Below are 47,848 nucleotides of genomic sequence, written 5' to 3'. Positions count from 1 at the left end.
AGTTATTAGTTATTAGTTATTAGTTATTAGTTATTAGTTATTAGTTATTAGTTATTAGTTATTAGTTATTAGTTATTAGTTATTTGTTATTTGTTATTTGTTATTAGTTATTAGTTATTTGTTATTAGTTATTGGTAACAACTGGCAACTGACAAATAACAACTGACAACTGGCAACTGCTTTCCGTCCAACGTCATCAGGAAGAAGGAAGAAGGAGCATCAAGCGCGCTAGCTTTTGTAGTCCTGTCCTCGCTCGCACGGGCTTTTATCACCAAGCGAGCGAGAACAGCGCTCAAACAAAAAATGCTTTTTACCAAAATGAAATGCTCCCCTTGAGTCCTCACTACAAATCAATTCTTAATTCTTCTGCGAGCACTTCGGATGAATACCCCCCTGCAAACAAATGTAAGCAATTTGATTTTTATCTAAATTTTTAGCCTCGGCAAAATCAACTCCTTGGAACCTACCTGATTTAGTACCTGCTGGACTTTGAATAAACTGATCGGAAGCCGCTTTACCCTGAAATACAGCCCCTTGAAAATTCACTCCCGCTACATTTGCACCCCTAAAATCAACCGAACTCAGGTCGGCATTCCGCAAATTAGCATCTTGCAACCGAGCATCTTGAAAATTGGCGTTGGCGAGTTTAGCAGAACTCAAATCGGCATTTTGTAAGTTCGCACTTTTCAAATTTGCACCGGATAAATCTGCACCTTGCCATTCCGATTTAGACAAATTTGTCAAGGATAACTGAGCGCCTTGGCCCTTGATTTTGCCCAAACGCGCGCCTGATAAATTGGCTCCAGACAAATTCGCGCTGCCGATATCTGCACCCGTAAAAGCTGCATCTTTTAATATTGCTTGCTGCAAATTTGCGCCAATTAAAAGAGCACTGCTAAAATTAGCTCCATTCAGATTTCCGCTTGACAAATTAGCTTTGTTCAGGACAGCGCGCACAAAAGTAGTGCGGTTCATTAGAGCACTATTTAAAGATGCTCCGGTTAAATTTGCTCCTTCAAAATTAGCGCTGCTTAAGTCGGAAATCCAATCGTCAAATGTACCCGGACGCCTGTCTTCGCCGGTGCCGTAAAAGCGAGTTCCTTGGAAGCTGGCATTGGTTAAATTGGTGTTTCTCAGCTTAATTCCTGATAAGTCCACTTTGTCTAATACTAAAGTAAACTGAGCGGGGCCGGCAGGAGTTTGACTTAAATCGGTGCGACTGAGATCGACACCGTTAAGCTGGCTGCTATACACGGTGAGAATTTTGCCGATCGCCCTTTGCACTGTTCGCTGACGGGTAGCCGCTAACTCGCGTTCCGAGGCTTTCCCCCGGTAGCGCAGGGATTCGAGCTCGTTGCTGAGCCCTTGGTTTAATCGCCGCAAGTCAGGTAAAGCTTTCGGCCCGCTACTGACTAAAGCTTGTTGGATCGCGTCCAGCATCGGGCTGCTGTCTTCTTGGGTTAGCAAATCCGCTAACAGCGGTATGGCGCGGGAATCTTCCACCGCCCCCAAAGCCAAAATTGCCGATCGCCTCCCCGATGTTCCGCTGGGCGAAGCCGGAGACAATTTACTCACTAAAGCCACAAATAATTCGTCGTTCCGCTGGCGAGAATCCCGCATATTTGCTTGACCTTGAGTGTAGATCAAAGTGCCAACAAACAAAGTTAAAATTAATCCCGCGCTGCCAATGGTAACTATCACTAAAGTTGTGCCTGGATGTTGGCGCATCCAATTCCACAAACTGGGTTCTTCTTTGACATTGGTTTCGCGAGTCAAAACCACAGCCGCAATCTGCGCGTCTTCCTCAGTCCAATCTTGATTGTTGACAGGATTGGCAGATTGTTCGATCGATCGAGCATTGACCACCAAAGTATTCGCGAGGCGATCGTGTCCCGATTGTCGTTTGTAGCGGAATGCAAAAGCGCCGTCTGCCAGCACTGCCAAGCCGCTCAACCCCCCTAAAATGATTAAATCAGGAAACGCGCCGGATAAGCGCCAAATGCCGTAGGCTACGCCCAGAGGCACTCCCCAGCGCCCCAAACTTTCGCGAATCAGCACTCGCCTCCAACCCGGAGGAGTACCAAAAGCTGTGACGACTTTAACGGCAAACCAGCGTTTCGGGAGTGTTTGGCCGGTTCTGGCGAGCAAAAATAGTTGCCACGCCGCTAAAACTAGCGGTGCTAGCAGCGCCCCCGACCAGAATAGATTAGTTAGGGGTGCGACTCTTGGGTTGCGATCGCGCACGGGTACGCCCAAAATACGGGCTACAGTTTCCGATGTTGCCGCTACAGAGGAATTTAGGGGCACGGTTTGAGCGTCCTTGTTGACCAATGCCCCGATACTGAAGGGAACGAGGGCGCTGGCGGCAATTAAGGAAATTTCAACGGCCCAAGCGCCGCACCTACGAACCAGCAGTGGCATTTGCTGGGATTTTGTCTGCCAAGATGGAGACGGATCGGGTTGATTAATATCATCACCGGATGCGGTTGGGTTAGCCATATTTATAATTTCCTATTTTTAGTCGTTAGTTGGACGAATCAGCAGATATTGCCAATTTGTACGCTATGTAGATTAACACTCCGAGAACGGCAAGACTCATCAGGGCCGAAATTAGCTGTACTATACTATTGAAGACTGTCAGAACCACGATCGCTCCGACGGCAAAGACTGCCACTTGTCCTGGTTTGGGGAGTTTTTGAAACTTGTCCAGAAATTGATTGTAGAAGGTTCCGAGCGCTTGATAGCTATCTGGATTTTGTTGGATGAGGGACGATCGCTCTACTTTAGCTTTTAGTTGTGCGATCGCTTGCTGCAAATTGAACTTATTTTGAGGATTCATAAAAAAAATTGGGAGTTAGTTTAGCTGTACGCCGATCGTTTTAGGGCGGTCACATTAATAAGAGTCACATTAGCGTGTTCGGAACCGCTCATTATCCTCTACCGTCAAAGAAGTGGAACCTTCCGCCATTGTGTTCGGATAAATAAGGATAAAAATGAAGATATGCTATCCGTGCGATCGCCCCAGACTGCGCTTGGGTTCGATCGCAATCCTAGCCCTAGGAATGATTTTAACTGCACCGGGGGCTCTTCGGAGCCAACCGCTACAAATTGCTCCGGGATTTCGCGAACCCCTGAGTGTTTCAGGAGTCTCCGGTGGCCCGAACAATAGCGGCGACTGCGGTTTCGTGGCCGCCGGGCCGAACCAGGTGATCGAAGTAACGCAGGATTTGCCATACTGGAAAATTGCAGTACAAACGGCGGGAGCGCCGAGTTTGATGATTCAGGGGCCGAGGGGTCGTTTCTGCGTCCTACCGGCGAATGCTGGTGCGGGGAACGTAGAATTTTCCGGTTATGGGGACAAGGGGACTTATGTAATTTTCGTGGGCGATCGGGCTCAAGGTCAACACCCTTACTCTCTCTCTATCACTCAACAGCGCAACTAAAAAAGCAATTAGATTGTAGCAAATTGGTAGTAAGGACTTTAGCCCTCAAGTTGGTAGTAAAGACTTTAGTCGTCAAAGTCTGATATCGTTTCCGGTTGCATCGGAATAATAAAATCGAGTCAACAGCTAATACTCAATCATTCAGTTTTCCTACCCCGAATCAACAGTCAACAGTCAGCAGTCAACAGTCAACAGTCAACAATCAACAATCACCTGACGGTGCAACCGGAATTGACAGGATTTGTTCTATCACCCACTTGCGAAACAATCGGAGAGTTTGACTCGTCCCCGCTGTTTGACTTTGTTCGCAATATTCAGAAATAGCTTCAATAATTGGCAGATTCGGAAATGTCGGACTAATTGCCGATTCAACATATTTCCCATTTTCAAGCACATTAATCTGAAGCCTTTTATTTTCGTACCGCCAGATTTCAGGAACTCCCAGCGCCTCGTAAGCATCCAATTGAGTTTTAGAAGTTAAATCCACTTCAATTGCTAAATCCGGTGGCGGATCGATACTTAAGTCGATGCGCTTTTTGCCAATCATTAGAGCGGAATTTTGAATGTAAAAACAGTTATCAGGCTCTATTCCTTGCAACATACTCTGGCGTTTAAAAGTCGTCGAACCAAAACATTCTCGATCAATTTCAAGTTCTTCGAGTAATATCTTGACCATATCGCCAATGATTTCTTTATTAAATTCGTGTTCTGGTAGTGGCATCCTAATCTCCAAAATTCCTTGACTGTAAGCGATTCTGGAAGCACGGTGTTCTCCCAACTCCTCTAAAATTGCTTCAAATTCCAGCCAACTTACATCATGGAACAGCACTCTATGTCCAGGCGGTACACTGATTTGTCTCAATTGCAGCGTTACCATTCCAACCTCCGATTTAATTAAGTTTATTGTAACTCAATACGATTTAGATCGGATAAGACGGCGGTTTCAACCGCGTCTACCAAAAAAATAGTCCGAATTTAGAAGGTGTAAAGAAAACAACCTAATTCCATTTGCCCGGTTTTTTTTATTTCTTCAACCCGCATCGGCGGGTTTTGTCTGTGTAGGCGCGAATTCCATTCGTCCGGTTTTCTAATCTGCTATTTTTTGTAGTTTATAAAGCTCCTTAAACTTGCGCTGCTGCTCGTTGTGATCTACGATCGGATCGGGATAATGAAGCAGCCTGCGTTCTATAGGCGAAATATTTCCTGTTAGCAAAAGTTTCGTATCAACTCGGCGCAATTCTGGAACCCAGTGCCGAATATATTCCCCTTCCCGGTCAAATTTCTGAGCTTGACTAGCGGGATTAAATATTCGCAAAGGTTTCGGGTCCATCCCGCTCGATGCGCTCCACTGCCAGCCGCCATTGTTAGCAGAAAGGTCGCCGTCAATCAAATTTTGCATAAAGTATTTTTCCCCCCACTGCCAGTTAACAATTAAATCTTTCGTGAGGAAACTAGCGACTATCATCCGACAGCGATTGTGCATCCAACCAGTCTGATTTAACTGCCGCATTGCTGCATCGATAATCGGATAACCAGTTTTGCCCCTGCACCAAGCTTGAAAAAGTTTTTCATCGTTCTCCCAAGGAAAATTTTTGAATGCTTGACGGTAGGGCCCATCTGCTAATTCAGGGAAGTTATACATGGCGTGTTGGTAAAATTCTCGCCACGCTATTTCCTGTTGCCAAGTGCGGATGCTTGTAGACGCTTCTTCGCTGCGACAAGTTTCCATTACTCTCTCGGTAGCTTGCCAAACTGTGCGGATACCAATTGCACCGAATTTGAGGGCGGCGCTGAGTTGCGATGTGCCATTATTTGCTGGAAAATTGCGCTGTTCTTGATATTCGTAAATGGCGATTTCGCAAAATTCTTCCAACTTTGCTCGCGCTGCATCTTCTCCGGGTTCTATTACTAACGGATTTTCCCAAGTAAATCCCAAACTAGATGCCGTTGGCAGTGTTTCTATTGCACCTGTTTGGTTAGCGATTTCTTGTTCTTGGGCGCTTAATCCGGTCATTAATTCCAGATAAGTTATCGGCAGTGTCTCTACTGGTTCAGCTTTGGGTTTGCTGTGCCAATTTTTCCAAAATGGTGTATAAACTGTGTAGGGTTTTCCTGTACCAGTGCGAATATCGTCCGGGGCGTGCAGGATTTGATCCCAGAAATTTTTAACTTTAATTCCTGCTTGTTCGAGAGCTTTTGATACGCTGATATCTCGCTCTTTTGCATAGGGTTCAACATCCAGGTTCCAAAATACTGCTTTGGCATCGATTGCGGTTGCTAATTTTGGGATGCCATGACTTGGTTCATCTTGGATTATCAGCAATTGGCTACCTGCTTTGCTGTAATTCTCCTGAAGTTTTTGCAAGCAACCTATCATGTAGGTGACTCTGGCTGGTGCTACGTCATCGCGATCGAGAATATTGCGATCCAGGCAAAAAATCCCGACTACTTTCGGGCTTTCCTGGCGCGCGGCAGCCAGTCCGATGTTGTCAGAAATACGTAAATCTCGACGGTGCCAAAATAAAATTAAGTCTGACATTTGATTTGAGGTTTAATATTTTTGTAGGGTGCGTCGCTGCCACAATTCTAGTTATTTGCGACTGTATGTAAGCGACGCACCGCGATACTATTTTACATCAAAAAAGGGCGCGCTAGAAAAAAGCTAGAAATTGATTTTGCATCAATTGGTTCGCCTGCTAAAATGGCTTTTTCTAATTCCTCTGGAGTGAACAAAACTGTTTCCATGTCTTCATCATCGTCTTGTTCTGGCGGCTTTTCCAGCTTGACCAAATCTTGGGCTAAAAAAGCATAAATGATTTCGTCAGAATAACCGGGTGCGAGCAGGAATTTGCCTAATTCTCGCCATTTTCCAGCGCGATATCCGGTTTCTTCTTCGATTTCGCGTTTGATAGTTTGGGCTGGGCTTTCATTGATTTCAACTGTACCTGCGGGAAATTCTAAAATCCGTCCTTTGGCGGCGAATCGGTATTGTCGCACCAAGACGAGTTTACCTTCGGGAGTGACGGGAACTGCAAGTGCTCCGCCTGGGTGGCGAATACATTCCCAGTCGCCTTCGGAACCGTTGGGAAGGCGCAGCCTAGCTACGTCAAAGTTGAATTTGCGCCCTTGGTAAAACAGGCGCTGTTTGAGGAGTTGGGGCAGTTCTTTTCCTAATGGCATAAGCGAGAAGCGAATAATGTTTGATTGCACTAATTTATGACATCATATGCGATTGAAGCCATTAAATTTTGCTCAATTTTTACATTTTCATTTTTTCCACTCCCGAACAGTTTACCTTTTCCACGAGTTGATAGATCGCACTTTTCGTCACCGGATGCACCCAATCCGGGGCAATTTCTGCTAAAGGTACTAATACAAAAGCTCTTTCGGTCATCCGGGGATGAGGTAGAGTCAGTGTCGGAGTTTCTAGGATTAAATTGTCGTACAGCAGTAAATCTAGGTCGAGGGTTCTTGGCCCCCATTTTTCGCGGCGAATCCGATTAAATTTTATTTCAATTTCTAATAAAGCTGCTAGCAATTGTTTCGGTTCTAGGGCAACTTCTAGGATGGCACAGGCGTTGATGTAATCGGGTTGCGGCGGCCCCACGGGGGCGGTTTGATACCAGCTTGAATGAGATTTTACTGCTATTCCTGGGGTGTTGTTGAGGGTTACGATCGCGCTAGAGAGTGTGGCGAGGGAGTCGCCTAAGTTGCTACCGAGGGCGATCGCACTTTTTGTGAGTTTCATAAAGAAGAAGGTTCGGCAACGGATTGTGTAACGGATGTCACGGATGTCAGGAAGAAGGAAGAGGGAAGTCGGAAGAAGGAAGAGGGAAGTCGGAAAAAGCAAGAATAAAGAAAGATTTAGTTATCTAGCCTACAAGCCCTATTGTCCGCAAAATCTGATTATACAAAATATTATTTTAATCATAACTTAATAAGATGTTAATTTTTATTGATTATGATTGACAAGTGTTAGTATTTAGTTTCAAACATAATGAATTTGTACATACGTTTATTGTCCCCCGTCATTCTAGCAATTATCAGTTTAACAGCAAGTATATCGATAGCTTTGGCTGAAACAAAAGAGCGCTACCTTACCCTAGATTCGGACGGCAGTCAATCTTTTGCAAGTTTAGTGCAGCAGGCGGAAGATTTAGCGAAAGAGTCGATCGCCCGCGAGTTTCAAGAAAATCCGGCATTAACAGAAGTTACAGTCATCATTACAGCCGATCGCAGCCGACAAAGAGTTCCAGTTTTGCGATCGAGAGTATCCCGCCGCGACTGGCAAAAAGATGCGAGAATCGAACAGTGGACTAGATATTTTGGCGATGCTCAATTGCTGCTGGGATTCAGAGACGGCAATACTTCGCCCGCAAATTCTGGGTCTTCGCAAGCGATCGATGTACCTGCGCCCAGTCGATCGGCATCCAGACAAAACGATCCGGGTTTTCGAGATGATTAAAATAGTGGTAATGGGGCATTGGGCATTGGGCGAGCGCGAAGCGGAGGGATTGGGCATTGGTAGCCAACAACAAATAACAAACAACAAACAACTAATAACCAATTATTAACCCAAATATAATTCCACTTTAATTAACCTTCAGGTTAACTCCCCTTAATTTAACAGTGATAGAGTTTCATACGGAATCATCTGATTAGGGAAGTTGGGTTGAAAAGGAATTTATGTCTAAAATAACTCGCCGACAACTGTTAATTTTCTTTGGCAGCAGTGCAGCTACCACTGTGCTTGCCCCTCAACTAACTCAAACACTCTTCGGCATCAATTCCACCTCGGCGGAATCTATTGTAGGGCCGCTATCTTTCACTCCGTTAAGACTTCCTCACCCGCTGCCAGTTTATCAAGAATTGTCCAGCTTTATGCCGATCGCCCCAAACGGACAGGGAACAGTGATGGCGGCCTCGCAGAATACTCGATTAACCAGCTACAGCGTGGTTGACGATGTAGTTGTGCCGCCGGAATACGAACGCTATGTGATTCTCCGCTGGGGCGATCGAGTTTTCCCCGATCCGGCAGACTATTTCGGCTACAACAACGACTACACCGGCTTTGTAGGCCTTCGTGGCAGCAGTGACGACGGCTATCTCTGGGTTAACCACGAATACGTATCCTTCCCGATGTCGAAAGTGGCACCGGAAGCGCCGTCAGATGTGGCATCATTTCCAGCAACCGATCGCGCCGTCCTCGGTATAGACTTATCCGTAAAGAATCGCGATACCCTCGGCGAATTCCTCTACAATCTTGGTGGTTCGATCGTCCGCATTACCAAACAAGCTGATGGACGCTTTGGGGCGATCGCCCGCGACTCCCTCAACCGACGCATTCACGGACTTTCCGGCCTCGGCATCAACAGCCAGCGTACCGACAAATACAAAGATGTCACCTCCTGGGGAACCAGACAAGGCGATAACGAGTACCTCACGGGCACGGGCCCTGCCGCTACCCAAGTCTTCGCCCAAGTCAACAGCGACGGGCTGGGAAACCGCATCATCGGTACAGCCTACAACTGTTCCGGCGGCACAACCCCTTGGGGCACAATCCTCTCCGCCGAAGAAAACTTCCAAGGTAGCGAACTATTCTTCGTCGGAGTTCAAGAAAACATCAAACCCAACGGCGGCCAAACCGGCTACGCCAAGGGTACTACGGGCGAAGAATTCGGCTTAGTCGGCGAAAAATACGGCTGGATGGTAGAAGTCGATCCTCAAGATCCGAGTTTCCGCCCCCGCAAACACACGGCTTTAGGCCGTTTCCGCCACGAAAACGTCGCGATTCGCGCCGCAGCAGGACGCAAGTTAGTAGTGTACATGGGGGACGATCGGCGCGGCGGACACACCTGGAAATTTGTCAGCAGCGGTACTGTCACCAATCCCGCAGATAAAACCAACAGCCGCTTGTTTGAAGACGGCACTTTGTACGTTGCCCAATACAACCGCAACGGTGCGGGAAGATGGCTGCCGTTGGCATTAAATAGCCCGACGAATCCAGTCAGTCCTTCTAAAGTTGGTGAAGCGGAATTAGCAACTTTTGGCAAAGCTCAAAGAGATGCAAATACTCGCTTCCCCAAACGCAGCGGAATTGCAGGTCAAACAGAAGATGGCGGTTCTTTTGTGATGGATACAACTAATGAAGCAACAGCACTTCCCGGCTACAGAAATAAAACTCTGGCTAATTTCTACAGCAGCCAAGGTGCAGTTTTAGTTGATGCTTTTCATGCTGCTAATTTGATTGGTGGCACTCCGACGGCGCGCCCTGAAGATTTGGAAATTAATCCTACTACTAAGGAAGTTTTCATTTCTTATACTGACGGCGCACCTGGTAGCGATGGTTATCCAGATTCTCGCATTTTTACTGTTGCTAAATACGGTAGCGGAGTCAATAGCACCCAGCAGTCGGGAGGAATTTACAAAATAATTGAAGATAGTTCCGACGGCGCGGGTTCGACATTCCGCTGGCAGCGTTTTGTTCAAGGTGGAGAAGCGGGTTCAGTCTCTGGGGCGGGCTTTGCTAGTGTAGATAATTTAGTTTTTGACACTCAAGGTAATATTTGGGGTGTCACTGATATGTCTACTCCCACGCACAATGGTTTTGACGTAGGGAGTGTGGGAAAGGCAACGGCGATCGACCACAAAAAGACAGGAAATGTCTCGGATTTTACTGGTGTTTTCGGCAATAATTGGCTGTTTTATATTCCGACTTCCGGCCCGAATGCGGGAACAGTAATTCCGTTTGCTCAAGGGCCGAATCGGTGCGAAATGACGGGGCCGACTTTTGTGGGAGATACGCTGTTGCTTTCGGTGCAGCATCCTGGGGAAGATTGCCCGATCGATGATGGTACTGTACTGAGTCGGCAAATTGAAATGTTGGATTTGAACGGTACGGTTTTTAATCAGACTCGTAGTGTTTCTCGCGGCAGTTTGTGGCCGAGTAATATCTCGAATGATTCGCGCAGATCGCCGATGCCGTCGGTGATTGGAATTCGCCGGGTGCGATCGACTGCAACGGGTCAGTTTGTTTAAAGCGCTTAGTTATTAGTCATTAGTCATTAGTCATCGCTAGGGTGTGCACTGCGAGCCTTACGCCTTGATTGATGACTGATGGTTTTTGAGTTTTATATTAAGTATTTTTACTGATAAATATGACTATTATGACAGAAAATAATAAAAAATAAGAGCTTAAGTTTTATGTAAAAAGTTTTGAGGAAGGCTAAGCTGGAGATCCTAGGATAAATTAGTCCTGCTCAAAAAAATGCTTTATTCATTTTTGTCCGAGTCTCAAGTCAAAGTTCGCGTTTTAAAACAGTTAGCAGCCGCTGTTTCGGCGTCTTTAGCCATCAGTGCAATAGCCAGTTTGAAACCCTCACCGGTATTAGCTGCTGGCGATATCCCCCCCGCAGTTCAAACAACTCAGCAAGCCGTAAAACCTGATTCTAGCTGGCAGCTAGGGCAGTTGCGTACCACTATTCCCGTGCAGACAATGCAGCTAGGGCCGGGCGGATTTATCCCGATCGCGATCGGCGGTATGATCATTATTCTAGTCCTGCCATTATTTTTTGGCGGATTGGTAGTAATTGGCGATCGCGAAGTGGGAATTGTCAGTAAAAAGTTTAGCCTCGGCAAAAAGTCTTTACCCGCAGCAGATTTAATTGCCTTAAACGGAGAAGCTGGATATCAAGCTGATACTTTACCCCCCGGTTGGCACTGGGGTTATTGGCCCATACAATACAGCGTCCGCAAAGAGTCTCTAACCGTAGTTCCTCAAGGCGAAATTGGTTTAGTAATCGCAGCCGGAGGCGCGCCGATTCCGCCACAGCGCATCCTCGGTAAATACACAGAATGCGATAATTTTCAAGATGCTCGCAAATTCTTCATAACTGGTGGGGAAAAAGGCAGACAACTAGGCATTCTTACAGGTGGTAGCTATCGAATTAATACGGCATTATTTACTGTAATTACAGCAGTAAATGCTCCTAAACACGGGATGACATCGGAACTGTTAAAACTGTACAAAGTTGCTTCCGACAAAGTAGGAATTGTCACAACTTATGACGGCGTTCCGATTCAAGATGGCGAAATTGCAGGTTCGATTATTCCGAACCACGACAACTTCCAAAACGCGCAAAAATTTATCATCGGTGGCGGTAGGCGCGGTTTGCAAGAACAAGTTTTGCTTTCCGGTTCCTGGAACTTAAATCCTTGGTTTGTCGGCGTGGAACAAGTGCCGATGACCGAAATCCCGATCGGCTATGTCGGCGCAGTTATTTCCTATGTTGGTAAAACCTCGGAAGATGTCAGCGGTGCTGCTTTCACCCACGGCAATTTAGTAAATGTCGGCAATAAAGGGGTGTGGGTGACTCCTCTTTATCCAGGAAAACATCCGCTAAATACTCGCATTTTAAAAGTAGAATTAGTCCCAACTACTAATATAGTATTGAACTGGTCTGGGAAGACGGAACGGCACAGTTATGATTCTAAACTTTCATCTTTAACCGTGCGTTCTCAAGATGGTTTTGCCTTCGACTTAGAAGTAGCTCAGATTATTCATGTTGGCGCTTTAGATGCTCCGAAAGTAATCTCGCGCGTGGGTTCGATGCAGAATTTAGTAGACCACGTTTTGCAGCCGACAATCGGCAATTATTTCCGCAATTCGGCTCAATCTTATTCTGTGTTAGATTTTCTATCGGCAAGAAGCGGCAGACAAGCGGAAGCAGCGGAGTATATCAAAGCAGCTTTGCGTACCTACGACGTACAAGCAATTGATACTTTGATCGGCGATATTTTGCCGCCAGCAGAGTTGATGCAAACTCAAACAGACCGCAAAATTGCTGAGGAACAGCGCAAGACTTATGAGGTGCAGCAATTAGCACAAACTCAGCGGCAACAATTGGTCAGGGAAACTGCTTTGGCTGAGATTCAACAAGAGATGGTGAAATCGGAACAAGGCGTGAAGATTGCTGAGTTGAAAGCGAATTCTCAGGTGAAACAAGCTCAAGGCGAGGCTGAGTCGATTCGGATGAAGGGAAATGCTCAAGCTGAAGCTTATCAGGCGGGTGTTGTGGCTTTGGGCGGTTCCGGTTATACGGCTTTGCAATTAATGCAAATTATCGGCGATAGTCAGGTGCGAGTTGTCCCAGATGTTGCGGTTAGCGGTAATGGTAGCGGCGGCGGTTTGGTTGATGGTTTGCTGGGAATGATGATGTGGAATCAAACTAGCAAAAATGGAGGCAATGGCGGGGAATTGCCAGTAGTTAAGTTGGAAAAATCGCCGCCTGTTGCTGTAGAAAATTTTCCTGATTTACCAGTAGCTAAACTGCATTCAAGCAACCAAGCAACAAGTAGCGAATCCTGAGACTTTCCATGAGAGTGAGATTGATTTGCTGTTTTATGAATTGCCATTTGACTATCGATCTTTTAGTTAAGCTTTCTCAGGATTTACGCATCTATGCCAAAGAAACCGGGTTTTTTACCAAATCTGTGGGTGACAACCAAAGATTTTCGTAAAAAAACCGGTTTCTGACTGCCCGTGCGTCTGGGACTATTTGTGATCGTAGTGATGACTTCAGTCCTATTTTCACGCTTTTAGCTAATCGGGACTAAAGTCCTTACTACAAACACAAATATTGTTTTAAATTCAACTAACTGTCAACTGTCAACTGTCAACTGTTAACTGCTATATATTCTGGCGTTGCGAGAAATCGCAGTACAATCGATCAATATTGCATCTGAGGAATCTCCCCATGTCAGACCAGTTTTCCACTGAAATTAGCGATCGCATCTGCACTCACATGAACGAAGACCACGCTAGCGCCGTAGTCCTGTACGCTCAAGCCTACGGCGACAAGCCAGAGGCCACATCCGCTCAAATGCTCGCGATTGATGCCGACGGCATGGATTTAACCGCTGAAGTAAATGGCGAAACAGTGCCTGTCAGAGTCAAGTTCGATCGCACTTTAATCGACGCCGAAGATGCCCACCACACTCTGATCGATCTGGTGAAACAAGCCCGAAAAGTTGCTAAGTAGCCAAATTATCGCTATTCTGTTATAATTTCAAGGTTCGTAGTACGGACTTTAGTCAGTTTAAATTCTTTTGAAGGACTAAAGTCCTCACTACAAACCTTTAGTCCGATATAATTTGAAGGTTCGTTGGTAGTACGGACTTTAGTTAGTTTTAATCATTTTGAATAACTAAAGTTTTCACTAAAAAAATATTTAGTCGAGTTAAATTTACATCTAAAATATCAAATAAGATGACAGTAGATCGCGAACAAATTCGAGAATTAGATGCCGTCAATCCCATCAAAAATAATCCTTTCGATTCACTGGTAAAGCGACTGGATTTGATGATTCGCGCCCGCTACTCGCTGCTGTACATTGTCGGCGCTGAGGAGGAACCCGTCGAAGCTGTAATTGCCCAAGTGGCGCTGCAAGTAACTCCCGCGCGCCGAGTATTGTTCTGGGATATCGTGCGCGGCTGGGAAGACAACGGTTCTGCAAAAGGTTCAGTAATGGCGGCGCTCGATCGCATCGGCAAGACTGCTGTAGAAGAATATACCATATTTGTACTGCGGGATTTGCACCCAATTTTGAGAGCGCCCTACACAGAAAGAAATGCTCCCGTAGTGCGGGAATTGCGTAATTTAACCAGGGAATTGAAGCGCAGCAAAAAAACAATCGTCCTCACTTCTGTCGCCCTCGAATTGCCAGAAGAATTGAAAGAAGAAGCCACAGTAATTGATTTCCCTTTGCCCAACGTCCAAGAAATCGATAGTTTGATTTCCCGCATTGTAGAAAAACCGGAACAGTTGCAAGTTAGCGGTTTAGCAAAGGAACAATTAGTTAAAGCTTGTCAAGGTTTGAGCCGCGCTCGGATCGGGCGGGTTTTGGCTAAAGCTTTGGCGGCAAAACAACAAATTAATGAGTCAGATATTGATGGAGTTTTGGAAGAAAAACAGCAAGCAATTCGCAAAACAGGAATTTTGGAGTTTTTCAATTCGCGAGAATCTCTCAAAAGTGTCGGCGGATTGGAGAATTTGAAGCAGTGGGTAAAGATGCGGCAAGATGCTTTTACTGACGAGGCGCGCCGCTACGGCATACCCAATCCAAAAGGGGTTTTGTTAGTAGGAATTCAAGGAACGGGCAAATCTTTATCGGCGAAAACTATTGCTGCTGAATGGCGTTTGCCGCTGCTGCGTTTGGATACTGGCAGATTGTTCGGCGGCGTGGTCGGGGAAAGCGAAAGCCGCGTTCGACAAATGATACAATTGGCAGAGGCGATCGCCCCTTGCGTCTTGTGGATCGATGAAATAGATAAAGCCTTCGGCAACATTATCAGCGGCGGCGACGGCGATTCGGGAACTTCGCGCCGGGTATTCGGCAGTTGGATTACTTGGATGCAGGAAAAAACCAGCCCGGTGTTTATTGTCGCAACTGCAAATAACGTCCGAATTCTTCCGGCGGAGTTGCTCAGAAAGGGCAGGTTTGATGAGATTTTCTTTTTGAATTTGCCCTCAGAGTCGGAACGGCAAGATATTTTTAAAGTGCATTTGCAGCGTTTGCGCCCGACTAGATTGCGCGACTTTGATTTGGAGATTTTGGCGAAGTCTGCTAAGAATTTTAGCGGTGCGGAAATTGAGCAAGTTGTAATTGATGGATTGTACCGGGCTTTTGGGACTTTTGTGAACGGGCAGCGCCGAGATTTGACGACGGAGGATGTTTTGAGGTCGATCGAGGATACGGTACCATTAGCTGCGATCGCCCGATCGCAAATTGAAGATTTGAAGCGGTGGGCGGCCGAAGCGGGTGCGAGAACAGCTTCTAACGATACTCGATTGATTGATGAATTGAAGCGCTACAGCAGGCCGCTGGGTGAAGATGCGATCGACAATTAACCAAATTTCTGTTTGTAGTAAGGACTAAATTCCTAAATTTTGCGGAGTGTCGTCCTCACTACGAACCCAATCTAAAAATATCCGCAAAAATCGCATTTTCCCCAACCATTCTACTCACAGCAGGCGAATCGTAAACCACTAACAGCGCATTCTCCTCCCCCAAATAGGGAAACAAACTCAACCCCTCAGCATTGTCCGTACCAACCTGAAAAGGCAAGTCAAATAAAACCTCCAAATCTCCCCCACCTTGCCCAGTAATACTGTCGCCCGAGCGCCCTAAAATCCCCTTTAACCGAAAAACCCTCATCTCTCCAGATAAAGTCATCGTCGGCCCGCCTAAAACAATCAAATCTTCCCCATTAAAACACAATTCTCGCACACCCAAACCGTTCAAATCGACAAAATGTTTTTTGTATAATTTCCCTGCTTCCCCAATTTCCTTAAGCCTTAAAACTCCCGGTTCTGCTTCTTCAACCTCCAGTTCTAAAATTATCGCCCAACCCCGCAGCACCGGGCCCCGCAAACCGAGAAAAATGCTCTCCCCCCGCACCGCCAACCCTTCAATATCGAAGCCATTTTCTTTGCTCGGAATTGGCACAGAAAAATACAATCCGAGATGTTTGTCATCTTGCAGCGCATCTGTCAGCAGATTGCCCGTTTCTGTCCGCTGAAGGCATCCCGCCGTTAATTGAATTTGGGGATTTTCAGGATGGGAAATTGACTTGTACAAAATCCCGTCTTTTACAGGAACTTTGGCTAGCAAATAGCGGTTGACATCTGTCTCAATTGTGGCTAATCTTTCGATATCGTCTTCGCAATCTTTACCTTTAGGTTTTTTGCGTTTTGTGCTGTGAGAACCGACCAGCCAAAGGCAATTGCTGCTGAAATCAATTCCTTCAATATCGATTTCGTCGTCTCCCGATAAATCGATAAAATCCGCGACCGCAAATTTTTGATGTTCTCCAAAAACATGAGGCGCGACAGGCGACAAACATTCCAGCGAAGTCGTTTCATCGGAACCCAGCCACAAATGGCCGTCGGGAGTCAAAGCAACAGCGGATAAATCTGTAATAATCTCGCTCGCTTCGCTGTTGAATTGCAGCAGCAGGCGGCCGAGCAAAAAGGATTCTGACATAATTATTAGCACCAAAACTATTCTTATAGTAAGTGATTATAGCTAAAATTGCTTGAAACTGATATCGAGTCAGAGCTGCAATAGTCCGCCAGGGAATTAATTCCCCGTATCAAAGGTAAAATCGGTTTTAACCGACTGAAAACTTATATTTAAAACTTAAATAAATATAATGTTATGTCCTCAGAGAGATGACTTCCGTTCTTTCGGCGATTGTCAATCCCTGGCAGCCCTGCAGCCCTAACTGCAGTCGGCGGTTATTATTCAGCAAACCGAACCTCTACAGACGGATAACACCCTAATTGAAACATTAACATTTGAGTTACATTTCGTTACTATAAGGAAACAGAGAAAAAACTTTTCGCCCATAATATCAGAGGTAGCCAATTATGAACGGTACATTTCGCGTCGGCAACCTGTTTGGAATTCCCTTTTATGTCAACGTATCTTGGTTTCTAGTTCTGGGTTTAGTAACTTGGCAATACGGCGGCGCACTAGCTAACCTGTTTCCTGCATTAGGCCCCGTAGCGCCCTGGATGCTGGGATTGTTCACAGCGCTACTGTTATTTGCTTCCGTCTTAGCCCACGAATTAGGACACAGTTGGGTGGCCATCAAACAGGGAATTGGCGTGAAATCGATTTCGCTATTTCTGTTTGGCGGGCTGGCTAATTTGGAAAGAGAATCAAAAACCCCAGCCGAAGCATTTTGGGTCGCCATTGCAGGCCCGTTAGTTAGCTTATTGTTGTCGGGTTTGTTAACTGCGATCGGCATCGGTGCTGGTCTCACAGGCCCCGCAGCCGCCATCGTCGGACTTTTAGCTTCGATCAACTTAGTTTTAGCCTTATTTAACTTAATTCCGGGTTTGCCCCTCGACGGCGGCAACATCCTCAAAGCGATCGTCTGGAAGATTACCGGCAACCCTTACAAAGGCATAATTTTTGCTAGTCGCGTCGGTCAAATCATTGGTTGGATTGCCATTGCTACAGGCATATTTGGTAATATTTGGAATCTAGTAATTGGTTGGTTCTTGTTGCAAAATGCTGGTCAATCCGCACAATATGGCACAGTCCAAAATCAACTCGCAGGGCTGACAGCCGCAGATGCTGTTACCGCGCAAAGCCCGATCGTCCCAGAAAACTTATCGCTCAGAGAATTTGCCAACAACTACGTGATCGGTAACACTCAAAACTGGCGTCGATTCCTAGTTACCGACGATGCGGGACAATTGGTAGGGGCGATCGACCTTGACGACCTCAAAACCATCCCCACCGGTACCTGGCCCCAAGTTTTGGTCAAAGAACTCGTCAAGCCGATCGAATTTTCCACCACCGTCAAACCAGAATTATCCCTCCTCGAAGTCGTCACTCTCCTAGAACAACTTAAAGTACAAGAACTCCCCGTGATTCGCGAAAACGGAGTTCTCGTGGGACTTGTAGAAAAAGCAGAGATTGCCCGCCTACTACAAAAACGAGCTCAAGCAGATCCTGCTTGATACCCTCAGATACTTGACAAATAATAGTTAACCCCCTCGATTGCTTTTACCAAAAGGGCGATCGGGGGGGTTAACTGTAGCTTCACAAAATTCAACTCAAACCTTAAATTATTAGCGACAAATCAACAATGATAATTATCAGAGTTTTTTAATCAAGCGAGGACGTTAGGCCATTTCAGGACTTTTCCTCTCAATCGGAAACACTACGGTTTACTCAGAATCGAAAACTTAATAACTTAAACACCTCCTACAGTCTTCTCTCCTGTAAGTTGCCTTCCTCAAAGGAGACTCTTCCTCGCCTATCTGCATTACCAGTCAACAGTCAAAACTCAGTAGAGGCGGTGGATGGTGCGTGCGGGCCCTCTTAACTTAACAGTCAACAGTCAACAGTCAACAGTCATGTATGAGTGCAACCGGAATTGATATTACATGATAGTTGAGAAAATCAGCATCAAAAATGTTTTTCATAATACTCTTTGAGAATAATATAAGGTTTATATTGCACACCCTAGAGTTAAATTGATGCAATTAAATCGAGAATTTCTTGATAATCAAAATTATCTAAATGATTCATCAAAATTTCGGCAAAAAGCTCGTTTTTGCTGCGGATTTCCTCAATTGTTGTAGCAATAAAATCGAAGTCAGCCTCACGGACTGCTTGTTGAAGTTTGCTCGTCCATTCTGGAGAAACTTGCGGTTTAGAGTTAAGCGTAAATATTTTATGAGTATCCAATATTTCTTGTTTTAGGATAGTTGAAGTCTCTGAAATATTATTTATATCAACAGGGAAAATAGCCGTAACGACTGGAATATCAAACTTAAAAACTGTACCGCGTCCCACTTCGCTTTCGGCGGTAATTTTGCCACCCATTAATTTTATGAACTCACGGCTGATGCTTAATCCTAAACCCATACCTTTTTGAAGTGTCTTCCCCGATGAACTTTGCATGAATAATTCAAATATACTATCTAATTCTTCCGGGTCGATGCCAACTCCTGTATCGGTAATTTCAAAGCAAATAAAAACTTTTGATAAGCTTTCAAATGATTTAACAAAATCTTCTTTTACAGACCTTGTTCTTCCTTCTTGCTTCGCTCGGACGGTGACTGATACTGAGCCGTTTTGAGTAAATTTCACTGCATTGTCTAAGATATTAATCAGCACTTCCCGCAACTTAATGTCATCTGTTTCTATGTATTGAGGGAGATCCGAGGAGCAGTCAATAATTAATTTTATTTTTTTATTTAGTGCCGGAATTTGGAACATATTCTGCACGTCGCTCAGCAAGCGGTACAAGTCAAAGCATTTGGGGTAGATTGTCATGCGCCCCGCTTCAATTTTAGATAAGGCTAAGACTCTATCTATCAGTTGAAGCAGGTGTTCTCCGCTGCGGCGAATAATTTTGATATTTTCTTTTTCCGTGAAAGTTAAATTAGGGCTGGGTTCTATTAATTGAGCGAAGCCGAGAATGGCATTGAGGGGGGTTCGCAATTCGTGGCTCATGTTGGCGAGAAAGATGCTTTTAGTTTTGTTTCCAGCTTCTGCTGCTAATGCGGCTTCTTTGAGTTGTTGTTCTGCTTGTTTGCGATCGCTAATATCGAGTATTATGCCGTGCCAGACGATATCTCCATTTTCGCGCAATTCCGGCCGAGAATGAGCTTGCAGCCATTTGAGTTTTCCAGAGGCTGTGACAATCCGCCACTCGCGGGCAAATGGTTCGAGATTTACAGCACTTCTGACAATGGCCTCGAAGTAGCTGGGGCGATCGTCCGGGTGCATTTGTTCGTAGAGTAAAGCAAAGTTGTTCTGGATTTCCTCCGGCTCTAATTCTTGAATTTCTCGGCACATAGGACTGATATATTCCATCTTGACAGAGCCGTCGGGATGCTGTACGAATATGTAAAGTTCTCCGGGCACCGTGATTGCTAATTTGTGAAATAGAGCTTCACTTTTTTGCAAGGCTATTTGTGCTTGTTTGCGATCGCCAATATCAATCCCAAACCCAAACAAAAAGTCAAAATTGCCATTTTCATCCAAAACGGGCGTACCGTACCACTCGACTAACAAAGTATCACCGCACTTAGTGAGAATCCGGTGCTCGTTAACCGTTTGCTCCCTCGCTGTGACGCGCTCAAAAATCGAGTGCAATCCGGCTCGATCGCCCTCCGGTACAAATTTAGCTAAATAATCTTGGCCGATAACTTCAGCAGCAGTATAGCCCACAGATTCCAGCATACATTCATTGGCCAGCAGGATTTTACCCTCCGAATCGATCGCCACAAAAAAGATCGGAGAATTTTTGATAATCTTTAAATTAAAGTCCCGCTCTTGGTGGATAATTTTTTCAGCTTGCTGGCGCTCCTCAATTTCGAGCTGCAAGCGGGCATTAATTTGAGCTAGTTCCAGAGTGCGCGAGGTTACTTCCGTTTCCAGGGTACGGTTGTAGTCTGCCAATATTTGCTCTGCTTGTTTGCGCGCCGTGATATCTTCAAAAACAATCAGTACGTAAATCACATTCCCCTCAGCATCAAACATTGGCTGCGATCGCACTTGCAAGGGAATAACTTTCCCATTCCGGCGAAGATCCATATCTTCAAGGAACGTTTCTTTGCCCATCACGGCGCGTTCAAAGGGCGAATCTTCGATCGGGTACAGCCTGTCTGTTCCCGATATATAAAGTTGATAAGTTTCGGAAAGTTCTTCAGGGGTGGTATTTGCCACCGCCCCTTTGCCCGTAATTTCTCCTCCCATCGAATTCATAAAAATACTGCTACCAGCCGGAGTCAGAGCTATCACCCCAACCGGCAAGCTTTCTAACAACTTGGCAAATTTTTCCTCGCTTTGGGCCAAAGCTTGAAAAGACTTTTTCAATTGAGCCGCCATTTCGTTAAAAGACTGTGCTAAGGAGCCGATTTCATCAAGCCTGCTGATAGCAACAGTGCGATCGAATTCTCCTTGGGCGATATCTTTAGCTGCTTGGTTGAGGCGCAGCAGGGGCAGCGTCATCCACCGGGCATTGAGCGCTCCGACAATTGTCGATAGCAGCAGCGCCGCGGCACAAAGTAAAATTGTACTGCGGGTATTTTTGTTAATTTGTCCCATGAAATCCGATGCGGGAACGGCGATCGCGATCAGCCAGTTCAAACCGTTACTATCCGAAAACGGCAGCACTTCCACAAAATATTCTGCCCCATCTCGGCTAAATTTCAGTTGTTGTCGCTGCTGAATGTTACTAAAGCCGCCAAACTGTTCGTACAAATACTTAGCTGCGGTGCGAATGACAAAAGTTTCACTGTCTAAAACATTTAGACGCTCAGGTTCCTGCTTTCCCGACATCTTTCTAAAGGATGATTCTTGACTCGAACTTGCCACCAGCAAGCCCGATCGTTCGATCGCAAAAATTTCTCCAGTTTTGCTAACCTTGAGGCGATGGAGATATTGCTGAAGCTCCCAGAGGGACAAATCTACCGCACAAACTCCCAGCAATTCACCATTGCGATCCCGAATCGGTTGGCTCGCAGCAATAAACACAGTCCCCGGAGTAAAACCCCGATAAATGCTCGTCCAAATTGGTTTGTTAGCTGCGACAGCTTCTTTGTACCAGGGGCGCGATCGGGCATCATAGGTTCCCGGTTCTGCTTTTAATTTGGCGGTGCGAGTACCTTGTTTGTCTGTTGTGTAGTAGATATTCTGATAGTTAGTAGACTTGTTAGCTGCGACAATTTGCAAGCTGTTGTCCTTCGGGTTGCGTTTAATGCCGAGATATTCTCCTGTTTTTTGAGAACCGAGGGAAATCCATTGAATGCTTTTAAACGATCGCATTTGCTGCCAGAGGAACTTCTCTCCTCCCGGCTGGGCTTGTCCTAACTGTAAGTTTAATTCGGCGCGATCGATCGCTGAGGCATTAAGTTGATTTACCCAGTGGGTATTTTCCACAACAGCAGTCAGTTGTTCTTCAACTCTATTCCCCGTCTGGGCGATCGATTTCAGAGCGACTTCTTCGACTGCTCTTTCTCCATTGCGAAAGGAAAGATACCCGACAATCCCTACGGCTGCGACGATTTGCACCACAAAAGAGCCTACTAGAACGCAACGCAGGGGTATTTTTGTTGGCTGTGACAAAGTTTTGCTCGCGACTCGGGGCAACGGCATAGGCTGGTGTCTAATTGCTCTCTAACACTTTAACTGTTCCAGCCCGTAATTTCAGTGTGTTTTGGAGACACCACCCAAAAACCAAGTTTCTACATCAATATATCAACGGAGCAGCAACAATTTTCCCAGAAACAAGGTTTTTTGATTTTTATTTCTATCACTTGCGGGTGATGGATTGTCTCAAGTTACATTCTTTTTTTAGTTCGATCGCGCCTTGCGGTTCAAAAACCCGGTTTCTCGATCGCTTGTTGACTGTTGTGCAACATATCAACCTTAGCTACTTCTTCTTTCTCGCAGGATTTCCGGCTTGGCATTTGTAGTGCGATTACCTGAACCGACTTGAGCTGCATCAATATTCTATCTGTTAACCGCAGATTTCCAGCAGATGCAACACTGATGAACGCAGATACATTCAACAATTGAAAGCGATTGAGTCGAACTCAAGTTTCAGCAAAAAAATGTTTTTTACAGAGCCGGAGATGCTTTCTCTACCTCTTTCCCTGTTTTTTCTTACTTTTCTCTGCTTCACGCTTGACCTCTCTTTAACGCGCGGAAAATCCCTCGCTTGTCCGAACGGATATAGCGAGGGGTGAGAATAGGTATTCTCAGAAAATATCAAGTAGTGGCAGTGGCTTTTGTCGAGCCATTGCCATCTATAGAAGCCATACTGTTGTGAGCGCACAGAAAGATTTCAGAGCTAACTCTCTGCTTGCACTCAATGCTTGAAATCAAACCAATCAGTTCAAGCAAGAAGTTAAAGCAAGTCCTAAAGACTTAGGCTACTTCTTCGCGATCGATTTGGCGCAGGTGAATGTGCTTGCGTCCCAAAGAGATTTCAAATTCATCTCCTGCCTTCAGTTCCATTTGTTTGGTGTAGGCGGCTCCAATCAGTAAATTGCCGTTAGATTGAACGCTAATCCGATAGCTGGCAGAGCGTCCGCCGCGTCCGTTACCGTTTTGCTTCCCGTCTAACTGAATGCCTTCTGCATCAATCAGTGCATTCAGGAATTTCATCATGTTGACCCGTTCTACGCCATTCTTGGTAACGGTGTAGTAGCCACAGGCTCTAGCTTTTTCTTCCTTGGTGAGGTTCTCTAGCTCTTTGACCTTTTGGATCAGGTCTTCTCCTTCAAGGGGTTCGATATTTTTCTTTTTAGCCATCTACTGAGTCCTGAAATATTCAACTGGTGTACGGAATTTTTCTCGGTTGATTTTTGGTTTGACCAAGAAACTTTAGCTTTATAGCCGATCGTAAAACCATCTTACACCGATCGGCTCAATTGTTAACCACTATTGTCTAAATATTTTTAACAAGGTGCAGTCTTTCTTGAGAAGTAGCAGCCGGTGCAAGCAATCTCTAAACTCGGTAGCATAAGCTATCAGCTATCAGCTAGCTAAATATTTGCCCCCAATTTTAAAATCCCATGAAGTTAACCACACGCGGACACTACAGTGTCAAAGCATTACTGGATCTAAGTTTGCAACCTCGGTTCGGCCCGACATCGGTAAAATCGATCGCGAACCGACAGGAGTTACCGGCTCCGTATCTCGAAAAATTATTGATTGAAATGCGACGAGCCGGTTTAGTCCAATCAGTTCGGGGTTCCCAGGGAGGATATCAATTAGCCCGCGAGCCGGCTCAAATTTCTTTAGGACAAATCTTAGAGGCGGTAGGCGAAACTATTGAACCTTTACCTCGACATTCTCCCGACGCGACGCAAGCAGAGGATTGGGTAACATTCAGTTTGTGGAACCGATTGCACAAAAAACTTGCCGAAGCGCTATACACTATTTCCCTCGAAGACTTATACTATGATGTCCGCAGTTGGCAAGCTGCTCTGGGAGAAGAAACTAGCTTTATCATTTAGATGGTAAGTTGATTTATTTGATCGCCCGAAAACATGGACACAACACTTGTTACCTACTCCGGCGGCTGTCATTGCGGTGCTGTCCGCTTCACAGTCGCGGTTGACAAACACGAAGCATCTGACTGCAACTGCTCTATCTGTAAAAAGAAAGGATTTTTGCACCTAATTGTGCCGCCGGAACGTTTTACGTTGCTGTGCGGCGAAGATGTTTTGACAACTTATACGTTTAATACAGGAACTGCCAAACATACTTTCTGCCGGATTTGTGGGATTCACTCGTTCTATCGTCCCCGATCGCATCCCGATCAATTCGATGTCAACGTCCGCTGTCTTGACTCCGATGCCGTTTCCCAATTTCAGATTCTACCCTTTGATGGTGTTAATTGGGAGCAGAACGTACACAAGCTTGGCGACGAAAGTAATCTCAGCACTGAAAATCTGGGATAAAAAATCCAATTCGGCTGTTGGTAACAGCAGCTAAAACCAGCCCGATCGAACGATCGCTCGCTGGCAGGACAGACTATCAAGTTTGACACAATATATAATGATGCCGGATCAATTTGCTGTTTTGATTTTAGCTGCGGTATTGGATTATTCGATCGGCGATCCTTGGGGTTGGCCGCATCCCGTACAGGCGATGGGTTGGGCGATCGACCGCTATACTCGAATTGTCTTTAGTATCTGGAATAATCCCGCAGACAAAATGGCTCCTGCGGGCGATCGTCCGGCCGGTGAGCTGCACAAACTGCTGCTGCGATGTGCTGGTACAATACTAGCGATCGGGCTGATTCTAGGCAGTTATACTGTCAGTTGGTCGATCGTCCTTGCTGCTAGTTGGGTGCACCCTCTTTTAAGTATTGCCCTGCAGACCATTTTGCTCGCAAGCTGTTTTGCCGGTCGCAGTTTGAGGGCGGCGGCTCAAGATGTGCTAGCACCTTTAACTGTTGCAGATTTAGTCAAGGCGCGGGAACGGTTGAGTCTTTATGTCGGCCGGGATACTGAAAACTTATCCGAGCCAGAAATTCTGCGAGCATTGTTAGAAACTGTAACAGAGAATGCAGTCGATGGCGTGACAGCGCCGCTATTTTATGCCCTAGTTGGGTTCGCTCTGCCAGATTTATTATTAACTGTTACCAATTTGCCGATCGATCCTAACTCGATGCTCGCCAGCGCGATCGTTCCCTGTGCGATGGCTTACAAAGCAGCCAGCACATTAGATTCAACCGTCGGCTACAAAGAACAGCCATACACTAATTTAGGATGGTTTAGTGCCAAACTAGAAGACGTCCTCACCTGGTTTCCTTGCCGACTAACAGTGATTACTTTAGCCCTGATCTCTGGTAAACCGATCTACGTATGGCAGATTTGTCAGAGAGATGCTGTTAAAGATGTCAGTCCCAATTCCGGTTGGAGCGAGTGCGCCTACGCAGCCATCTTGGGAGTACAACTAGGAGGTATAAATTCCTATCGGGGAGTTATCAAACACAAACCGCTGTTAGGCGAGCCTATTCGCGCGATCGCCCCCGAACAAATTTATCAAGCTTTGCAATTAACTCGCTATTGCTTTTTGACTTGGTTGGGACTATCATGGCTGGTTTATACTTTATGGTTTTTTGTCCCCTAACTGCTGACTTTACTGGGCGACAGATACCAGCCACCAGATTCATCAGTGAAGTCAATCTCAAACTTTTAGGGCCAAGTCGAAATATCTAAAATTATTCAATTATTCAATTGTTCGATGGGCCAACAGCCAACAATTAAATCCCAGTAAAATAATGACTAAAATTATCAAAATTTTATCGCCGGATGAAGTGAGGCGCACTCTCACCCGCGTCGCTTCCGAGATTGTCGAAAAATCTGGGGCTCCGTCGGAGTTAGTGCTGTTGGGGATTTATACTAGAGGAGTGCCACTAGCTCAAATGTTAGCCGATCAAATTGAAGTCCTCGAACAAGTAAAAGTACCGGTGGGCGCTTTGGATATTACCTTTTACCGAGATGATTTGGATCGAGTGGCGATGCGGACACCGGCTAAAACAGAAATTCCTTTCGATTTGACGGGAAAAATCGTTGTGTTGGTAGATGATGTCATATACAAAGGTAGAACAATTCGAGCGGCTTTGAATGCGGTAAACGATTACGGAAGGCCGGAAAAAATTTGGTTGGCGGTATTAGTCGATAGAGGCCACAGAGAAGTGCCGATTCAGCCAGATTTTACGGGTAAAAAGTTGCCGACTGCAAAGGAAGAACAAGTTAAGGTTTACGCTCAAGAGTACGATGGGCGCTACGGGGTGGAATTGATTAAGGGTTGATCTATAGCCTTTCTTTGCTCTCATAGGAGGTACTATCCGGCATCGGCCAAACAGGCCAAACAGGCCAGGCCAAACAGGCCAAACAGGGCATCGGGCATAGGGCATACCTCACGACGCTTGACAACCGCTATAAGTTGAACTTGCGAGTCGATCGACTTGGGTGTCTGGTTCGCGATCGATTTCAGAAGAGTGAAACTGGGTTTCTCCCTCCCTCACCCTCAAAAACTGGGTTGGTACGTATATTTATTGTTACTTAACGCCAAAATTCCCAGAAACCGGGTTTCTCGCCCCATGCGTCGCAGAAATAAGCTTGGTTGCGACGGGCGCTGAGCGTCCTAATTTATTTAAAATCGGCAGTGCAGGAGTTGAACCTGCCTGGGGCGAATTATGAGTTCGCTGCCTAAACCGCTCGGCCAACTGCCGTTAAATTGATTTGTTCAATCTATCTAACTTAAGAAGTAACTATAACATAATTTCTCAGTTCGTGCTAGAACTAGAGAACAAAAATCAAAATCTTTAGATCTGTTGAGTCCCCGATCGCCCGAAACGCACCTGCGCTATCCGGCTCGACCGGACAAAGCAGTTTCTACGACTAGGCATAAAATTACAGGCAATGGCAGTGAATTCAACAGTAGTGCTGACTCTAATTCTGCTAACTCTTATGTTTGGAGCAGGTGTGACGAGTTCTGTTTTGGGATTTACTACAGGTCGCGAAGCCTTGAAAGGAACGACTCAACCTGATGTTCGCCCCAGCAACTATGCAGGCACCGGCAAGCAGGGAACTGTGGCTAGCAAAGAGCAAGTGAGCATTTTGAAAGAAACAGACATTCTTAAAACCGTCAAAGCGCGGATAGAAGGTCGCGATCCTGACAAAACGACCGGAGCAAATACTAAAACAGACAAGACAAGCTCTAAACCAGCCACAGCCAAAAAGCCCGCCGAACCAAAGGCCAGCGCCAAATTTCCCCTGAACAGTCGCGACGGGGGAATAACCCTAGAAGTGAGCGCGGCCAGTCAGCGCGGCAACTCCATGCTGCTAGACGTGAGCATGAAAAACGAAGGTTCCCAATCTGTGAGGTTTCTCTACAGTTTCTTGAACGTCACGGACGATCGCGGCCGGGCCCTTTCGGCGACTGCTGAGGATTTGCCGTCGGAACTGCCCCCCAACGGGCAGGTGTATTACGGTACGGTGAGTATTCCCACCGCTTTGCTGGAAAATGCTAAACAAGTTTCGCTGACGCTGACAGATTATCCAGGTCAAAAACTTCAGTTGCAAATAGCTGGGATTCCAGTAGCGAAGTAAGACAAAAGGAGCAAACACTCCAGGGATTTTGAGGTTCGATCGAGAAAGTTGTTCTAGGGAGCATTGTGTCACTTTTAGGGGCGAGAGTGCAGGAGATAGCTGATTTACCCGCGATGACTCCGACAGAAGTGCTGTCGCGGTTGCTTGCAGTGCTGCTGCTGATTGCGATCAACGCTTTTTTTGTGGCGGCTGAGTTTTCGATGGTGACGGTACGCCGATCGCGCATCAATCAGTTAGCCGAGGCTGGCGACATTGCAGCTTTAACTGTTCAATCTTTGCAGAAAAGTATCGAGCGATTGCTCTCAACAATGCAGTTGGGAATCACTCTTTCTAGTTTAGCTCTCGGCTGGATTGGGGAAGATACGATCGCCGTGCTAGTCCGAATGTCGATCGCCAGTTTGCCGCTGCCACTTTATATCAAATCGGCGCTGGCCCATTCTTTCGGAATATCAATAGTAACTTTTTTCCTGCTAGCTTACCTGCAAATCGTACTCGGCGAACTTTTCCCCAAATCTGTAGCCCTACTTTATTCCGAACAGCTAGCCAGAAGTTTCGGGCCTCCGACTTTATTGATATCCCGGCTGTTCAATCCCTTTGTGTCGTTTCTCAATCAATCCACCCGATCGCTCTTGCGGTTTGCAGGAATCGAATACAACCTAAGACATCGGCCCGTTACTCCCGAAGAATTGCAATTAATTATAGCTACTTCCAGCGAATCAAGCGGCTTACTAGCAGAAGAGCGAGAATTGCTCAATAACGTGTTTGAATTTGGCGAAGTTTGGGTACAAGAAGTGATGGTGCCGAGGCCGAGCATTATCGCACTTCCCAAGACGGCTACATTTCAAACTTTGCTCGACGAAATGGCAATTTCCAACCATTCCTTTTATCCCGTGACGGGAGATTCTTTAGACGATATTATCGGCATTATTGGCTTCAAACAACTTGCAAAACCTCTAGCTGAAGGTTTGCTATCTCCCGACACAGAAATTGTAACTTGGATGAGTGCAGTGAGGTTTGTGCCGGAGATGATGCTGCTGGGAGAATTGCTGCCTTTGATGCAGCGTTCGTCGGAAGAAATTGCGATCGTAGTCGATGAATTTGGGGGCATTTCCGGGTTAGTGACGCTGAGGGATTTGATCGCCGAAATTATTGGCCGCACTTACCACTCGCCCGACAGCAAAGAAATTGCTTTGCAAGTATTGGACGATCGCACTTTTTTAGTACAAGCGCAGCTAAATGTAGATGATGTCAATCAAATATTGAATTTGGATTTGCCGATAGCTGAGGAATATCAAACAATCGGAGGTTTTTTGAGCTATCAGTTGCAAAGAATGCCGGCTGTTGGGGAAGTTTGGCGCGGCGACAATGTGGAACTTACGGTTGTTTCTGTGTCCGGGCCGCGGTTGGAACAACTTCAAATTCATTTGCTGTCAGGGGCGGCGGGCGATCGAACTTTAAGTGAAATTGGACAGATAGAAGGGGAAATTGTGGGAAAAAGTCGCAAGAATAGCGGGTTGAGAGATGTGGCGAGATTTTCTAGTTGAGAATCTTTTAGTTAATGCCTATATAATCTATTCGCTCGAAGTCGCTGCGTACTAAATCATCTAACGTCGGGCCTTTGGGCCGGAAATTAAGGCGATCGCCAGCCCTCACATTTTCGTAATATACGTAGGGAATATAGATATCTTGCTCCTCCATAAAAGCGTAAGTAAAGCGAAAGGCACTGTCAATGTCCTCAGCTTTAACCTCGCGAAAGTCAGAGAGGAATAAGAGATCCATTTCTTCCTCAAAGTACAGCATCTCTGCAAATGCACCTCTGTCGTAGCAGTTATAACCAATATAACCGCAAGTGTCGCTGCATTTGTAGTAGATGGCGCGAGTGGATAGGAACCAGGAAAGGGTGATGGCATCTCCTTCTCCAAATACAAGGGAACCGGGATGATGATTCAGTTGCTCAACGATTGTCCAAGGGTGTCCCCGGAATTGAAATACAATATAGCTTTCGGCCGTAATTTCGATTTCGCGATCGTAGATATCCCGTTCCCAAACATCCGCACGTCTCGCCCTACTAAATTTTTCCGCCACTGACTCAATAGGAGCGCGAACGAGAAGTAGATTTTGGTTTCTGTCAATTGTTTCAATACCTCGGCGCTCTTCAATAGACATAATTTTCACCATTAAGTAAACTATGAATGAGTAGATAATTAACCTTTAATTAATGAAAATCCTGCCGGGGATTCCAGGGCCAATTCGTTCTGGAAGCGTTAGCTGGAGAAAGTAGACTACGGGATTTCTCAACGAAGCTTCACCTAGTTGAAGCTGATTAAAGCTGCCCGGTATTTCACAACCTATAGCGTGCCAGACAGCTACACTTCTCAATGAAGCTTCTGCTACTGTAGCATTACTAATCTGCTTGATATCGGCGCTAGTGAGAAAAATGATTGCTGGTATTCTGCCTGCTGTCTTGGCAGAACTGTCACCGAGTGCATCAATGAAACCGAGAATTTGATAATCTGAGTAACTAGGGGGCAGGAGACCTCCACTAAGTGCCTTTACCTCATAGAAAACGCTATTAGCATATGTTTCAGTTGGGCCTGCTGGAAAATTCACGAACACAAGTGGAAGAACTCCATCAGGTACTACGTTTTGGTACTTATCCTTTGTTTGCCTTTTCCTTGCGTCTGAAAAAAATCGCCTGGTATTTTCTGGAATTGGAGTACCTGGTCTAATGGTAGCTAGTGCAAAGTTTTCATAAGCTTTTCCAACATCACCCATTTCTATCCCTTGACTATCGGCAATTTGATCGAGTCTAGCTTTAGTTGCTGCTCTGTGAGAAGGGTCTGCACAAAACTGAGCCTGAGCTGCAAAAGTAAGCCCATTAATAGCAGTTGCTACCCCATAAATAATGCGGTCTTTTGAAAGTAGTTCATAGCTGAAGCTCCAATGATACTTACAAAATGATGCTTGCGAAATTTATTGCAGAGCATGATTCATAGGATTTTACGAGCCGAGCCATTTCACAGTCAGTGATATAAATTACCAATTGCCACGATCGATGTCACATCTGGAGCCAGACAGGCATGATATCTGTCTACATAAGTAAATATTTAAACAGTACCAGTAATGCTGAAATACTCCTACTTAATTTCTGTTTTTTCTTCTGTCCTTATTGCGTTTCTACCTCTTTTTCAGAATGTAGCGAATGCCCAGGAAGAACCAGGGTGCTTTATACTTGATTCATCAGGTAAAGTCAACAGACTCGATCCTTTATGCAAGCGCGATGAACAGCAGAAATTAAGAAATGCTATGAAAGCTCAAGAACTTTATCAACAAGGATTCGACCTCGGTCGCAAAGAACTGTATAAGGAAGCTGCTGAAGCTTTTACTCAAGCAATTAATCTTAATCCGGATTTTGTAGAAGCTTATATTATCCGTGCTCGTATGCGAGCTGTAATTGGAGAACAACAGGGGGGAGTAGAAGATTTTCAGAAAGCGATAGATATCTACAGGGCTAGAGGACAATCGCAAATAGCTGATATGCTTTTAGTGTCATTGAATTCGCTGCAAAATGAAATTAGGTTTGAACAGGAAGACCAGGCTCAACCGGAAGTTGAGGATGAGCCGGAAGGTAAATAAGCCGCCTAAATTTTAGTTTTGTTTGTAAGGTGCGTCAGGCTTGAAGCGAGTACGAAATAATTAGGTTTTACCTCTGACGCCCCCTAGGAAATGCGTAAGTCATCTTTAAGCGTAAGGCACCGGATCTTTCAAGCCCAATTCCTCAAAAGCCGCCAGCCGCAACCGACAAGAATCGCAAACGCCGCACGCATTTTCGCCGCCTGCGTAACAAGACCAAGTTTGCTCCCAAGGAACTCCCAACTTATTGCCTAATTCAATAATTTCGGTTTTTTTAAGTTCAATCAAAGGTGTTACAATATTAATAGCTTCTCCTTCTCTTCCCTGCTTCGTTCCCAACCGAAATACTTCCTGCATTGCTTGGATGTAATCGAGGCGACAGTCGGGATAGCCAGAATAATCTAAAGCGTTGACACCGATGTAAATACGATCGGCTTCTAGAGTTTCTGCGTAGGCGAGGGCAAAGCTGAGAAAGATTGTATTTCTAGCAGGAACGTAGGTAGTCGGGATGTTTTGAGACATTTCTGCAAGATTGCGATCGATCGGCAATTCCATCTGATTGTCCGTCAAAGCCGAACCGCCCCAAAGCGTCAAGTCAAAGTTTACTATCTGATGCGCCTTAACATCCGCTGAAAGCGCGATCGCCCTTGCTGAATCCAACTCCCGCCGGTGTCTTTGCTGGTAGTCAAAGGAAATCGTGTAACATTCGCAGCCGTCGGCTTTGGCTTGATACAAAACTGTTGAGGAATCCAGCCCTCCCGACAATAAAATAACTGCTTTCACTTAAAATAACCTCCATTAAATTAGCCTTTACATTTATATCAAATTAGTTGTGAATTGACAAGTTTACAGCGATGGATTTTAACGAACCGCGAAGACGCGAAGGAAGAGAAGAGAAGAGAAATATTTGACAGTTTATGCGAGAATTGCTATAAGTTTAACTTGCTAACACATCGTCTAGTTCCCGGTAATCTGGCAAAGTTGTATCAATTTCTTTACCTTGCCGCAAAACTGTGCGATCGCGCTGCGACCGAGATAACAATTCGCTGAAAGTTCGCGCCTTAAATAAAATCAAGTCTGCGGGTAAACCAACTCCTATTCGTCCTACATTCGGCAATCCCATTAAATCTGCTGGTGTTGTTGTGACTGTGCGCGGCCAATCTTCCCAAGGCCTGTCTAAATGGGCTATGCGGACTGACATATTAAAGACTTCTAAAACATCGTGATCTCCAAATCCGTAAAACGGATCGCGACAGTTGTCGCTAGCAACTGTGACGGGAATTCCTGCTGCTTTGAGTTCGTGCACCAGCGTCACTCCCCGCCAGTACGGTGTACGCCCCGATTCTCTGTCTTGCAAATAAAGGTTGCACATCGGTAAGCTGACAATGCCAATATTTGCTTGCTTGACTAATGTCAAAGTTTCTGTTACTAAATCCGGCGGTTGTACGGCTAAACTGCAGCAGTGCCCGCAGATTATTTGACCGCTAAATTCATAGCGAATAGCCGTTTTTGCTACTTCCCGCAGTGTTACTGATTCTGGATCGTCGGTTTCGTCGGTGTGGAAGTCGAGGTTTAAACCGCGTTCTTGGGCTAAGCTAAATACGCGATCGAGTTGTTTGTCTAAATCCGGGTTCATGTAGGCAACTCCGCCGAGGATGCCGCCGATTTGGGCAATTTTGTCTGCTAATTTTTCGCCTGCGGGTGTCAGGTAATAGTCGAGGGAAACTAGGGAAACTGCTTGCAAAATTAGCCGATCGCTCCATTCGGCTTGCAAGGCTTCAAATACTGCTAAACTAACGGTTCCCCCATCGCCTGCGCTGTCGATGTGAGTGCGGATGGCTTTGGTGCCGTGGGCGTAGCTGCACTTGAGGCCGAACTGCATCCGCCGGTAAACATCCTCTGCATTCCAGTGTTTTTCGGCGTCAGCGCGCACAGTCTCCAGCGCACTTGCAAAAGTTCCGTCGGGATTGGGCGATCGTTCCCAAATGTGGCCTTTGTCTAAATGCGCGTGCATATCCACAAAGCAAGGGAAAACTAAGCCGTTTTGCAAGTCTACAATTGGAATATCTCGAAGTTGCGATAAAGGTTCTGTATTGGTGGGGATGATTTGGGCGATCGCACCCGCTGCAATTTCCAGATCCACCGCACAAAAATTGTTCTCTGTCCCCGTTGTTGCAATTGCAGAAACTGAGGGTGCGATCGACTGTATTTCTAGCAGAGACGCGGGGACGCGAGCATTTTTGAGCAAATAATTAGATGTACTTGGCAACATTAACTTTGTGAGTTAGAATTTTATTAATAATTTAGCGATACCAGTTTTAAATATAGCAATTATTTCCAAATTTGGGAACTTTTTTATTTCTCTATTTCCATTTTACTCTCTTTTTTTCTCCTTTGCGCCCTCTGCGCCTCTGCGGTTCGTTAAGCTGTTGTGCATCTAGATTCTGTATGGTGATTGAGGGGGAGAGGGGGAGAGAGGGAGAGGGGGAGAGAGGGAGAAGATTTTTGATCGATCGTCGAAATATACAATGTTTATTTGCACAACAGCTTAAAAAAATATGATTCACACATTAAATCTAATTGCTCTAAAAGATTTCGCTAAAATTGGATAGCTCGAATCCTTCCGCAGACACAATTCTGTTGTTACAATCGATAATCGTTTAAAATTGCCATAGCCAGAGCCAAAAACAACTGTGTCACAACCCAAGCATATAGTTTTAACATCCCATCCCGACAGATCCGGTACAGAACCAATTCCCATTTGTTGGGGAGAAATCGATCCTCTCAAACGGGGGCCGGTGATTGGCAGCCTCAGCAAATCTTCTCACCGGAATGCGATCGGCACTCATTCGGGTTCCTATTCTGTTTATCGAGCGCTAGCAGTTGCTTCCGGCGCACTTCAAGCCGATCACCTGCCCGATTTTACTAACACGTCTCCGGCGGCACGCATCGGGCCTCACCCGAGTTGGGGCGATCGCAATTTGATTGTTTCTCTCGATCCCTTTGGGGGTTTGGTCAGCCAAATTTATACTTCATTTTTTCAGCAGGGATACGATATTCGCCCGACAATTGCTGTTACTAAAGCTCATATTAATATGCCGGAATTGCAAGATGCCATCGCTAAGGGGCGCGTGCAAATTGATGGCAAAATAGTCAAAGCAGGCGGCAATTTAGCGGTAACTAAAATTGCGATCGACCCCGTGTGGTATTTGCCGGGAATTGCCCGCAGGATAGGCGTGCAAGAAAGTGTTCTCCGCCGCGTTTTATTCGAGCAAACAGGCGGTATGTTCTCGGATTTGGTGACGCGGCCGGATTTACAGGTTTTCTTGCCCCCGATTGGCGGAACTACAGTTTATATTATTGGCGATGTTGCAAATATTTCTGACCCTCAGAAGCAGTTGGCGGTAAGGGTACACGATGAATGTAACGGTTCTGATGTGTTCAGTTCAGATATCTGCACTTGCCGCCCTTATTTGGTACATGGGATTGAAATTTGCATCCAAACTGCACAATCCGGCGGTTCTGGAGTAATTGTTTATTTCCGCAAGGAAGGCAGAGCTTTGGGGGAAGTTACGAAGTTTTTGGTGTACAATGCCAGAAAACGGCAGGAAGGGGGCGATCGCGCTGATGCCTATTTTACTCGTACTGAATGTGTCGCCGGAGTTCAAGATATGCGGTTTCAAGAACTCATGCCAGATGTTTTGCACTGGTTGGGGATCTCTCGAATTGACAGTTTAGTTTCTATGAGCGATCTCAAATACAATGCAATTATCAATTCTGGCATTCAAGTAGTCGATCGCATCCCCATTCCCGAAAATTGGATTCCCGCAGACGCCCAAGTCGAAATCGCCGCCAAAAAAGCAGCCGGCTACTACACGCCAGACCCCGTGCCAGATGCTACAATTCTTGCAGAAGCCATGATTGACGCGATTTAGGAGATTGACAGGCCAAAGACGCGAACAATCGGGCGCGAACAATCGCGTCTTTGCCAAATAAAATTTATTGCTGGTCTTTGATCGGTCAGGGTAGGTTATGGCTAATTTGCGTTCTACTGTTATCGTAAAAACAGATATTTGCGGATATACCGTCCGAGTCAAAAAGTTATCTCAGTCCGAATTAAGTAGTTTGTTAAACGAGCATAAAAATTTTATTTCAGATATTACTATCAGAAATGAAGGCAGCATGATTAAAGGGGAAGGTGATTCATTTTGGATGATTTTTCCCAGCGTTACCGCAGCGGCGATGGCAGCCATAGAAATGCAGCAAGAATTGAGAGCTGAACAATCTAGTAAATCGAACGATGAACGATTGGCTATTCGCGTGTCGATTACCCTAGGAGATGTCTTGCACCAAGATAAAGATATCTTTGGCGATACAGTAAATTTAACAGCGCGGATAGAATCAGTAACTCCGCCGGATGAAATATATTTGTCCCAAGCAGCATGGCTGGCCCTCAACAAAGCAGAAGTGCAAACATCTTTTGTGAATGAGTTTTCTTTGAAAGGGATGAGCGAACCTGAAAAAGTTTACAAAGTTGACCAAAGTCACAAAACGCGAATAGTAGAAAATCAAGCAATAATCAAAGCTGATTTGAGAGGTTTTATTGCTTATCAAGAATCTAATTCTATTAAAGATGTTGAATATTTACTGACTAAATTCGATAACTTTGAAAAAACAATTTGTGAAGAATACGGCGGCACAATTCGGAGTATTGTTGGTGATTCGCACTTGTTAACTTTCCAGGAAGCTCACTCAGCCTTAGCGGCAATGGAAAGTTTGTGCGAGAATTGGAAACTGTTTATTCGTGGCAATCAAATACCTTGCGGCTTGTCGGTAGGAATTACTAAAGGAAATTTGTATATATTTCGGTCTTGCACTTACGGAAAAGATATTAACATCGCCGACAGGCTGGAAGATTTAAGTAAAATAATATCTCCGGCTACTGACAAAAATTCGGTGATAGTTTCCGACCGAATAAAACGCGAAGTCAGCGGCTCAAAGTGGGAGTACAAGCTGATCAAAATCGATAAAAATGCGATTTTAGATAATCTTTTAGATTACAGTCAGTTTGACTTTTTTCAAGAAAACGATGTTTATCGGTGTTTGATTGTATGAAGTTGAGCAAACTTGAACTAGAAACTGTACAATATCTGAAAACGCCGGCTGCGATTCGCCAAAAGTGCGATCGGCTTTTTAATTTAGCCTCCGAAAATAAACTACCCTACTTCCGCGTCGATTTATCCCAACTCGACAAAGCAGCAAATTATGTAATCGACACCACCCACCAACAGTATCCCGATTTTAACATTCCCTTTCACAGTCGCTGGCGGCATTTTGAAGCCGGCAACCTGCCGCGACTAGCCGAATTAGATGCAGCTTTAACAGAATTTTCACCCGTAGAACAAGCTAAGATCAAGTTTGATTTAGCAATTATCAGCGTTTTGCTTGATGCCGGTGCCGGTGCAGATTGGCAGTATTGCGAACCAGAAACAGGACAAATTTACCGCCGCTCAGAAGGGTTAGCAATAGCCAGTTTTCGGATGTTTTGTCAAGGTGTTTTTTCCAGCAATCCCGATTTTCCTTTTTCTGCTGATTCGCGGGGGCTTTCTCAATTAAAACTAGAAACTTTAGCTGCGGGATTTCAGGTAAGCCGAGACAATCCGCTAGTGGGTTTAAGCGGCAGATTAGAATTGTTGCAGCGTTTGGGGAAGGCGATTTGCCAGCATCGATTATTATTTGGTAGCGAAAACCCGCGTCCCGGCAATTTGGTACAATACTTGCTCGACAGTCGGGTTTCTGGAGTCAAAACTGTGAATGCTTCTGAAGTATTGAATGCTGTTTTGACAGGTTTTGAGGAGATTTGGCCGGGAAGATATGCCATTGGTGGGGTTAATTTAGGGGATGTTTGGCGGCATTCAGCTTTGGCGGGAGAAAATTTTGGAGATAACTTTGTGCCGTTTCACAAACTCTCGCAGTGGTTGACTTATTCGCTGTTGGAACCGCTGCAACAACTGGGTTTAGAAGTCGCAGGATTGGATGATTTAACGGGTTTGGCGGAGTATCGCAACGGTGGTTTGTGTTTGGATGTCGGGCTGCTGCGGGTAAAAGATGCGGCTGTTGGCGATCGTAGTTATTTGCCTGGTTCGGAAGTTATAGTGGAATGGCGATCGCTAACTGTGATTCTTTTAGATAAGATTGCCGCAACTATGCGAAAAAAGCTGCATTTGAGTGCGACAGAATTGCCGCTGGTGAAGATTTTGCAAGGGGGAACTTGGGCGGCGGGGCGAAAAATTGCCGGGGAATTGAGAGTCGGTGGAGTGCCGCCAATTCGGATTGAAAGTGACGGTACTGTGTTTTAAATAAGCCGAAATTAGGACACGGCAGTATCATAAGAAATTAGGACACGGCAGTGCCGTTTCCCTACGTCAGATTAATTGTAGGGAAATGGCACTGCCGTTTCCTCTATATCATTTCGGTACAACCGGAATTGATACAATTAGAGCATTGAAAAACCCGGTTTCGTAAAGAATCCGGGTCATCAGTGTTATCTGTTTTTTAGTGTTTCTGCTTAGTTGCAAGTGCGATATTTGACGTGATACACTAAACCGCGATGAGCTAAATCGAAGGAGTCAACGGTTGCCATGCCGGCACCGCGGGCTGTCATCGCAGCATTTACTCGCATATTTACACTGTCGCCGCAGCGAGACCAAACATTAGCTACAGTGGCTAAACTATCTCGAACGTTGTAGTTAGTTTCTCCGCTTAAATTCCGATTAAAAACTGGGCCGCGGCTTCCTGCAAAAAAGTATTCTGCTCGCAGGTTTCCTGTGGTTTTAGGAGCAATGTAGCCGCGGTAATCGGCATCGTAGATAGAAATTTGGAAGCCTTGGGGTACTTTGATGGGAATGCTCAGATTGCAGCTTTTCCGGGTTTCTGTTGAGACATTTCCTTGGGCTGCAAACTTATCAAATAGGATGGTGAGTTCTTGACCGTCGGGGCTGACACTGACGCTGGCGGAGCGGTCTGGGCAGCCGCTACCGCCGTAGCTGGCTCCTAATATTTGAACTGCAGGATTTGCCAAGGCGGGGCTGATAGAAGCGGCCATTAATGCTGTCGCCAGCAAGAGTTTTGCAAATTTCATGGATGTTCTCCTTAATGTTTTTTTGTTAGGACAACTCTGAAAAATTCAAGGAATATTGAGGCGATGCCTTTCTATTTAGGAGATGGCAAGCCTTTACTGAAAAGGCAGTCAGTTTCTGACTGAGAGCTAGATATCTGTATTTAGCTCGGGGCTTTTTCGAGTAGCATTAATTTATGTATTAATGCTTGTTGTGTCCTGATACTTTCTAATATTCATTTCATTCAAAGAGTGTTCCGGAAGATTTGAGCGAATAATATTCATCGTTTTTATGAGGCTTTGTGGGGAACAAAGTTCTGATTTTTGGGTCGGCGCTGCGCTAGGAGGTATTTGTTGGACGACGAATTATATGCCTTCGCTATTGGCTGAGAAAAGATGCTTTAATTCGGGAATTAGAACTGCTGGATTTGTAGTAAAAGGCTCTGTCTGCTAGTGGCGAAGGAGGAAAAGGTGACGATATTCGTATTTTCCGGCAGATTCAGAAGATGATAATTATCTTCAGAGAAACCGCAGATATCGGGCTGATGCAACACCGATTGACGCAGATAATTTCAAGGTGTTTTGCAATTTTTGCTATTTAAGTTTATTGGTTTGTACCGCGATCGCACTACTCAGGTGGTGGGCTCGTCTTTCTGTCACAGTTCCCCTGGATATCGAACCGCGAGATGTTTTAATTGTCGATCGGATGCTGGCTGCTGGTAACTCAGCAGTGGCTGCTGTGGATCGGCTTAAAGAAGTTAATCCGAAGTCTATTAAATTTTTGTGCTCGCTGGCTGCGCCGGAGGGAGTTGAATACCTTCATCAACAGCACTCTGACGTGCAGATTTATACGGCTGCTGTTGATGAGCGTTTGGACGATCGCAATTATATTGTACCGGGACTCGTCCATGCGGGCGATCGGCTTTACGGCACTATTTGAATTGAATCAAATTATTTTCTGCTGTATATACCAATACATTCATTGTAAAATAAGTTTACTCACACAACTATTACTTTGATTCTGTTATACAATGTAATTTATAAAGTTTTAATGTCAGGGAAAATCTATATGTATAGCCTTTATCAAAAAGATGATGTACTATCCGGTATAGGGCATAGGGCATAGGGCATAGGGCATACCTCACTTTTTAGATAACCGCTATAGCAATATTTGTATGGTTTTTGATGTGGAATTCATAAATTGCATTATCTATATGTATTTACTGCATTTGAACGTAAAAATTTATGCTTTTAGTGTAACTAATGACAGGATTTAGTAGATAAAATAGATGTATGATGCTAATCGCTGGCGATCGACTAATAACATTTTTTGTAAGAGGAAAAAAGAATGGAGACTACAGTACATAAGGAAGCCCCACATCAGCCTGCTGAGGAAGTGAAAGTTAACAGCATCAACAGTGTGGAGTTTGAGCTTTGGGCGAAAGCTGTGAAGCAACAGATGATTGCAGCACTTTCTAAAAAGGGCGGAATGTAATATCTCTGGCTGTTGTTGGCGCGAGTTGTGTAAATTGAATTAAGAAAATTGCTCTCTGTATTTTTTTCCGAAATTGATCGGGGGATTGGGACAAAAGAGCGAACATTAGTCCGCACTACGAAGCACATCTTTACAGTTCGTAGTGCGGACTAATGTTCGCAGTTTAAGAGCGGACTAAAGTCCGCACTACGAACCAGATATTTACGAACCACATTTTTACTAACTACATCTTATTGTTGTCAATCGATGGGACATGATATCAAGAGTGTGTCTTAGATTGTTTCCCAGCAGAATGCTTTTTGCCTGATTACGATCGCTTGTCAACGGCCGCCAGCAAGCGCAGACTTCCGTCTTGAATCTGCACCGCTTTCACCGTTCCGACAGCGACTCTTTGTTGACCGTTAGCCATCGCTACCTCAATTTTAATCTTGGGGTCAGCCTGCAAGCCCAGCCGCCCCCAGAGCCATTTAATTTGAGTATCGGGAAAAGAGCGCACTTCTACATCTGGAAAGGGCGAATTAACCCAGCGGATGCCGTCGTAAAAACTCGCTACTTGCACCTGATACCAAACTTGTTCTGGGGTCAATTTTAACTCGCTTTTGGCTGCGGGTTCCAGCCAGTCAGCAGGGTTGATATTGTTAATTAATGTAGCAGAACCCATAATTTGACTTTTGTGGTCTCCTAAAGTTTGGGCCAGAGAAACTGCTTCATCAAGTTTATTGACCAAATTCCGAATTCGACTTCTAGTTTCGCTGTCGGTATCTGATTGCTGGTCGAGCCAATTCATCGCTTCGCGAGTTCCGTCTTGAGAGGCTAAAATCAGAGCGCCCCAAGCCTTGACATCGCCGTCCGCGGCATTGACTCGCAAGGCGGCATCTACGCGGTTCATAATCCGCCCGCCGTCATTTTTGAGGGTTGTGGCAATTTCGTGACTGTTGCTGGGATCGGCTTCAAATACTTGCAAAGCTTCACTCCAGCGGCCGTCGATCAATTCTGCGAGCACTTGTTGGCCGGGACTGGCCCAAGATGCGATCGCCTGAGCACGAGTAATTTTAGCGTGAAATTCGATCGTTTCTAGTTGAGCTTGCGCGAGTGCGGGCCAATTTTTGCCGGCTTTACCCTTAGCAATACGCATGACATTTAATCCTGGAGACCACAGCCCACTTTTTGCCAATCGCAGCCCGTTTTTATAAGTCTCGTCATTCAAGGCAAATTCTTCTAAAGAAATCGGAGTTAACTGAACTGGGTTCGGCACAAATTTGCGCGGGCCAATTTGATAAAGGGTAAATTGCGGCTCTAAACCAACTGTTTGGTCGATCGCCAATTGCGGATTTGAACCCTTCACAATTTGCTGCCAATTCGGCGGTTGTCCGGCCACACTCACCCAATCCAACAGCGAGATTAAATGATTTTGGCTGGGGTTGTAGCGAATGACTTGTCCGTAGGGAATTTTCTTGTCGCCGCGCACCAGTTTACCGCTGACATTAAACCAAATACCTTCGGCGGGGGGCTTGCCGTCAAAGCGGCGCAGTTCTGTTAGGGGTAGCGACTGATTGGAGGCTTGATTGTCGGACTGGGAGTCAGCTAAAGAAGCAATCACAAAAGATTCGGCAGGGCCTTCTACACTCACAGAACTTGCTAACTGAAAATACTGCTCTTTATCGGAATCGCGATCGGGAAGCTGCACCCGCTTGTACACCCGAAGTTCAACAATTTGACGGCAAGGATTTTTGCAAACAGTAGAAGCATTAACTGTCCTTTCTACCATCACCGGCAACAGTAAATCGGCAATAGAATTATCTGCAGATTTCTCGACGGGAAGCGGTAGGGGTTCGCCGGTTATGAAGCCCAATTTGCGGATGCTGGCTTTGATTTGAGCCAGAGTTTGGATGGAATCTCTGCTACCGGTAGGCAGGCGCGACCATCCAGGGACAAACTGAGAGACCAACCTGTTACCGTTGGGATCGACAATTAGCTGGTAACTCAGCCAAGCGCCGCCTCCCATCAAAGCGGAACAGCCGCACAAGATGCCGAGGGCTGTCAAATTAGCTACGAGTCTTTTCCAGGGATATCTGGCGCGAGTTGGGGAAGGAAGTAGGGGAAGCTGGGAGTCTTGAAGTTTTTTGGGGCGACGATTGCGGCGGCGTCTTGTCGGAGGAGGAGGAGCAACTTTTGAATTTTCTGGGGGTTTGACTCGGCGTTTCGAGGGGTTAATTTTGTGTTCCATCGTCCGTCCAATTTTAGAATTTAGATTTTAGAATTTCGAGTTTAAAGTTGCAATAGTCGATCGTACTGCCGACCTATGATATCCCAGGTGTATTGACTTTCAACGAGGGCGCGCGCGCTTTCGGACAACTCTTGTCGCTGTTGCTGACTTTCAAACAAACTGGTAATCGCCTCAACATACTCCTGAACTTTGTTCGCCCGCAAGGCCCTTGTCGGTTGTGCGCCGCCACCGAGGGCTAAACCCTCCAAACCTCGATCGCTCGCCACCACGGGAGTTCCCGCAGCCATCGCCTCCAAAGTTTTATTTTTAATCCCGAAACCAATCCTCATCGGCACCACACAAACTGCAGCCTGATGCAAATATTCTGCCACCCTTTGCACCCGACCTACTACTTGAATTCCTTGGAGTTTCCCCAAGGCGAGCACTTCCGGGACTGGCGAAGCCCCGACTAGAGTGAGGGTAGCATCGGGATATCGATGCTGCAAGGAAGGCAATATTTGCAAACTGAGAAATCTGGCGGCGTCAATATTGGGCAAATTGTTCATTGCGCCTGCAAAGATTAAGGTGTGTCCTCCCGGATCGATCGACCGGTACGGAAATTCTGTCAAATCCACGCCGTTAGGAATGACATCAATCGGAGGCACAAAAAAATCTGGTTTTTCTCCGAGTCTTCCCGCTGGCGACAGCAATTCTAGGAGTTGCTGCTTGTCTGTGGATGTGGTGGCGACAATGCGGGAAAATTTGGCACAGTAGCGTCTTTCGTAGCGGGCGAGTAGCGGCAAATTTAGTCGATCGCGCAGAGGTTTTTGGGAAGTGCCGGTGATTAACATTTCCCTACAAGTTCCCCAAACCGAACTGTGAATATTGACCACTGTCAGCAGTTTTTGTCGCCATTCTGGACGCACGTAAATCTCGTTAACGCTGTGTTCGCAGGTAACAGCATCGCATTTCCCTGCAGCTACCAAATCGTCAGCCCAATTCTGCATTGCTTGAGAGTAGCTTGAGAGCACGTTTGGAGGTGTCCCGGATAACACAAATTGACTGAATCTGTGGAATTTTCCGAGTATTTCAGAGAACCCCCCCTCAGTCCACCCCTTAACAAGGGGGGGAGGCAAGAAGCCCTCCTCAAGCCCCTGATTGAGTCTTAGCCCTCCCTTTGCAAGGGGAAATTGGGGGGGTGCAATGGGAGGCAAGAATCCTTCCTTAGTCTCCTGATTGAGTCTTAGCCCCCCCTTAGCAAGGGGGGGTTGGGGGGGTATCTGCGGGTGGGGAAAAACTGCCAATTCTGTCACTTGCCCTCGCAATGCGTCGATTTGTGCGTCGGTGACATCGGGCGATCGCACAGTGCCGAGAATTACATCATGCCGCCGGCTCAAGTATTGTAATAAATTAAAAGTCCTTACCTGAGTTCCTCCCCGGCTTGGCGGGTAGGGAAAAGTCGAGGAAAGTATCAAAATTTGCATGGGATATTGGATAAATCAAATTGCCGCTGTCGCGATAAGATTGACGGATAAAACTTTTTTAACAATCTTCTCACTATGGACGAATTATCTATCAAAGCGCTGCTCCAAGACTTAAAAAATTCCGAAGAAAGCGTGCGCGATCGGGCAACTACAGAACTCTGGCGGACTTGGTTTAACCAGAAGGGTGATTATGGGATGCAAATTCTCAGGCGATCGCAAGTTTCGCTAAGTGCCGGCGATGTTCGCCACGCTTTGGATTTGCTGACGAAACTGATTGCTCAATCGCCTGATTTTGCTGAAGCTTGGAATCGGCGCGCCGTACTTCACTATACCCAAGGAAATTATAAAAAGTCGATTCACGATTGCGAAATTGTCCTCAAATTGAACCCGGTACATTTTGGGGCGCTGCACGGTCTTGGTTTGTGCTACGCTGCCTTGGGAGAATACACGAGTGCTATTCAAGCTTTTCGCCGCGCTTTGGAAATTCAACCCTTTGCTTTGGTGAATCAAAAGTTAATTCTTGAATGTACGGCTCGTTTGAGTTAAAATCAACTGTCCCGGGAGCGAAATCTGTTAATACCAATAGGTAAAAAACTCTGCGATTGCGGGCAAATTTTTAATCGGTATTGTTGTCACTTTTTAGAAGCTCAAATCTCAAATCTCAAATCTAAAATTGTCTAAAGTACCCAAAATTAGCGTTTGCATTCCTACTTGCAATCGAGTGCATTTGCTGGCTAGTGCGATCGCCAGCGTGTTAGATCAAACTTATACAGATTTTGAATTAATTGTCTGCGATGACGGCTCGACTGACAGCACTCCGCTGTTAATGTCAGAATTTGTAGGGCCAGGAATTCGCTACATTCGTCACCTGCAGAATATCGGTAAAAGTAATAATATGCGATCGGGCTTTGCGGTGGCAAGGGGCGAATATTTTATCAAATTTGACGATGACGATCGCCTGAGAGCGCAATTTCTGGAGCGGACATCTGCTATTTTAGATAAAGACCCCAGCATTGATTTTGTCAGTACCGATCACTGGGCGATCGACATTCACAACAATATTGACGAAGCCGAGACTAAACTGAATTCGCAGCGGTGGGGCCGCACCGATTTATCCGCTGGAATTATTGAAGATTTGCTCTCGACAGTTTTTCTGAGACAGAGTTTGCAAATAGGGGCGACTTTGTTTCGCCGCCCCGCGCTGCAAGAAGTAGGATTTCTGCGGCCGAATTTGCAAAACTGTGAAGATAACGATTTGTTTGTGAGACTTGCAATTGCGAACAAAAAATGCTATTACTTGCCAGAGTTATTGATGGAGTATCGATTTCATGCAGAACAACAAGGAGTCGATCGGGCAATTCCGTATTTGAGCGATAAATTGCGCTATTTGACCGGCTACGAATTTGAGTCAGAGCAGCTCGAAACAGTCAGGCTCAAAAGGCTCGCGGAAACTCAATTAGCGCTTGGTTTGCGGCTGATTGAGGTGGGTGAAACTGCAAAAGGGCGACAAATGGTGCAGGCTGGAAAGTCTTTTTCTGAGGCGAAGATGTGGGCGGGTTTGGGATTGTCGCTGCTACCCGTGGAGTTGCGTCCCAGGGCGTTTAAGTTTGTGCGGCAGTTGATAAAATAACCATCAATCAGAGTTATAAGACTCCTGACTCTAATAGCTCTAAATATACAAACTCAGGAGCTTTAACTCCCGCTTCTTCTCTAATTTTCACCAGTCTCGGAGACTCAAAAAATGCCCTGGCATCTGCTATTGATGTCCACGCGGAAAAATGAACAATTTTGTTGGGTTCATTTTCATAATTCAAGATTTGATACGATCGCTCGCCAGCTTCTTTTCGGATGCTTTCAGCCCGATCGAATACCTGTTTCCAAGCTTCATAGTTTTCTACTTCATGAATGATTAATACATATTGCATAGCAATCAGATTCTCTGAGCCTCTCAAAACTTCAAACGACTAATTTGATTAGACTAACTCACTTTATCTCCAAAGCCGAGCACAGGAGAGCGACTAAATTATACCGTAGTGACGGTAGAAAATCCTGCCAACACCGAACAGAGCGATCGCGCTTTCCACTAAAGTAGTAAACAGTGCCTGATGTAAATAAGTGTTTCCTAAATTATCGTGTCTATATTTTCTGAAATTCCCACTGTGTGGTTGCAAATTTCCCTCGTGGGAGCCTGGTTGGGTGTGATTTTATTGGTAGCTGAGGGGTTAAACCGCTTGACTTCTGTGGGTGCAGAGGTATCCCGGAAGGTGGTTCACATCGGTACTGGGAACGTGATTTTGCTGGCTTGGTGGCTGCAAATACCGGGCTGGGTGGGAATTTCGGCGGGGGTTTTAGCAGGTGCGATCGCCCTAATTTCCTACCAACTGCCGATTTTGCCCAGTCTTAACAGTATCAACCGCAAAAGTTTCGGGACTTTTTTCTATGCTGTGAGTATTAGCGTTCTCGTCGCTTGGTTTTGGCCGCTGCAACATCAGGAATACGCAGCTTTGGGCATTTTAGTGATGGCTTGGGGGGACGGATTGGCTGCTGTCATCGGTCAAAAATACGGCAAACATATTTATCGAGTTTGGGGAATCCAGAAGAGTTGGGAAGGTTCTGCAACTATGTATTTGGTGAGTTTTGCAGTTAGCAGTTTGATTTTGCTAACTGCTGGCGGCAATATTTGGCAAACTTTGGTTGTGTCGGCTATTGTGGCTTTGGTTGCTGCTACTTTGGAGTCGGTTTCTAAGTTGGGAATTGATAATTTGACTGTACCGATTGGCAGTGCGGCGATCGCCTTTTTCCTCAATCAATTTTGGGTAATTGGTTCCTAGTCAGGACTTGGGTTCCGATCGAACTCAAAACACCAACGCCACCAATAAGCTGTTGCTCATATAGATTGTGTATAGCGATTGAGGGGAGAGGGGGAGAAGGGGAGAGGGAGAGGGGGAGAGGGGGAGAAGCGCCCTTCGGCTTCGCTCAGGGTAAAGAGGGGGAGAGGATTTGACTATTTTTGATTGTCATCAAAATATACAATGTTTATTTGCACAACAGCTTATCTATTTTTCACAGCAAAATCCCAGCCAAACACAGTTTAGCTGGGAAAAATTGAACATATTTAAAAGTAGTCGAAAAACTTGGCGCTGTTGATTGAGGCAAATGTCTTTGCTTACCTCGCTAGAAACTACCCGATCGCCCGATCACGGGTCTTTTTTATGGCCTTTGGGTGGGGTACCTTCAAAAGGCTGAACTCCTGTATTGGGATAATCGTCATCGTTCCGTTTAAAAATTCTCATCGCGGCTTCGGAAACGTAACGCATCGCATCTGCCAAAGATTTAGAAAGATTCATTACATCCGCCTCTCTTGTCATTGCTTCTGATACTTTTTATATTACTATTAATTTCGGTCTTGGGGTTTCTTTAGCAATATTTGTTTGAATTACTTATTAGTCCGCAACATCGAAGCAACCTGAAGCTTTTAAGATAGTCCAAGACGCAAAAAACGCGGTTTCTCTGAAAAATCTTCGCTCGATCCGAGAAATGCTTGATTCAGAAACCGGGTTTTTGACCCCGCATGCGTCCAGGAATGTAAAAATTGCGGAGCTTGGACGATCGCCCTCAAACCCCAAAAATACTTTCCCAAAAACTCCCGATGCACCCGCGCCTTTCTAAATCAACACGATCGCGCGCTGCACACCCTACAAACTCAAATTGGCTGTTTTTATTAAAAATACCATAATCTTAATCCGCAAATTAACCTGAAACCCTCTATGCAAGAGCGCAATCAAGAAAAAAGCAATATAGTATCAGCAATCTTTATCAAAGATTTACAAAAAGATATGGTGTTTATCACTATAATTAAATAAATAAGTTTGTCCGGGGTTTTTCGCTATGAAAACTGCGACAGAAAGCCTGCACCTCACAGGTTTTGAGAAAATCTTAGAAGACCAGGAACTGACCGTTTCCCCAGCAGATTACAGCCTGTTGACCGATCTCTACCAGCTAACGATGACGGCTTGTTATGTCGGGGAAGCGATCGACGATCGCCCTGCGAGTTTTGAATTATTCGCCCGCCGGCTACCAGAGGGTTTTGGCTATGCGATCGCGATGGGCTTGGCTCAAGTTCTCGACTATCTGGAGAAATTTCGGTTTTCCCAGTCGCAAATTCAAGCTTTGCAGTCCACTGGGATTTTTGCAGGTGCGCCGGAGCGATTTTGGACTTTACTCGCCACAGCTCGCTTTACTGGCGATGTTTGGGCGGTTGCGGAGGGGACGGCGGTATTTGCCAATGAGCCGCTGCTGCGAAT

Annotated in this window: 42 protein-coding genes and 1 tRNA gene (1 of these 43 only partly in view); 23 read left to right on the top strand and 20 right to left on the bottom strand. The window is 45.7% G+C overall.

Translation table 11 applies throughout. The features are described 5' to 3' along the window. Positions 1-357 precede the first annotated feature (357 nt). Together QUA01_RS17765 and QUA01_RS17760 are read right to left on the bottom strand one after the other, a co-directional pair. On the bottom strand, positions 358-2,499 hold the full coding sequence (locus tag QUA01_RS17765; RefSeq protein WP_333091349.1) for a pentapeptide repeat-containing protein: 2,142 nt from the start codon (positions 2,497-2,499) through the stop codon (positions 358-360). 25 nt (positions 2,500-2,524) lie between these two features. Continuing rightward, on the bottom strand, positions 2,525-2,839 hold the full coding sequence (locus QUA01_RS17760; protein WP_194012082.1) for a hypothetical protein: 315 nt from the start codon (positions 2,837-2,839) through the stop codon (positions 2,525-2,527). A gap of 154 nt (positions 2,840-2,993) precedes the next feature. On the opposite strand from QUA01_RS17760, the gene QUA01_RS17755 reads away from it, so the two are divergent. Continuing rightward, a complete protein-coding gene (locus QUA01_RS17755; protein ID WP_333091348.1) occupies positions 2,994-3,443 on the top strand; it encodes a hypothetical protein in 450 nt (149 codons plus the stop codon). A gap of 202 nt (positions 3,444-3,645) precedes the next feature. On the opposite strand, the gene QUA01_RS17750 is transcribed toward QUA01_RS17755, so the two are convergent. From QUA01_RS17750 to folK, 4 genes are all read right to left on the bottom strand, one after another. Next, positions 3,646-4,320, bottom strand: coding sequence for a Uma2 family endonuclease (locus QUA01_RS17750; protein ID WP_333091347.1), 675 nt, complete (start codon positions 4,318-4,320; stop codon positions 3,646-3,648). Positions 4,321-4,530: 210 nt separating this feature from the next. Next, positions 4,531-5,982: an FAD-binding domain-containing protein gene (locus QUA01_RS17745; RefSeq protein ID WP_333091344.1), complete on the bottom strand. Its 1,452-nt coding sequence runs from the start codon at positions 5,980-5,982 to the stop codon at positions 4,531-4,533. A 92-nt stretch (positions 5,983-6,074) separates the two neighbouring features. Next, entirely contained in the window at positions 6,075-6,623 is a 549-nt protein-coding gene (locus tag QUA01_RS17740) for an NUDIX hydrolase (protein ID WP_333091341.1), read from the bottom strand. 79 nt (positions 6,624-6,702) lie between these two features. Beyond that, the gene (gene folK / locus QUA01_RS17735) at positions 6,703-7,191 is read right to left on the bottom strand and encodes a 2-amino-4-hydroxy-6-hydroxymethyldihydropteridine diphosphokinase (protein ID WP_333091340.1); all 489 of its coding nucleotides are present in this window, start codon (positions 7,189-7,191) and stop codon (positions 6,703-6,705) included. Positions 7,192-7,440: 249 nt separating this feature from the next. Here folK and QUA01_RS17730 point away from each other — a divergent pair, with 249 nt between their 5' ends. The 5 genes from QUA01_RS17730 to QUA01_RS17710 all read left to right on the top strand — a co-directional run bounded on the left by QUA01_RS17730 (position 7,441) and on the right by QUA01_RS17710 (position 15,351). Further along, positions 7,441-7,908: a hypothetical protein gene (locus tag QUA01_RS17730; protein WP_333091337.1), complete on the top strand. Its 468-nt coding sequence runs from the start codon at positions 7,441-7,443 to the stop codon at positions 7,906-7,908. 221 nt (positions 7,909-8,129) lie between these two features. Beyond that, complete coding sequence (locus tag QUA01_RS17725; protein WP_333091335.1) at positions 8,130-10,481, top strand: PhoX family protein; 2,352 nt, start codon at positions 8,130-8,132, stop codon at positions 10,479-10,481. A 229-nt stretch (positions 10,482-10,710) separates the two neighbouring features. Further along, the gene (locus tag QUA01_RS17720) at positions 10,711-12,810 is read left to right on the top strand and encodes an SPFH domain-containing protein (RefSeq protein ID WP_333091334.1); all 2,100 of its coding nucleotides are present in this window, start codon (positions 10,711-10,713) and stop codon (positions 12,808-12,810) included. A 388-nt stretch (positions 12,811-13,198) separates the two neighbouring features. Beyond that, positions 13,199-13,483 carry a DUF2470 domain-containing protein gene (locus tag QUA01_RS17715; RefSeq protein WP_333091332.1) on the top strand — a complete coding sequence of 95 codons (285 nt, stop codon included), beginning with the start codon at positions 13,199-13,201 and terminating at the stop codon, positions 13,481-13,483. A gap of 227 nt (positions 13,484-13,710) precedes the next feature. Beyond that, a complete protein-coding gene (locus QUA01_RS17710; RefSeq protein ID WP_333091331.1) occupies positions 13,711-15,351 on the top strand; it encodes an AAA family ATPase in 1,641 nt (546 codons plus the stop codon). A gap of 58 nt (positions 15,352-15,409) precedes the next feature. Here QUA01_RS17710 and QUA01_RS17705 read toward each other — a convergent pair whose 3' ends face one another. After that, positions 15,410-16,486, bottom strand: coding sequence for a DUF3616 domain-containing protein (locus tag QUA01_RS17705; RefSeq protein WP_333091330.1), 1,077 nt, complete (start codon positions 16,484-16,486; stop codon positions 15,410-15,412). A 386-nt stretch (positions 16,487-16,872) separates the two neighbouring features. Between QUA01_RS17705 and QUA01_RS17700 the strand changes: the two genes are divergently transcribed. Further along, positions 16,873-17,976 (top strand): site-2 protease family protein, encoded by a 1,104-nt coding sequence (locus QUA01_RS17700; RefSeq protein WP_333091329.1) that lies wholly within the window; start codon positions 16,873-16,875, stop codon positions 17,974-17,976. A 514-nt stretch (positions 17,977-18,490) separates the two neighbouring features. Here the strand turns inward: QUA01_RS17700 and QUA01_RS17695 are convergent. From QUA01_RS17695 to QUA01_RS17685, 3 genes are all read right to left on the bottom strand, one after another. Further along, positions 18,491-22,099 (bottom strand): PAS domain S-box protein, encoded by a 3,609-nt coding sequence (locus QUA01_RS17695; protein WP_333091328.1) that lies wholly within the window; start codon positions 22,097-22,099, stop codon positions 18,491-18,493. Positions 22,100-22,350: 251 nt separating this feature from the next. Next, positions 22,351-22,479: a hypothetical protein gene (locus tag QUA01_RS17690; protein ID WP_333091326.1), complete on the bottom strand. Its 129-nt coding sequence runs from the start codon at positions 22,477-22,479 to the stop codon at positions 22,351-22,353. Positions 22,480-22,903: 424 nt separating this feature from the next. Beyond that, entirely contained in the window at positions 22,904-23,290 is a 387-nt protein-coding gene (locus QUA01_RS17685; protein WP_194011110.1) for an AbrB family transcriptional regulator, read from the bottom strand. Positions 23,291-23,553: 263 nt separating this feature from the next. On the opposite strand from QUA01_RS17685, the gene QUA01_RS17680 reads away from it, so the two are divergent. The 4 genes from QUA01_RS17680 to pyrR all read left to right on the top strand — a co-directional run bounded on the left by QUA01_RS17680 (position 23,554) and on the right by pyrR (position 26,306). Continuing rightward, entirely contained in the window at positions 23,554-23,997 is a 444-nt protein-coding gene (locus tag QUA01_RS17680; protein WP_194011111.1) for an Rrf2 family transcriptional regulator, read from the top strand. A gap of 33 nt (positions 23,998-24,030) precedes the next feature. Continuing rightward, positions 24,031-24,444 carry a GFA family protein gene (locus QUA01_RS17675; protein ID WP_194011112.1) on the top strand — a complete coding sequence of 138 codons (414 nt, stop codon included), beginning with the start codon at positions 24,031-24,033 and terminating at the stop codon, positions 24,442-24,444. Between the two features lie 97 nt (positions 24,445-24,541). Continuing rightward, positions 24,542-25,621, top strand: a complete 1,080-nt coding sequence (cbiB, locus tag QUA01_RS17670) for an adenosylcobinamide-phosphate synthase CbiB (RefSeq protein ID WP_194067699.1) — start codon at positions 24,542-24,544, stop codon at positions 25,619-25,621. A 151-nt stretch (positions 25,622-25,772) separates the two neighbouring features. After that, on the top strand, positions 25,773-26,306 hold the full coding sequence (gene pyrR, locus QUA01_RS17665) for a bifunctional pyr operon transcriptional regulator/uracil phosphoribosyltransferase PyrR (RefSeq protein WP_194011114.1): 534 nt from the start codon (positions 25,773-25,775) through the stop codon (positions 26,304-26,306). 350 nt (positions 26,307-26,656) lie between these two features. Here the strand turns inward: pyrR and QUA01_RS17660 are convergent. Beyond that, positions 26,657-26,729 (bottom strand) — tRNA-Ile (locus QUA01_RS17660). A gap of 190 nt (positions 26,730-26,919) precedes the next feature. Here QUA01_RS17660 and QUA01_RS17655 point away from each other — a divergent pair. Beyond that, positions 26,920-27,609: a hypothetical protein gene (locus tag QUA01_RS17655; protein WP_194067698.1), complete on the top strand. Its 690-nt coding sequence runs from the start codon at positions 26,920-26,922 to the stop codon at positions 27,607-27,609. A 65-nt stretch (positions 27,610-27,674) separates the two neighbouring features. Further along, the gene (locus QUA01_RS17650; RefSeq protein WP_333091325.1) at positions 27,675-29,153 is read left to right on the top strand and encodes a hemolysin family protein; all 1,479 of its coding nucleotides are present in this window, start codon (positions 27,675-27,677) and stop codon (positions 29,151-29,153) included. A gap of 7 nt (positions 29,154-29,160) precedes the next feature. Here the strand turns inward: QUA01_RS17650 and QUA01_RS17645 are convergent, their stop codons facing one another. Both QUA01_RS17645 and QUA01_RS17640 read right to left on the bottom strand, forming a co-directional pair. Then, complete coding sequence (locus QUA01_RS17645) at positions 29,161-29,775, bottom strand: hypothetical protein (RefSeq protein ID WP_194067696.1); 615 nt, start codon at positions 29,773-29,775, stop codon at positions 29,161-29,163. Positions 29,776-29,820: 45 nt separating this feature from the next. Then, entirely contained in the window at positions 29,821-30,384 is a 564-nt protein-coding gene (locus QUA01_RS17640; protein WP_228049997.1) for a hypothetical protein, read from the bottom strand. Between the two features lie 348 nt (positions 30,385-30,732). Between QUA01_RS17640 and QUA01_RS17635 the strand changes: the two genes are divergently transcribed. Beyond that, positions 30,733-31,245: a hypothetical protein gene (locus QUA01_RS17635; protein ID WP_333091321.1), complete on the top strand. Its 513-nt coding sequence runs from the start codon at positions 30,733-30,735 to the stop codon at positions 31,243-31,245. Between the two features lie 105 nt (positions 31,246-31,350). Here the strand turns inward: QUA01_RS17635 and queC are convergent, their stop codons facing one another. Both queC and QUA01_RS17625 read right to left on the bottom strand, forming a co-directional pair. Beyond that, complete coding sequence (gene queC / locus QUA01_RS17630; protein WP_333091319.1) at positions 31,351-32,025, bottom strand: 7-cyano-7-deazaguanine synthase QueC; 675 nt, start codon at positions 32,023-32,025, stop codon at positions 31,351-31,353. 154 nt (positions 32,026-32,179) lie between these two features. Continuing rightward, positions 32,180-33,514, bottom strand: coding sequence for a cytosine deaminase (locus QUA01_RS17625; RefSeq protein WP_333091318.1), 1,335 nt, complete (start codon positions 33,512-33,514; stop codon positions 32,180-32,182). Between the two features lie 421 nt (positions 33,515-33,935). On the opposite strand from QUA01_RS17625, the gene QUA01_RS17620 reads away from it, so the two are divergent. The 3 genes from QUA01_RS17620 (at position 33,936) to QUA01_RS17610 (ending at position 37,601) form a co-directional block, all read left to right on the top strand. After that, a complete protein-coding gene (locus QUA01_RS17620) occupies positions 33,936-35,177 on the top strand; it encodes a GTP cyclohydrolase II (protein ID WP_194067692.1) in 1,242 nt (413 codons plus the stop codon). 97 nt (positions 35,178-35,274) lie between these two features. Then, the gene (locus QUA01_RS17615; RefSeq protein WP_194067691.1) at positions 35,275-36,357 is read left to right on the top strand and encodes an adenylate/guanylate cyclase domain-containing protein; all 1,083 of its coding nucleotides are present in this window, start codon (positions 35,275-35,277) and stop codon (positions 36,355-36,357) included. Next, positions 36,354-37,601 (top strand): URC4/urg3 family protein, encoded by a 1,248-nt coding sequence (locus QUA01_RS17610; RefSeq protein ID WP_333091316.1) that lies wholly within the window; start codon positions 36,354-36,356, stop codon positions 37,599-37,601. Before QUA01_RS17615 ends, QUA01_RS17610 begins: the two co-directional genes overlap by 4 nt. 209 nt (positions 37,602-37,810) lie before the next feature. Here QUA01_RS17610 and QUA01_RS17605 read toward each other — a convergent pair whose 3' ends face one another. Beyond that, positions 37,811-38,383, bottom strand: a complete 573-nt coding sequence (locus QUA01_RS17605; protein ID WP_333091313.1) for a DUF4360 domain-containing protein — start codon at positions 38,381-38,383, stop codon at positions 37,811-37,813. Between the two features lie 553 nt (positions 38,384-38,936). On the opposite strand from QUA01_RS17605, the gene QUA01_RS17600 reads away from it, so the two are divergent. Further along, complete coding sequence (locus tag QUA01_RS17600) at positions 38,937-39,299, top strand: uracil phosphoribosyltransferase (protein WP_333091312.1); 363 nt, start codon at positions 38,937-38,939, stop codon at positions 39,297-39,299. A gap of 408 nt (positions 39,300-39,707) precedes the next feature. Further along, positions 39,708-39,854, top strand: a complete 147-nt coding sequence (locus tag QUA01_RS17595) for a hypothetical protein (RefSeq protein ID WP_194067688.1) — start codon at positions 39,708-39,710, stop codon at positions 39,852-39,854. A gap of 307 nt (positions 39,855-40,161) precedes the next feature. On the opposite strand, the gene QUA01_RS17590 is transcribed toward QUA01_RS17595, so the two are convergent. Further along, entirely contained in the window at positions 40,162-42,081 is a 1,920-nt protein-coding gene (locus QUA01_RS17590) for a hypothetical protein (protein WP_333091311.1), read from the bottom strand. Positions 42,082-42,122: 41 nt separating this feature from the next. Next, on the bottom strand, positions 42,123-43,544 hold the full coding sequence (locus QUA01_RS17585; protein ID WP_333091309.1) for a glycosyltransferase family 4 protein: 1,422 nt from the start codon (positions 43,542-43,544) through the stop codon (positions 42,123-42,125). A 75-nt stretch (positions 43,545-43,619) separates the two neighbouring features. On the opposite strand from QUA01_RS17585, the gene QUA01_RS17580 reads away from it, so the two are divergent. Then, complete coding sequence (locus tag QUA01_RS17580) at positions 43,620-44,090, top strand: tetratricopeptide repeat protein (RefSeq protein WP_333091306.1); 471 nt, start codon at positions 43,620-43,622, stop codon at positions 44,088-44,090. A 127-nt stretch (positions 44,091-44,217) separates the two neighbouring features. Further along, on the top strand, positions 44,218-45,174 hold the full coding sequence (locus QUA01_RS17575; RefSeq protein WP_333091305.1) for a glycosyltransferase family 2 protein: 957 nt from the start codon (positions 44,218-44,220) through the stop codon (positions 45,172-45,174). A gap of 13 nt (positions 45,175-45,187) precedes the next feature. On the opposite strand, the gene QUA01_RS17570 is transcribed toward QUA01_RS17575, so the two are convergent. Beyond that, on the bottom strand, positions 45,188-45,469 hold the full coding sequence (locus tag QUA01_RS17570) for an antibiotic biosynthesis monooxygenase (protein ID WP_333091304.1): 282 nt from the start codon (positions 45,467-45,469) through the stop codon (positions 45,188-45,190). A 207-nt stretch (positions 45,470-45,676) separates the two neighbouring features. On the opposite strand from QUA01_RS17570, the gene QUA01_RS17565 reads away from it, so the two are divergent. Beyond that, positions 45,677-46,375, top strand: a complete 699-nt coding sequence (locus tag QUA01_RS17565) for a diacylglycerol/polyprenol kinase family protein (RefSeq protein ID WP_333113642.1) — start codon at positions 45,677-45,679, stop codon at positions 46,373-46,375. A 366-nt stretch (positions 46,376-46,741) separates the two neighbouring features. On the opposite strand, the gene QUA01_RS17560 is transcribed toward QUA01_RS17565, so the two are convergent. Then, a complete protein-coding gene (locus QUA01_RS17560) occupies positions 46,742-46,891 on the bottom strand; it encodes an isochorismate synthase (protein ID WP_333091302.1) in 150 nt (49 codons plus the stop codon). A gap of 541 nt (positions 46,892-47,432) precedes the next feature. Between QUA01_RS17560 and QUA01_RS17555 the strand changes: the two genes are divergently transcribed. Further along, on the top strand, positions 47,433-47,848 hold the 5' end (the start) of the coding sequence (locus tag QUA01_RS17555; RefSeq protein ID WP_333091301.1) for a nicotinate phosphoribosyltransferase. 988 nt of this gene lie beyond the right edge of the window; 416 of the gene's 1,404 nt are visible here — the first part of the coding sequence; its start codon is at positions 47,433-47,435; its stop codon lies off the right edge, out of view.

It is taken from the genome of Microcoleus sp. S36a_B3 (assembly GCF_036700745.1).
In the GTDB taxonomy this organism is placed as follows: Bacteria; Cyanobacteriota; Cyanobacteriia; order Cyanobacteriales; family Microcoleaceae; genus Microcoleus.
Note: the sequence above shows the minus strand (reverse complement) of the source record. Positions and strands in the feature narration are given on the sequence as shown.

Excerpts from the sequence above, each read along its gene's own strand:
- QUA01_RS17765 (WP_333091349.1), bottom strand. The coding sequence starts at position 2,499 with ATGGCTAACCCAACCGCATCCGGTGATGATATTAATCAACCCGATCCG.
- QUA01_RS17760 (WP_194012082.1), bottom strand. The coding sequence starts at position 2,839 with ATGAATCCTCAAAATAAGTTCAATTTGCAGCAAGCGATCGCACAACTA.
- QUA01_RS17755 (WP_333091348.1), top strand. The coding sequence starts at position 2,994 with ATGAAGATATGCTATCCGTGCGATCGCCCCAGACTGCGCTTGGGTTCG.
- QUA01_RS17750 (WP_333091347.1), bottom strand. The coding sequence starts at position 4,320 with ATGGTAACGCTGCAATTGAGACAAATCAGTGTACCGCCTGGACATAGA.
- QUA01_RS17745 (WP_333091344.1), bottom strand. The coding sequence starts at position 5,982 with ATGTCAGACTTAATTTTATTTTGGCACCGTCGAGATTTACGTATTTCT.
- QUA01_RS17740 (WP_333091341.1), bottom strand. The coding sequence starts at position 6,623 with ATGCCATTAGGAAAAGAACTGCCCCAACTCCTCAAACAGCGCCTGTTT.
- folK (WP_333091340.1), bottom strand. The coding sequence starts at position 7,191 with ATGAAACTCACAAAAAGTGCGATCGCCCTCGGTAGCAACTTAGGCGAC.
- QUA01_RS17730 (WP_333091337.1), top strand. The coding sequence starts at position 7,441 with ATGAATTTGTACATACGTTTATTGTCCCCCGTCATTCTAGCAATTATC.
- QUA01_RS17725 (WP_333091335.1), top strand. The coding sequence starts at position 8,130 with ATGTCTAAAATAACTCGCCGACAACTGTTAATTTTCTTTGGCAGCAGT.
- QUA01_RS17720 (WP_333091334.1), top strand. The coding sequence starts at position 10,711 with ATGCTTTATTCATTTTTGTCCGAGTCTCAAGTCAAAGTTCGCGTTTTA.
- QUA01_RS17715 (WP_333091332.1), top strand. The coding sequence starts at position 13,199 with ATGTCAGACCAGTTTTCCACTGAAATTAGCGATCGCATCTGCACTCAC.
- QUA01_RS17710 (WP_333091331.1), top strand. The coding sequence starts at position 13,711 with ATGACAGTAGATCGCGAACAAATTCGAGAATTAGATGCCGTCAATCCC.
- QUA01_RS17705 (WP_333091330.1), bottom strand. The coding sequence starts at position 16,486 with ATGTCAGAATCCTTTTTGCTCGGCCGCCTGCTGCTGCAATTCAACAGC.
- QUA01_RS17700 (WP_333091329.1), top strand. The coding sequence starts at position 16,873 with ATGAACGGTACATTTCGCGTCGGCAACCTGTTTGGAATTCCCTTTTAT.
- QUA01_RS17690 (WP_333091326.1), bottom strand. The coding sequence starts at position 22,479 with ATGCAGCTCAAGTCGGTTCAGGTAATCGCACTACAAATGCCAAGCCGG.
- QUA01_RS17685 (WP_194011110.1), bottom strand. The coding sequence starts at position 23,290 with ATGGCTAAAAAGAAAAATATCGAACCCCTTGAAGGAGAAGACCTGATC.
- QUA01_RS17680 (WP_194011111.1), top strand. The coding sequence starts at position 23,554 with ATGAAGTTAACCACACGCGGACACTACAGTGTCAAAGCATTACTGGAT.
- QUA01_RS17675 (WP_194011112.1), top strand. The coding sequence starts at position 24,031 with ATGGACACAACACTTGTTACCTACTCCGGCGGCTGTCATTGCGGTGCT.
- cbiB (WP_194067699.1), top strand. The coding sequence starts at position 24,542 with ATGATGCCGGATCAATTTGCTGTTTTGATTTTAGCTGCGGTATTGGAT.
- pyrR (WP_194011114.1), top strand. The coding sequence starts at position 25,773 with ATGACTAAAATTATCAAAATTTTATCGCCGGATGAAGTGAGGCGCACT.
- QUA01_RS17655 (WP_194067698.1), top strand. The coding sequence starts at position 26,920 with ATGGCAGTGAATTCAACAGTAGTGCTGACTCTAATTCTGCTAACTCTT.
- QUA01_RS17645 (WP_194067696.1), bottom strand. The coding sequence starts at position 29,775 with ATGTCTATTGAAGAGCGCCGAGGTATTGAAACAATTGACAGAAACCAA.
- QUA01_RS17640 (WP_228049997.1), bottom strand. The coding sequence starts at position 30,384 with ATGGGTGATGTTGGAAAAGCTTATGAAAACTTTGCACTAGCTACCATT.
- QUA01_RS17635 (WP_333091321.1), top strand. The coding sequence starts at position 30,733 with ATGCTGAAATACTCCTACTTAATTTCTGTTTTTTCTTCTGTCCTTATT.
- QUA01_RS17625 (WP_333091318.1), bottom strand. The coding sequence starts at position 33,514 with ATGTTGCCAAGTACATCTAATTATTTGCTCAAAAATGCTCGCGTCCCC.
- QUA01_RS17615 (WP_194067691.1), top strand. The coding sequence starts at position 35,275 with ATGGCTAATTTGCGTTCTACTGTTATCGTAAAAACAGATATTTGCGGA.
- QUA01_RS17610 (WP_333091316.1), top strand. The coding sequence starts at position 36,354 with ATGAAGTTGAGCAAACTTGAACTAGAAACTGTACAATATCTGAAAACG.
- QUA01_RS17605 (WP_333091313.1), bottom strand. The coding sequence starts at position 38,383 with ATGAAATTTGCAAAACTCTTGCTGGCGACAGCATTAATGGCCGCTTCT.
- QUA01_RS17595 (WP_194067688.1), top strand. The coding sequence starts at position 39,708 with ATGGAGACTACAGTACATAAGGAAGCCCCACATCAGCCTGCTGAGGAA.
- QUA01_RS17590 (WP_333091311.1), bottom strand. The coding sequence starts at position 42,081 with ATGGAACACAAAATTAACCCCTCGAAACGCCGAGTCAAACCCCCAGAA.
- QUA01_RS17585 (WP_333091309.1), bottom strand. The coding sequence starts at position 43,544 with ATGCAAATTTTGATACTTTCCTCGACTTTTCCCTACCCGCCAAGCCGG.
- QUA01_RS17580 (WP_333091306.1), top strand. The coding sequence starts at position 43,620 with ATGGACGAATTATCTATCAAAGCGCTGCTCCAAGACTTAAAAAATTCC.
- QUA01_RS17570 (WP_333091304.1), bottom strand. The coding sequence starts at position 45,469 with ATGCAATATGTATTAATCATTCATGAAGTAGAAAACTATGAAGCTTGG.
- QUA01_RS17560 (WP_333091302.1), bottom strand. The coding sequence starts at position 46,891 with ATGAATCTTTCTAAATCTTTGGCAGATGCGATGCGTTACGTTTCCGAA.